A 57,009-nucleotide genomic window follows, 5' to 3' on the forward strand; every position below is an offset into this window, starting at 1 on the left:
ACCTACGACACACCGGGCCTGGAAAGCTGGCTGGGTTTCGTCGAGCGGGTTCAGGCCGGGCTGCACCGCATCCTCAATCTGGCGCAAAAGAACCAGAAAATCGCCGTGTTCACTTCCGGCGGCACCATCACTGCCCTGCTCCACCTGATTACGCAGATGCCTGCCAGACAGGCGTTTGAACTGAACTGGCAAATCGTCAACACCTCGCTCAACCAACTTAAGTTTCGTGGTCGCGAGGTGGCTCTGGCTTCCTTCAACAGTCACGCACACCTGCAACTGCTGAAGGCCCCGGAACTCATCACTTTTCGCTGAGTCCGGCTTACTGTGACCCTGGCTGTAACCACCCAGCTCCCATGACCAAGAAAGGATCGAACCATGACCTCCGTAGCTGATGCCGTAAAAGCAATGCAAGCCAAGTTCAACCCAGCCGCCGCTGCCGGTCTGGACCTGGTCTTCGGTTTCAACATCACCGACGAAGACAAGCAATACGCCCTGATCGTCAAAGACGGCACTTGCGACATCCAGGAAGGCGAAAACCCGGACGCCAACTGCACGCTGGTGCTGGACAGCCAGACTCTGAAAGACATCGTCAGCGGCGAAACCGACGGCATGCAAGCCTTCATGGGCGGCAAGCTGCGCGTTGAAGGCGACATGATGCTGTCGATGAAACTGTCCGAGCTGTTCCCTTCGTAAGAAGCAGCCTGGTTCAAACAAATCCCGTCCTTATGACGGGATTTGTTGTTCATGCAGGAGATCAGCGCAGGGCTCGGCTTCGCGCTCCGCTCGCGGAGGTACGATCAACCTTCCTGCAACAACCGCGTATCCAGCCCAAACCGCTCTTGCGAAACCATCCTGAACTGACCTTCCGCCAGATCGCAGCTCACCAGCAAATTCCACGAGTGTCGGGTGGCCACCGAAGGCACCAGAACAAATGGATGTTCAGCCAACAGTGCATCGGCAAACTTTCGCTGGTTGGGCGAGGTCTTGATCGGGGTGAGCCAATGCGGATTGGGCACATCTTCCGGCTGCACGATTCTGACGCTGGCGTCGTGGGTGATCTCAAAACAGGTCAACACATAGGGCTCCTGATCAAGCGCATCAAAACTGCCATGGGCGGCCACTTCCAGGATCGCCGTGGAGGGGTCGACCGACGCATAAACGACTCTGCGGCCGGGCGTATTCCAGCGGCCACCGTCCCGTTTTGACCCCAGGCCGCTGTCCCATGTCTCGCTGTACACCTCGCGATCCAGCCGCCAGGCGTACCAGCGATCATCCCAGGGCAAGGGGTTCATTGATAAACCCCGTATTTGATCTGGTTCAGATACTCCTCCACCATCCTGAAGCCCAGCGCATGTCCAACCAGATCGAGCGGCACATAACCGTAGAAGTAAGTAGCGCGTTGCTCCAGCCATGATTCGGCCTTGGCCTGACGCCCGAATACTTCGATGGCCAGCTCCAGCGCAGCGGCATATTGGTAGGCGATGACGCTCTGCGGCGTGTCCAGGCGCACCGACGCGCCTTCCTTGAGCAGACGTCGCACGGTTCTCACAGATTTGCCGGTGATACGTTTGACCATCTCTCCCTGTTGGTACAGCTCGGAGGTTGCGATCATGTTCACCACATCAAGCAGCTCAAATCCTTCGCTTGTGCAGCGCAGGATGAGCATCGGATCGTCGCCGGTATCCTGCCCACGCAACAGCAACTCCAGAGGTTTGCCCTCGAGCTTCCTCAAGCCCGTGAGCCGGGGCACTTTGGCGCTCGGCATGGCAACGTCCTCCGAGGGACACCTGGCGCGGTCGTCGCGCCAGTAATGGCGAGGCGAGTAAGCAGGCGTATGGCTTTCAATCAGTGGGATTCGCATAGTCCATCCTTTGTCGGGTCCAGAGCGATCTGTGCGCTCGATGACTTCAATGTCAGGACTGATGCTATAGACCCGGCGTCCGACGACCAACCTGAAAAAGTCGTCAGAAATATCCCCAAATCTGATCAAACCGCTCCTGTTTCCGTAGGACTCAAACGCAATTTTCAGCGGTTCAATCCGTTGTTGCTTTCAAGGTGGGGAGAGGGACTTTTGACTTACAATGCGCCCCACCTCCAGAAACCGGTTCCGCCCATGGACATCGACCTCGCCCGCACCTTCCTCGAAATCGTCCGCCACGGCAGTCTCGCCGCCGCTGCGCAGAAGCTGTTCGTCACGCAAACCGCGATCACCGCGCGGGTGCAGAAGCTCGAGAGCCAGTTGGGCAGCACGCTGTTCGTGCGCAATCGTGCCGGGGCGAAGTTGACGGCCAATGGCGAAGCGTTCGTGATTTATGCCAATCAATTGGTGCAGACCTGGGAAGCCGCCCGCCGCGACTTGCCGCTGCCCGAGGGGTATCACAACGTGCTGCACATCGGTGGCGAGGTCAGCCTGTGCAACCCGCTGATGCTCAGTTGGGCAGCGGAACTGCGCGAGAAAATCCCCGGCCACGCGCTGCGCATGGAAATCCGCGATGGCGAGAATCTGCTGCGTCAGCTCGAACTCGGTGTGCTCGATGCCGCGCTGGTTTATCAGCCGGAATACTGGCCGGGTCTGCAGGTCGAGCAAGTGCTGGAAGAAAAACTGATTCTGGTGCGCGCGCCCGAGCGTCCCGAACCATACGTCTACATCGACTGGGGACCGGACTTCCGCCGCCAGCACGACGCCGCCCTACCGGAAAAAGCCAAAGCCGCGCTGAGCTTCAACCTTGGCCCGCTGGCCCTGCAATACATCCTCGAACACGGCGGCAGCGGCTATTTCCGCACCCGGGTCGTGCGCACTTATCTGGAAACCGGCGCGCTGGAAGCCGTCACCAAAGCGCCGGAATTCGGCTACCCGACCTACCTGGTGTATTCGCGTGATCGCGACTCGGCAGTGCTGCAACAGGCCTTCGACCTGTTGCGCGAAGTGATCCGCACCGATGACGACTGGTCGCAACGCTGGAACCCGTTGAGCTGATCCAGCGCTTGCAGTCCTGAGCATGGCATTTGTGACCTCAAGGTTCGCCCTGCACAAGTCAGCGGATCGGCTAATCTGCCGGGTATAACAACAATACCTACAGGTGAAACGCATTGAGGCAGACCACCGAGGCATTCCGCAGCCGCTACCGTGCGGCCATTCATCCTTTGTACAACCCGTGGCTGCACGGCACGTTTGTCTTGCTGTTCGGGCTTCTGGCGGTGGCTGCTTTCTGGCGCACGGTGCATTCAGTGAGTTGGCTGGAATGGCTGACCGTGCCGTTGACCCTGCTGTTGTTCAACTTCGGCGTGTACATGGTCCATCGCCATTTGGGCCATCACAAAAAAACCTTCGCAAAGATGTTCTACGCGCGGCATGCCGGCGACCATCACAGCTTTTTCACCCCCGGTCACATGACCTACGACAGCGCGCGGGACTGGCGGGTGATTCTGTTTCCAGCCTGGCTCATCGTCATTCATACCCTGGTGATCACCCTGCCCCTGTGGTGGCTGTTCGCGCAGGTCAACGTCAATGTCGCCGGGCTGTTCGCCGGGTGCATGGTGCTTGGCTATCTGCTCTACGAAGTGTTCCATGCCTGCGAACATTTGCCGCCGCAAAATCCGTTGACCCGGTTGCCGTGGATCCGCCAGATGCGTCGTCTGCATGAACTGCATCACCGCCGCGAGCGCATGCAGGAGCGCAATTTCAACATCGTTCTGCCCTTGATGGACTACCTGTTCGGCACGCTGTACCTCGAGCCGGAACCCGCCCCTTTGAGTAATTCGCAAATGCCCATGACGCGCATGCAGCACCAGATCGATATCGCCGGCGAGCCGGTCGCCGTGCTGGCCTATGCCGCCAGCGTCAGTCACTGGCCGGACTGGCATCCCTCCTCATTGAAGATTGACGGTCCGCAAGGACCGCTGCATGCCGGCGCGCGGTTCGAAGAGGACATCCATGCCGGGGGACGGGCCGGCCATTTGCGTTGGGAGGTCACTGAATATCTGCCGGGTCGGCGTTGGTGCGCACGGGCGCAAAGTGATCAGGGCCTGTCGCTACAGCTGACTTACGAGTGTTCGGCGGAGGCTGGCGGCACGCGTTTCGTGCGCACACTGGAATATCGCTTTGACGGTTTGCTCATGCGTTTCGCCAATCGCCTGTTGCTCAAGCGTCGCATTGAACGCGAGTCTGCCGCGTCCATGCTTGCCCTGCGCGACACGACCGCGCAGTACATCGGCGCGGCGAGGGCCAGCGCGTGAAATTACGTTATGTGCTGTGCCTGCTGATCGCTCTGGTCATCGCCTTCTTGTTGTTGCTGCCGACCAAGGTCGAACCGGTGGCCTGGACACCGCCACCGGCGCCGTCATTGAAAGACGGCATCTACGCGGACAACCAGCGCCTGAAAGCCGTGGCAAAGGTCGGGCCGAGCGACATCGAAGGGCCTGAGGCGCTGCTGCTGGAAGACGAATTCCTCATCACCGGATTGCATGACGGCCGGCTGATCCGCAGCAGCCTCGACGGCACGCAGCGCAAGGTTCTCGCCGACACCGGCGGCCGCCCGCTGGGCCTGGCCCGTCATCCGAACGGCATGCTGGTGATTGCCGACGCGGTCAAAGGCTTGCTGTCGCTGGATGCGCAGGGCCGCGTGATTCCCTTGACCACCGAGGCCAACGGTGTGCCATTTGGCTTCACTGATGATGTAGCGGTCGACAAGTCCGGCCACTATGCCTATTTCAGCGATGCCTCGAGCCGCTGGGGCTACGGCCATGACGGCGAGGCAATCATCGAACACGGCGCCGATGGGCGCCTGCTGCGTTACGATTTTCAGAGCGGCAAGACCAGCGTGCTGCTCGACAAGCTGCAGTTCGCCAACGGCGTCGCCCTGGGCCCGGACGAAGCCTACCTGCTGGTGAACGAGACCGGCGCTTATCGCATCAGCCGCTACTGGCTGAGCGGGCCGAAGGCAGGCACTAATGATGTGTTCATCGACAACTTGCCGGGGCTGCCGGACAACCTCTCGTTCAATGGCAGCAATCGCTTTTGGGTAGCGTTGTACGCGCCGCGCAACGCGTTACTCGATGGCACGGCGCAGCACCCGTTCGTACGCAAGATGATCGTGAGGGCGTTGACGATTCTGCCCAAGCCTGTGGAGAAGCGCGGATTCGTGCTGGGGCTGGATCTGGACGGCAAGGTGATTGCCAGTCTGCAAGACGCGAGCGAAGGCAATTACTCGCCGATTACCACCGTGCGCGAGTATGGGCAGTGGTTGTACTTTGGATCGTTGAAGGCCACGCATATGGGGCGGATGGGGTTGGATTCGGCGCTGAAGTGAGCCTGAGGGATGTGCATGTAATGGACTTACGCATTCGCGAGCAGGCTCGCTCCCACAGGGGAAATGCCTTTCAATGTGGCAGCGAGCCTGCTCGCGAAAGCGGTCTGTCAGTTGCTGGACCGGTCGAACTTCTCCGGATCTTCATCTTCCGGCAGTTCTTTCACGGTTTTTTCCGGATGCGCAGTGGTATGCGCCGGGCTGTTCGGTTCAGGGCGGGTCGGAATCGGGTCGAAGCCGCCCTGCTCTTCACTGGGGAATTTCGGATCGTTCATGAGGCACCTCGCAACGAGTCGATGGTTTGCAGACTCTGCACATTGGAGGTGCCGTGGGTGGTCGCCGTTCCCTTCGGATGGCGACCACGGGTCAGGTAATTACTGACCGGTCAGCGGCTGCCCGGCCAACCGGGCGACGATCTGCTCCTTGACGATCACGCGCTTCTCTTTGAGCTTCTTCAATTCGTCGTCACTGGGGGCGTCTGACTGGGCGTTCTCGGCCTCGACCACTTCAGCATCCACCTCGAAATACTTGTTGAGCAGCGAATCCAGCTTCGGATCCTCGGAGCGCTTTTGCTCGATCTCATCCTTCTTGCAACCCAGGTCCTGATACAGATCATGTGAAACCGGCATGAAACACCTCCATCAAATTGATCGACAACCAGCGCGACCGATGCGCTGACTCTTTATCAGCATGGCCTTGCGCAACAGCTTCTGTCGACACCCTGTCAGACCAGCGGTTGCCGTTCGTCGCCCTGTCGTAAATGCGATAAAACCTTTGGCTGGTGCGCTCGCTCCATTGGATAACGCTCACAAAAACCTGCGTGGAGATACCCAATGGACGGATTCAACCTGCGTCATCTCGCTCTGGCTGTTGCACTGTCTGCCGGTATGGGCAGCGCCTTTGCCGCGACCGACAACGATTTTGTCGATAACGCCGCCGCCGGTGGCATCGCTGAAATCGAAACCAGTCGCCTGGCCTTGGAAAAAAGCCAGTCTGCTGACATCAAAGCCTTTGCCAACCAGATGATCACCGATCACAGCAAGGCCAACGACGAGCTGGCGGCGATTGCCAAAGCCAACGACATCGAGGTTCCGGACACCACTACCCTGGTCAAACAGGCCAAGGAAAAGATTCTCGACATGCGCGATGAATCCTTCGATGCGGCCTACGCTAACAACCAGGTCATGGCTCACCAGGAAACGATCGAGCTGTTCAAGAAACAGGCGAACACCGTGACCGATGACAAGACCAAAGGCGCTACGGAGCTGAAAGCGTTCGCGCAGAAAATGCTGCCAGCGCTGGAAAAACACTTGGCCCATGCCAAAGAGCTGCAAGCCAAACACCCGAGCAAGTAACCGCCCGGCAATAAAAAGGCCGCATCCTTCGATGCGGCCTTTTTGCGTTTCAGCGATCAACCGCCATCGGTATCGATATCGGCATCGGTGCTTTCGCCCGGTTCAGGACGGTCCGGGTCAGGCTTGAAGCCGGGGCTGAAGTCGTTGCTGTTGTCATTGTGATGCTGCTTCTGATCGACCTCGGCAGCCGCGCTGTCCGCCTGTCCTTCTTCAGCCGGCGCGGGGGCATTTTGCCCCGGTGTCTGCGGGTCGATGGCGGGGTCGTTGCGGTTAATTGACTCTGAGGACTGATTTTGCTGTTGCGGCGCTTGCTCGTTCATATCCACCTCATTCATAGTCCTGCCTCCTTCTTCCAGCACGACTGGAAAACGTCGGGCATGCAGATTCGAAGCCTGACGCCGCAGATTCGTTCAAAACATCGTTGCCTGCTGCCACGCCGACTAGAGTTAGCGGGCGTTCGACGCGACAGGCGGAAAAATTCGCCGCTGGGTGAACAACTATTTCAAGCGGCAAATGTCAGTCAATTCGCGCCGGTCATTTCGCTGAGCCGGCACCAATATGTAACGGAGCGACACGCACATGGCAGCACTGCAGAACAGCACAGTTGTAGCAATCAAGAACAACCAGGCTCAACTGTTGAGCGAATGGACCAAACGCCTCGAAGCCAGCGGCGCCACGCGCAATCTCAAGGAGCACGACCTCGCTCAGCAAACCCGCGACTTGCTGAGTTTGCTGCTGGCCGGTCTGGAAAACGGCAACGGCAGCAAGATTGCCGCTGCAGGCTGGGAAGACACCCGCCAGTTCCTGGAAAAGTTGTCGCAGAGCCGCGCCCTGCTCGGCCAGGATTCCCAGCAAACCGCCAGCTTCATCTTCGCCCTGAAGGGTCCGTTGTTTGCCCTGCTGCAAAACCATTATCAGGACCAGCCGGCACTGCTCGCCGAGCAACTGCTGGAAGTCTCCGAACTGCTCGACACGGTCGGCATGCACACCATCGGCACCTTCCAGAAATCCCGCGAGGCGGTAATCAAGCGTCAGCAGGAAGAGCTGTTGGAACTGTCGACCCCTGTGGTCAAGCTGTGGGACGGCGTCCTCGCTCTGCCAATGATCGGCACCCTCGACTCGCAGCGCACCCAAGTAGTGATGGAATCGTTGCTGCAACGCATCGTCGACACCGGTTCGGAAATCGCCATCATCGACATCACCGGCGTGCCGACCGTTGACACCCTGGTCGCTCAGCACTTGCTGAAAACCGTGACCGCGATTCGCCTGATGGGCGCCGACTGCATCATCAGTGGCGTGCGTCCGCAAATTGCGCAAACCATCGTGCACCTGGGTCTGGACCTGCAAGGTGTGGTGACCAAGGCCAATCTGGCCGACGCATTGAAACTGGCCCTGACTCGCCTGGGCATCAGCCTCGGCAAAGCGGTCTGAGCCGATGGAGCGTATTCCGATTCTTCAGATGGGCGATTTGCTGCTGGTGACCATTCAGGTCGACATGCACGACCAGCTCGCCATGACCCTGCAGGACGATCTATCCGAGCGTATCAGCCGGACCTCGGCGCGTGGCGTGCTGATCGACATCTCGGCGCTGGACATGGTCGACTCGTTCATCGGACGCATGATCGGCACGATTTCCGGTTTGTCGAAGATCATGGACGCCGAAACCGTGCTGGTCGGCATGCAACCGGCCGTGGCAATCACCCTTGTTGAGCTGGGCATGACCTTGCCGGGCGTGAGCACCGCGCTCAACGTCGAACGCGGAATGAAACTGCTGCAGGATCGAGTACGCCTGCAATGACCGTGCGCAGCAGCGGTACTCAATCCATCCTGATTGAACAGGACGTGGTGCTGGCCCGCCAGACCACGCGCAAGCTCGCCACCGAGTGCGGCATGCGCCTGATCGACCTGACCAAACTGGTCACCGCCGTCAGCGAGCTGGCACGCAACACCATGGTGTATGGCGGTGGCGGCGACATGGACTGGCAGATCCTCGAGGAAAACGGTCGGGTCGGCCTGCGCATTACCTTCCGCGACGAGGGCCCGGGCATTCCCGACATCAAACTGGCGATGACCGACGGCTGGACCTCCGGCAGCGGCCTCGGCCTGGGCCTGACCGGTGCCAAGCGCCTGGTCAATGAATTCGAACTCGACACTGAGCCCGGCAAAGGCACACGCATAACGATCACCCGATGGACATGAATATCGCTGGGTCGTTGACCCAGGTTTTGCCGATCGAGGACAACAGCCAGATCGGTCACGCTCGACGCACCGCGCAGAAACTCGCCGAGCAGCACGGCTTCGACGAAAACGATGCCGGGCGCGTGGCGCTGGTCGCGACCGAACTGGCGAGCAATGTGCTCAAGCATGCCCAGCGCGGAGAGTTTCACCTGCGTGTACTGGCGCGGCCGGGCAACGCTTTCGGCATTGAAATGCAGACGGTAGACCGGGCTCAGGGCTTTGATCTGGATGCCTGTCTGGCGGACGGTTTTTCCACGGGCGGCACGCAAGGCATTGGCCTGGGCGCGGTGTCGCGGCAGACCAACGTCTTCGACGTCTATGCCGACCACCGTGGCGCCGTGCTGCTGGCGCGGATCTTTGCGCGTAGCGATCGTCAGGCCGATGTCCGCTTCGGCGTCAGCCAGCATTCGTTGCATGCCGATCCAGCCTGCGGCGACGTCTGGCACCTGGCGTATGAAGGCGCGCGGATCAGCGCGCTGGTGGTGGATGGTCTCGGTCATGGCGAAGACGCCGAGCGCGCAGGCCTGGCCGGGGCACAAGCATTCGCCCGAGCGCCGTTTGCCGACCCCGTGGTGTTGATGGAAGACCTGCATCAGGAAATGCTCGGCACCCGCGGCGGCGCCGTGGCCTTCGCGCAATTCGACAGCCAGCGCGATGGCCTGACGTTCGCCGGTGTCGGTAATATCGGCGCCAGCCTACTCGACCCGGAAAAATCACGCGGGCTGGCCTCGCATCCCGGCATCGTCGGCGGCCAGTACCGTAAAGCCAAACCTTTTGACTATGCCCACGTGAACGGACATTTATTGATCATGTACAGCGACGGCTTACAGTCCCGTTGGAACCTCAAAGACTACCCCGGTCTGGTGCATCGCCATCCCGCCGTGATAGCCAGCGTCCTGCACCGCGATTTCTGTCGTGGCCGCGATGACGTGACGGTGCTGGTCGTTGACCTGGAGGCCACCCATGGCTGAATCGGCAACCTTGAGCCCTGCTGAACAGGCGGCGCTCATCGCACAGTTGCAACGTGAAAACACTGCCCTGCGCGAAGAACTCGATGAGACCAACCAAGGCGTACTGGCGCTATACGCTGAACTCGACAACCAGGCAGACGAGTTGCGTCAGGCCTCAGATCTGAAGAGCCGCTTCCTGTCGTACATGAGCCATGAATTCCGTACGCCGTTGGGCTCGATTCTGAGCATCAACAGTCTGCTCGCTGACGAACTCGACGGCCCGCTCAGCCCTGAACAGCACAAGCAGGTAGCCTTCGTCAGCACCGCTGCCCGCGAGCTCAGCGACATGGTTGACGATCTGCTCGATCTGGCCAAGATCGAAGCCGGGCGCATCAGCATTTCGCCGGCCTGGTTCGACATGTTCGACCTGTTTTCGGCGCTGCGCGGGATGTTCCGGCCAATCGTCGATGCTTCGGCGGTGGATCTGATCTTTGAAGAGCCGCTGGGCCTGCCGCGCCTGTATACCGATGACAAGAAACTCGGGCAGATCCTGCGCAACTTCATTTCCAACTCGCTGAAATTCACCACCCGTGGCGAAGTGCGCGTGTCGGCGCGACTGGAAGGTGAAGACAAGGTGCGCTTTGCCGTCAGCGACACCGGCATCGGCATCGCGGCCGAGTTGCATGACACGCTGTTCGAGGACTTCTCCCAAGTCGATTCGCCATTGCAGAAGCGTCTGCGCGGCACCGGTCTGGGCCTGTCACTGTGCAAGCGTTTCGCCGCCCTGCTTGGCGGTGAAGTCGGGGTAGACAGTACGCCGGGCGTGGGCTCGACGTTCTTTGTCATCATCCCGCTGGCGATCGCTCTGGAGAACGTCGATGAATCGTGACATCCGCCTGTTGATCGTCGATGACAACGTCGCCACCCGTTACGCCCTGCGCCGACGCCTGGAGCGCCATGGCTACACGGTGCTCGAAGCCGGCACCGGCAGCGACGGCCTGGCCCTGATCGAGAGCGAAGCCCTCGATGCGTTGATCCTCGACGTCAACCTGCCGGACATGAGCGGTTTCGACATCGTCCGCCTGTTGCGCGCCGACCCGCGCACCGCGCTGCTACCCGTCATTCATGTGTCGGCGGCGTCGATCCAGACCGGCGACATCATCACCGGCCTCAACGCCGGCGCCGATGCGTATCTGATTCACCCGGTCGACCCCGATGTGCTGCTGGCGACGCTGCGTACCCTGCTGCGGGTGCGCGACACGGAAAATGCCCTGCGCGAAAGCGAGGCGCGGTTTCGCGAGATTTTCGCCAACGTCTCGGCACCGATCGCAGTGCTCGATGCCAATCTGAAAGTGCATGAATGCAATCACGCCTTCGCCCAGTTGATCGTCGATAACCGCGACCCACAGGCGCTGCGTGAATGCTTCGCCGAAGATCAATGCTCGATCCTCGATGAACTGCGTCTGCGTCTGGTCGACGGCGAGCGCTGGAAAGGCACGCTGAACATGCGCGTGCAGGGTGAAATTCGCGAAACCGAATGGCAGATTTCGCCGTATCGCACGCCGGAACTGAGCCTGGTGTTCGTCGAGGACGTCACCGAACACCGTCGGCGCGAGCGTTCGCACCTCGCACGGCTGGATGACACCACCACGCAACTGGCCAAGGAAGTCGCGGAGCGTGTGCACGCTGAAGCGCAATTGCTGCAAGTGCAGAAAATGGATGCACTGGGCAAGCTCACCGGCGGCATCGCTCACGACTTCAACAACCTGCTGACCGGGATCATCACCAGTCTGGAGCTGATCCAGAAACGCGTGGCCGATGAACGTCTGGACAAGGTGCAGTTCTACACCGAGGCAGCGCTGAACTCAGCGATGAGCGCGGCCTCGCTGACCCATCGTCTGCTGGCATTTGCCCGTCAGCAGCCGCTCGATACACGGCCGGTGGACATCAACGAGCATGTTCGCTCGCTGGAAGAATTGCTGGTGCGCACCATCGGCGAGCGCATCACCCTCAAGCTGGAACTGACCAACAAACCGGCGATTGCGCTGGTCGATCCGGTGCAGCTGGAAAGCGCCGTGCTCAACCTGGTGATCAACGCCCGCGATGCCCTGCCCTCCGGCGGCAATATCTGGGTCAATACTTACGCCGCTTATTCCCACGGCGATCCGAATCTGGCCGATGGCGCGTACGTGGCGCTGTCGGTACGCGATGACGGCACCGGCATTGAACACAACGTGATCGACAAGGTGTTCGAGCCGTTCTTCACCACCAAGCCGCTGGGCCAGGGCACCGGGCTCGGCCTGTCGACGATTTACGGCTTCGCCCGTCAGTCCGGCGGTGACGCGCACATCCGCAGTGTCGCTCGGCGTGGCACCGAAGTGACCATCATGCTGCCCGGCACCAACGACCCGACCGGGGCCGACGCACCCGTGCCGATGCCTGACGCCAAAGGCAGTGGTGAGCATGTGCTGATCGTCGAAGACATGGCCACGGTGCGTTTGTTCGTCACCGAAGTGCTGGAAGATGCCGGCTATCGCTGCACGCAAGTGGCGGATATCGAATCGGCGCTGGAGCGCCTGCAGAACGACCCGTCCATCGACCTGCTGCTGACCGACGTAGGCTTGCCGCGCATGAGTGGCCGTGAGCTGGCGGATGTCGCCCGCGGCTGGAATGAAGGGCTGCCGATCCTGTTCATGACCGGCTACGCCGAAACCGCGCTCAACCGCCAGGTCTTCCTGGGTACAGGGATGGAAATGCTGGTCAAGCCGTTCCAGATCAGCGAACTGCTCGACAAAGTCCGCCGCACAATCGATGGCGCCTGAACTGGCGCCATAGCTGGCAAGCCAGCTCCCAAAAGGGGCATTAGTGTGCGCAGATTTTCGGCAACAACTTGAATTCCTGTGGGAGCTGGCTTGCCAGCGATGGCGGCCAGCAAGGCGCTGCAGTTATCGGCTCAAAGCCCGAGCCAGAAATGGCGCGGTCTTGCTCTTTTTGCTCGCGGCGACTTTTTGCGGTGTGCCGGCGGCGACAATTCTGCCGCCCTGATCACCGGCGCCGGGGCCGATGTCGATCACCCAGTCGCTCTGCGCCACTACACGCATTTCGTGCTCCACCACGATAACCGTGTGTCCCGCCGTCACCAGCGTATCGAGTTGTTCCAGCAACCGATCAACATCCCTCGGGTGCAATCCCGTGGTCGGCTCATCCAGCACATACAAGGTCGCGCCACGCTGACTGCGCTGCAATTCGGTGGCGAGTTTGATCCGCTGCGCCTCACCGCCGGACAATTCCGTGGCCGGTTGCCCGAGGCGCAGATAACCCAGACCAATATCGCGCAGCACTTCCAGCGAACGGCGGATTCCTGCCTGTTCGGCAAATACCGTCACCGCTTCATCGACTGTCAATTGCAGCACTTGGGCAATGCTCAATCCCTGCCAGAGGATCGCCAATGTCTGTGGGTTGTAGCGCGCGCCGTGGCAGGTCGGACATGGCGCATACACGCTGGGCATGAACAGCAGTTCCACACTGACAAAGCCCTCGCCCTCGCAAGTGGCGCAACGGCCCTTGGCGACGTTGAAGGAAAATTGCCCGGCGTCATACCCTGCCGCTTGCGCTTCGGGAGTCGCGGCGAACTGCTTGCGCACGTTATCGAACAATCCGGTGTAGGTCGCCAGATTGGAACGCGGTGTCCGGCCGATCGGTTTCTGGTCAACCTGCACCAGGCGCTTGATCGACTCCAGGCCGGCGCTGATCTGGCCGGTGCTGGGCGGCGGCGCGTCATCTTCCAGGCTCGGTTCTTCTGACTCGGCCTCGGCCACCGGACGGCCCAACTGTGCGCCGACCAGTTCCAGCAAGGCCTGACTGACCAGACTCGACTTGCCGGAGCCAGACACACCGGTCACCGAGGTGAAGCAGCCCAAGGGGAATTCGGCGCTGAGATTATTCAGGTTATTGCGCGTCACGCCGTCCAGTTTCAGCCACCCGCTCGGCTTGCGCGCGGTGCGCTCAGGGCGCTGGTTTTCGGCAAACAGATAAGCGCGAGTCTGCGAATCGGCAACATCAGCGAGTCCCGCAGGCGGACCGCTGTACAACACGCGCCCGCCCTTCTCGCCCGCTGCCGGGCCGACGTCGATCAACCAGTCGGCACGGCGCATGGTCTCGACATCGTGCTCGACCACAAACAAGGTGTTGCCGTCAGCCTTCAACCGTTGCAAGGCCTCGAACAGCGCCTCGCCATCCGCCGGGTGCAGACCGGCAGACGGTTCATCCAGCACATAGATAACGCCGAACAGCTGCGACCCCAACTGTGTGGCCAGGCGCAAACGCTGCAACTCGCCCGACGACAACGTCGGCGTACTGCGTTCCAGCGCCAGATAACCCAGGCCGAGATCGGTCAGCGTGCTGACGCGCTCCAGCAGATCTTCAGCAATGCGCTGCGCTGCCAGACGTTTCTCCAGCGACAGATTCGGCGTGTGGCGCACGTCCGGTGCGCTGGCATGACCGCTGGCGCCATGGGCGACCCGTTGCTGGCGGGCCTCGCGGGTTTGCGCATGACTTAGGGTGTCGCCGTTCTCTTCGGCCTGTTCCAGATAATTTGCCGCTGCTACAGGCCGCAGCACTTCGGCCACTTGCAGCAACGGCATCTGCGACAGCTCACCAATGTCGTAGCCGGCAAAGGTCACCGACAACGCCTCGCGCTTGAGCCGCTTGCCCTCGCACAATGGGCACGGACTGCCGCGCATGAATTGCGAAACACGCTTCTTCATCAGCGCACTTTGCGAGTGGGTGAAGGTGTGCAGGATGTAGCGCCGCGCGCCGGTGAAGGTGCCCTGATAACTCGGTTCCATCTTGCGTTTAAGGGCGACGCGGGTTTCTTCCGGGGTCAGCCCGGCGTACACCGGCACCGTCGGCGTCTCTTCCGTGAAGAGAATCCAGTCGCGCTGCTTTTTCGGCAATTTCTTCCACGCAATGTCGACGTCGATACCCATGGTCACGAGGATGTCGCGCAGGTTCTGCCCCTGCCACGCCAACGGCCAAGAGGCCACGGCGCGCTGGCGGATGGTCAGGTTGGGGTCCGGCACCATCAGCGCTTCGGTCACTTCATAGACGCGCCCCAATCCATGACACTCCGGGCAAGCACCCTGCGGTGTGTTCGGTGAAAAGTCCTCGGCATACAGCATCGGCTGTTCCGGCGGGTAACTGCCGGCACGGGAATACAGCATGCGGATCAGGCTCGACAGCGTCGTCACGCTGCCCACCGAGGAACGCGCGCTCGGCGTGCCACGCTGCTGTTGCAGGGCGACGGCGGGCGGCAGTCCTTCAATGGAGTCGACATCCGGCACGCCAACCTGATCGATCAGCCGCCGCGCGTACGGCGCCACCGATTCGAAATAACGCCGCTGGGCCTCGGCATACAGCGTGGAAAAGGCCAGCGATGACTTGCCCGAACCCGAGACGCCGGTGAACACCACCAGCGCATCACGTGGAATATCGACGTCGACATTCTTCAGGTTATGTTCGCGGGCGCCGCGCACACGGACCATGCCGGCGGGTGCTTTGGAATTGCGCTTGGAAGTCATCGACCTGCCTTGATTGGAAAACAGTGGCAGCGCTCGGCCTCAAGTACCGAGCACCTCGCAAATCATCTGCAGCAACGCTTGCGGGCTGTAAGGTTTGCCAAGCAGATGCGTATCGGGGCTGAGTTGGTGGTCGCGGGAAATGATGTCGCGGGTATGCCCGGAGGTGAACAGCACCGGCACCGGCGGCGTCTGCACCTTGGCCCATGCGGCCAGATCCGAACTCTTGATCAGGCCGGGCATGACCACATCGGTGAAGATCAGATCAATCTCGATGCCTTCCAGCAACATCTGCATGGCGACGTCGCCATTGCACGCGGTCATCACTCGATAGCCTTCTTCGCGCAGCAACTCCACCGCCGAAGCGCGCACTGCGTCGTTGTCCTCGACCACCAGAATGGTTTCGTGGCCACCGCCCTTGCGTTCGCCGATACTCGCGGTCTCTTCGCGGACCGGACGCAGGCTGCGCGGAAAATACAATTTCACCCGCGTGCCTTCGCCGAGCTTGCTGTCGATCTCGACGTGGCCGCCACTCTGTTTGACGAAGCCGAAGACCATGCTCAAGCCCAGCCCGGTGCCCTGCCCGTCGGCCTTAGTGGTGAAAAACGGTTCGAAGACCTGTTCCAGCATTTGTGGGGCAATGCCCACGCCGGTGTCGCTGACCGCCACGCGAACATACTCACCGGCCGCGATGCCCTTGCCGGCGCAGTATTCGCTGTCCAGGCAGACGTTGGCGGCGCTGAGGCCAATAACGCCCTCGCCCTTCATCGCGTCGCGGGCGTTGATGGCCAGATTGAGAATCGCGTTTTCCAACTGGTTACGGTCGACGTTGATATGCCACGGCTGCGGCGGCAGTTGCACGTCGATCTGAATGGTTTCGCCCAGGGCGCGTTGCAGCAGTTCGCCGACGCCTTCGAAAATCTGCTCGGGGTTGCACACGGCCGGTGACAGCGGTTGCCGCCGGGCAAAGGCGAGCAATTGCGAAGACAGTTTGGCACCGCGTTCGACTGCCGCCAGCGAAGCCCCGACCCGGCGCTGTACGTTGGCATTGTTCGGCTCATGCCGAGCGAGCAGATGCAGGTTGCCGGCGATCACTTGCAGCAGATTGTTGAAGTCGTGGGCGACGCCGCCGGTGAGGCCGCCGATGGCTTCGAGTTTCTGCGATTGACGCAATTGCTCTTCCGCAGCCAGTCGCGCATCCACTTCGGCGGCCACGCGCTGTTCGAGGTTGCGGGTGAATTTGAGCAGGGATTCTTCGGCGTTCTTGCGCTCATGAATATCGATCAGCACGCCGGGGAAACGAAACGGCTTGCCGTCTTCATCGAACTCGCAGGCACCACTGGCCAAGACCCACAGATACTGGCCGTCGCCACGCTGCACGCGGTATTCGGCGTTGTACGGTTCGCCAGTGCGCACGCAATGGGCAACCCGCTCCTGCACCCATCGATGATCCTCGGGATGGATGCGCGATTCGGCGATCTCTTGTTGCAGATCGCTCAGGTCCTGATCCGACGGATAGGAAAAGGTGCGGGCGAAACGTTCGTCAGCGGAGAAGCGATTGTTCTTGATGTCCCAGACAAACGAGCCCAGCAGTGCGCCGGCATTCAAGGCCAGACGCACGCGTTCGTTGTCGGCGCGATAAGCATCTTCCGCCGCCTGGCGCAGGCGCTCGGAATGCACCAGTTCGGTGGTCTCGACGACCATCGCCATGACGCCGCCGGGCACGCCTTCATCGTTGGCCACCGGGCTGTAATACAAATCCATCCAGACATCTTCGGGGACGCCGTCGCGCAGCAATACCAGCTCTTTGTTGCGATAGGACAAGGTGCCACCGGCCAGGCAGGTGTCGACGACGTGACGGTTGAATTCGGCGACTTCCGGCCAGCCCAGCTCAACCGGGACGCCGAGCAGATAGGGATGGCGGCCCCCCGCGAATTCGGAATAGGCGTCGTTGTAGATCATGTAACCGGCGTGGCCCCACAGCATCACCATGGGCAACGGCGAAGCCAGCATCAGTTGCACGGTGTTGCACAGGCTGGCCGGCCATTCGGCGAGCGCGCCAAGTTCGGTGTGGCTCCAGTCGAACGCACGGATGCGCTCGGCCATTTCGCCTTTCCAGCCTTCACAGCCGTGGCTTTCGGATAAAAACTGCATCGCCTGACTCAGTGTCCTTTTTTGCGGTTTTCCGATCTATCGCAACGCTACAACGACGCGACGCCCGTGTGTTTCGAGGCTGTGAAAACGCATTGGTTTCATTGGAGATATAGCGATTTCCAACGCGAGCCGATTCAGACGCCAATCAGGTGTTTGAGCGGGTGATAGCCGGTTTTCATTTTTGCAGCAACGTCAAGAATCGCTTTCTCGATTCCGTTGAGGTGCGTGCAGGTCAGCTCGATCGCGGCGCTCTGATTGCCGGCCTCGATGTACTCGAGCAGGCGCAGGTGTTCATCGTCGCGGCAGGCCTGGTGACTGTCGTCGTCGAGCGCGGCGGCATACAGCGAGGCGCGCGAGATCAGTTTCTGGAACCAGTCGAGCAGCACCGGATTGTTCAGGCTGCGCGCCAGTTTGAGGTGGAATTCGCCAAGCAAGTGGATCAGCCGTTCATGGTCGCCGGCTGCATGGGCGGCGTCTTCCAGCAGCAAGTGCTCGCGCAGGTCCTGCAGGGCAACGGTGTCCTTGCGTCGGCACAGTTCGGTGACGATGCCGATTTCGATCAGCCGCCGGGTTTCGAACAGCGAACGCAGCTCTGCGTCACTGGGCAAAGAAACCGACGCGCCTTTGTTAGGCTCGGTCGTCACCAGGCCATCGGCCTCCAATTGCTTGAGCGCAGCCCGCACCGAGGTGCGGCTGACATTGAACAGCTCGGCCAGCGAGGCCTCGCCCAGCTTCATGCCGGGACGCAACGAACGCTTGCTGATCGCCGCGTAAACCCCTTGGTAGACGCGGTCGACCGTGGTTTCCAGTTTCTTTTCGGTCATTCGAACACTCCTTCGGCGTCGGGCAATTCATCCTGGCAATGGCTGGCCATGGAGATTGATCGGATTCCCGTCCCCGTGTGAAGCGCAGAATATCTGCCTTCGGTCCAAAGGTGCAGCCTTTTGATTTATCTCGATTTTGAATAAGCAGCCAAAACCTGTGGGAGCGAGCCTGCTCGCGAAGGCGTCGGTACATTCAACATCTGCATTGCCTGAACCACCGCTTTCGCGAGCAAGCTCGCTCCCACAATGGATCGGGGGCAAATCAACGATCTTCAGCGCAACCCAAATACCTGTGGGAGCGAGCCTGCTCGCGAAGGCGTCGGTACATTCAACATCGTCATCGCCTGGCCCACCGCTTTCGCGAGCAGGCTCGCTCCCACAATGGATCGGGGCAAATCAACGAGCTTCAGCGCAGCCAAAATCCCTGTGGGAGCGAGCTTGCTCGCGAAGGCGGCGGCACATTCAACATCGTCATTGCCTGACACTGCGCTTTCGCGAGCAGGCTCGCTCCCACACTGATCCGGGGCCGATCAACCATCTTCATCGCAACCAAACCCCCTGTGGGAGCGAGCTTGCTCGCGAAGGCGGCGGCACAGTCAACATCGTCATCGCCTGACAGTCCGCTTTCGCGAGCAAGCTCGCTCCCACACTGATCCGGGGCCGATCAACTATCTTCATCGCAACCAAAATCTCTGTGGGAGCGAGCCTGCTCGCGAAGGCGCTGGCACAGTCAACATCGTCATCGCCTGACACTGCGCTTTCGCGAGCAGGCTCGCTGCCACACTGATACGGGGCAGATCGACCATCTTCATCGCAACCAAAATCCCTGTGGGAGCGAGCTTGCTCGCGAAGGCGGCGGCACATTCAACATCGTCATTGCCTGACACTGCGCTTTCGCGAGCAGGCTCGCTCCCACACTGATCCGGGGCCGATCAACCATCTTCATCGCAACCAAACCCCCTGTGGGAGCGAGCTTGCTCGCGAAGGCGGCGGCACAGTCAACATCGTCATCGCCTGGCCCACCGCTTGCGCGAGCAGACTCACTCTCACATGGAATCAGTGGAAATCCCGGCTCTGCACGTGAATGCCATTAAGCAGCGGGCTCAGGTCGCTCATGCGCCCGGCGATCAGGTGGCGCACATCGCCTTCGCGTTCCCAGCGGCCGTCGACCTTGAGCAATTGCGAACCCACCAGCACCTGTCGCTGACGCTCGGCGAGGTCACGCCAGACCACCACGTTGACGTTGCCGAACTCGTCTTCCAGCGTCACGAACGTCACGCCGCTGGCCGTACCGGGGCGCTGTCGGCCGGTGACCAGGCCGGCCACGCTGACCGGCCGGCCATGCTCGATATCCATCAATTCCTGCGAGCTGCGGCAGCGCCGGGCCTGCAACTCGCCACGCAACAAGGCCAATGGATGTGGCCCCAGCGTCGTCCCCACCGTGGCGTAATCAGCGTGCAGGTCTTCGCCAACGCTGGGTTTGGGCAGGACGATTTTGACTTCTTCCTCGTTGGGCAGGCCGGCGAACAGGCCGAGTTGTTTCTGTACCCCGGCCACTTCCCAACGCGCGCGATGGCGATGCCCGGCCAGACCGCGCAAAGCGCCGGAGTCAGCCAGCAGGGCCTGCGCACGACTGTCGAGAGCGGCGCGCTCACCCAGGTCAGCGACATCGGCAAAGGCTCCGTGTCGGCGCGCGGCTTCGATGCGCCGCGCATCTTCTTCGCGAAAACCCTTGATCATGCGCAGGCCCATGCGAATCACCGGCTGCCCGGCACTCAGCGGTTCGAGGCTGCAATCCCAGTCGCTGGCGCGCACGTCCACCGGACGGATCTGTAACTGGTGCCGGCGCGCGTCCTGCAGAATCTGGTCAGGGCTGTAGAAACCCATCGGCCAACTATTGATCAGCGCACAGGCGAACGCCGCCGGCTCGTGGCACTTGAGCCAGCAACTGGCGTAGGTCAGCAAAGCAAAACTGGCGGCATGGGATTCGGGGAAGCCGTAACTGCCGAACCCCTTGATCTGCTCGAAGATCTGCGCGGCAAATTCCGGCGTGTAGCCATTCTTTTTCATGCCGGCGGCAAGACGTTCCTTGTGCGGCTCCAGTCCGCCATGGCGTTTCCACGCCGCCATGGAACGGCGCAACTGATCGGCCTCCCCGGGGCTATAGTCGGCAGCGACGATGGCGATCTGCATGACCTGTTCCTGGAACAACGGCACGCCCAGAGTTCTTTCCAGCACGACTTTGAGCGCCGGCGATGGATAGGTTTCCGCCTCTTCGTTATTGCGTCGGCGCAGATACGGATGAACCATGCCGCCTTGAATCGGCCCGGGCCGGACGATCGCCACTTCAATCACCAGATCGTAGAAAGTCTTTGGCTTCAGGCGCGGCAGCATCGACATCTGCGCCCGAGACTCGATCTGGAACACGCCGACGGTATCGGCGCGGCTGATCATTTCGTAGGTCGGTTTGTCTTCGGGCGGGATTGTCGCGAGTGTCAGGTTCAGATCACGATGCCGGCGCAGCAGGTCGAAGCAGCGGCGAATCGCACTGAGCATGCCCAAGGCGAGAATATCCACCTTGAGCAGGCCGACCGCATCGAGATCGTCCTTGTCCCACTGAATGATGGTGCGGTCGGCCATTGCCGCGTTTTCGACCGGCACCAAGGTGTCCAGCGGCTGCTCGGAAATCACAAAACCGCCGGGATGCTGCGACAGGTGCCGGGGGAAGCCGATCAGTTGCCCGGTCAGGCTCAATACCCGGCGCAGCACCGGGCTGTCCGGATCGAAGCCACCTTCGCGCAAGCGTTCCAGCGGCGGCGTTTCATCACTCCAGCGCCCGCAGCAGTCGGCCAGCGCGTTGATCTGATCCGGCGGCAGGCCGAGAGCCTTGGCCACATCGCGCACGGCGCCGGTGGCGTGATAGGTGCTGACCACCGCCGTCAACGCCGCACGCCGCCGGCCGTAACGGTTGAACACGTATTGCAAGACTTCCTCGCGCCGCTCGTGCTCGAAATCAACATCGATGTCCGGCGGCTCATTGCGTTCCTTGGACATGAAGCGTTCGAACAATAGCGTGGTGCGGTCCGGGTCGATCTCGGTGATGCCCAAGGCAAAACACACCGCCGAGTTGGCTGCCGAACCACGGCCCTGACAGAGGATTTTCTGTGTGCGGGCAAAGCGCACCACGTCATGCACGGTGAGGAAGTAGCTTTCGTAGCCGAGTTCGGCGATCAATTGCAGCTCGTCATCGATCTGCTTGAGCACCTTGGCCTGAGGCCCTTTCGGCCAGCGCCAGGCAATGCCCTCCTCGGTCAGATGGCGCAACCAGGAACTGGCACTGTGACCAGCAGGCACCAGCTCTTTCGGGTACTGATAGCGCAGCTCGCTCAGATCGAAGGTGCAGCGTCTGGCCAGTTTTAGCGACGCTTCGAGCAAGTCCGGCGGATACAGGGCGCGCAGCTCATCGAGGCAACGCAAATGCCGCTCGCCGTTGGGATGCAGGCGCAAACCCGCTTCGGCCACGGGGACGTGATGACGGATCGCGGTCATGGTGTCCTGCAAGGCACGGCGCCCCCGGGCGTGCATGTGCACATCGCCGCTGGCCACGGCTGGAATCTGCAACTCAGCCGCCAGAGCCAACAATGCCGCCAGGCGCTGCTGATCGTTCTGCCCGCGATGCAGTTGCACCGTGAGCCACAGGCGGTCGCCGAAGGTTTGTTTCAGCCAGCGCCCCTCTTCCCGGTCATCCACTGAATCCGGCACCCACAACACCAGCAAACCCGGCAGCGCTTCGGCGAAGTCTTCACGCAGGATTTGATACTGGCCTTTCTGTGTTCGGCGCCGGGCCTGGGTGATCAAGCCGCACAAGGCCTGATAACCAGCAAGGTTTTCCACCAGCAGCACCAGTTTCGGGCCGTTGTCGATGCGTATCTCGCTGCCGATGATCAACGGCAACTCAACGGACTTCGCCGCTTGCCAGGCACGGACGATTCCGGCCAGGGTACATTCGTCGGAGATCGCCAGCGCCTGATAGCCGTGCTTTTTCGCCCGTTGGAACAGCTCCAGCGCGCTCGAGGCTCCGCGCTGGAAACTGAAGTTCGACAGGCAATGCAGTTCGGCGTAATCGGCACTCATGCGAACCAGCCCTGCAGCCACAACGGACCGGCCTCACCCACGGCGCGCCAGGCCCAGCCTTGCTGACCGGCGCGGTTCTGGATCAGGTAATAATCACGCCGCACGTCACCGCCGTCCCACCAGCCGGATTCAATACGCTCCGGCCCCATGAGAATCCGCGCCGAGCCTTCCGGCACGCTTTGTGGTTCGTTGAGCAGCCAGCCCGGCCGCTGGACGTTGGGCAAACCGCTGCAAAGCTGTTTATCGGCAGCGTTCTGCCACGCGTACTCGGGGCGATGATCGGCCTGAAAGCGCAGCCCTTGCACAGCGTCATCACCCAACCGTGCGCGCAGGCGTTCGCGCAGTTGCTCCCAGGGCAAGGTTTGCTGCGGGCGGTCGTCGAACAGTTCCTGATACTGCGGAACGAAACTCGGCAGGTCTTCGGCGCGCAAGCGAAAACCACGCACCGGCGCCTCGACCTGGATTTGTTCCAGTCGCCCGCGTGCCAACTCAAAGAGCATCGCCGCATCACGCTCGGCACTGAGCAGGCCGACCTTGATCTCCGTATCCGGCAGCCCGGCGTGTTCCAGAAGCAAATCGAAACGCTGCACTCCACTGTCACGCCCGCAAAGGAACGCTGACAGGTCGCCGGTCAGACGCCGTAACGGGAACAACAAGGCCTGATGGGACTGCACGTCGTAATTCAGTTCGATGCGGATATCGAAACGGTCGGGCGGCAGATAGAACGCCAGCGCCAGAGGGCGTGCGCCGAACAGGGTGTCGAGGTGTTTGAGCATTTGTGCTTCGAAACGTCGGGCCAGTGCCTGGCGTGGCAGGCTTTGCACCTGACTGAGATTGCGCAGGCCCATGCGCGACAATGCGGTGGCGACATTCGGCTCCAGCCCGACACGATCAACCGGCAATTGCCCGAGATGATGCTGCAAGGCCTCGCCGTCCGGCACCACCAAACCATCGTAGGCGTTGGCCAGCACTCGCGCGGCCACCGGGTTCGGCGCGGCGACGATGCGGTGACGAAAGCCCAGGTCTTTCAACTCCTGGCGCAGGCGAGCTTCGAATTGCGGCCAGGTACCGAACAGGCCCAGGCTCGATTCGATCTCGAAGACCACGGTGCGCGGGTAATGCACGCTGACTTGCGCGCTGAAACGATAGGCCCACGCGGCGAGAAACTGTTGCCAGTGCGCAACCTCGGCCACCTCATAATCGGCGGTGGCAAAGCCTTTGCTCATGGCTTGCGCGGCGGTCATCGACATGCCGGGGCGCAGGCCCAGTTTGCGCGCCGCCGGATTCACCGCTTGCAGCACCCGGCGCTGGGCCGGGCCACTAAGCAGGACCAGCGGCTCCTCAGGGTCGGGCCGCTGACGCAGCACGGCATCGAGGGCCAATTGCGGAAAAAGGATGCATACCCAGCGCATGACGATCAGTGCCCCACGGCAAAGGCAATCGGCGTCGCACGCGCCAGCCCGCCACGGCACTTGAGCACGCGTAGCTGCGCCGGTTTGGCATCGATGGCTATGCGTAACGCTGCCGGTGACGGGTTGACCGCTTCGCTCAACGGGCGCCAGGCGAAGGCCAGGGTCTGGCCGGTTTCCGCCGCCACCTGCAAACGCCGCAAGGCTCGGTCATCGGCCTTGTTCGGCCAGCACAGCACCGCGCCGCAACTGCCAGAACGCAGGCATTGCTCCGCCGCCCACAAGGCATCGCGCTCGCTGGCCTGAATCACCGACAACTGGCGCAGATCAACCCCGGCATTGGCCCACGCTTGTGGGTACGGCAAGAACGGCGGCGCCACCAGAACGATGCGCTCACCCGCCGCCGACAACCGCGCCAGGGTTGGCCAGACCAGCTGCAGCTCGCCGACACCGGGGCCGGGCAAGAGAATTTCGCTCAGCGCCGCTTCCGGCCAGCCGCCGCTGGGCAGGGCCGCGTCCAATGCCGCATGCCCGGTCGGCTGCGGGCTCGCCGCGGGTGGCGCTGGCCGGCCGCGCCAGACCTGGCCGCCATTGAACAGCGTATCCAGTGCAACGACGGCGCCCATCAGCCTTGCCTCACCAGACCACAGAACACGCCTTCGATGGCCAGATCCTGATCATCACGCACGACAATCGGCTTGTACGCCGGGTTGCGCGGCAGCAGGCGCACCTCTTCACCCACCCGTTCGAAGCGTTTGATGGTGACTTCACCGCCCAGACGCGCAACGACTATCTGGCCGTTGAGCGCCTCGGGATTGCGTCGCACCCCGACCAGATCGCCGTCGAGGATGCCGTCTTCGATCATCGAGTCACCCTGTACCCGCAGCATGTAATCCGGGGTGCGGGAGAACAGCGCCGGGTCGAGCAGCAAACGGTTATGGATGTCGGCATCGGCGCCAATCGGTGCGCCGGCGGCCACGCGACCGAGTACGGGGATTTCCAGCAGCTCCGGACGCGGCGGCTGGCCAAGCAGGCGAATGCCCCGGGCCTGATGGGGATTGACCTCGATGAAACCGGCTTCGGTGAGCGCCAGCACATGCTTGCGCGCCACGCTGCGCGAGGCGAAACCAAAAGCCTCGCTGATTTCAGCGAGGCTTGGGGACTGACCGTGCTCGGCGATGCGATCGCGGATAAACGTCAGAATGGCGGTACGGCGGGGAGTCAGGTTTGTCATGGAGTACATTTGTACTCCTGTAGGAATTTCCTGACAAGAACCGCCAGTCGGCGCAAGCCGACGCAGGCAGCTGCCGAAGGCTGCGATCTGATCGTTCCCACGCTCTGCGTGGGAATGCCTCAAGGGACGCTCCGCGTCCAGTGACGCGGAGCGTCACGGGCTGCATTCCCACGCGGAGCGTGGGAACGATCATCGGGTAAGGTCAGGAAGCCAGTTGCGCCAGGTACGCCCACGGGTAAATCCCGCGTTGATGCCCGTCGCTGAACACCAGTTGCACGCCATACCCCTGCGGGTTGACCTCGATCAGGCGCACGCGCTCATCAACCAGCGGCGTGACGCCGCGCAGGCGAAACGCGCGGCATTGCGAGCACGGGCATTGCTGGCGCAGATCGGCATGCTTGAGCAGTGATTCACGCCCGTCCGGCCAACTCAGGCGTAACGTGCGCTCACTTTGCGAGTTGCCCACCGACAGCGGGTTCATTGCAACTGACTCAACGCGATGCGTACGGCTTTGCGCACTTCCGGGTCGCCGTCGTCCTGCGCCGCCTGCAACGCGGCCACGGCGCCGCGATCGTTCAATTCACCGAGGGCCAGCGCAGCTTCCTTGCGCAGGTTGCTGATGCGGTGGCCGAGGGTTTCGATCAGCGCGTCCAGGGCCGGGACGAAGCGCAAGCGACCGAGACTGCGGGTGGCGCGCAGGCGCACCTGCCAGTAATCATCGCTCAGCGCATCGACCAAGGCCGGGCCGGCGTTGCTGTGACCGACCTTGCCCAGCGTGGTCGCAGCTTCTTCGCGCACTTGCCAGGCAGGGTCGCGCAACGCCTGGCGCAACGCCGGCAGCACTTCGGCGTCGCTGGCCAGACCGAGCGCGCCGGTGGCGGCGCGGCGCACCTCGGTGTCCGGGTCGTCGCTGGCCAGGCGCGCCAGGGCTGGCAGCGCGTCGAGCTGTTTGAGCCAGCCGAGCACACCGACCGCTTCGCGACGGACATTGGCATCAGCATCCTCCAACGCTGCGACGGCAGCCGGCGCGGCCTCGGCGAAGCGCAATTCGCGTAACGCCCGAAAGGCGGCGATGCGCACACTGACATCGGCATGGACGGTCCACGGCAGAATCACCCGCCCCCCCGCTGCCGTCTTGAGCAGGCTCAGGCTTTGCGCCGCCGCCGATTGCACAGCGGGCGACGGATCCGTCAGCGCCTCGCACAAGGCTTGCACAACCGCTTCGTCCTCCCACGCTTCGAGCAATCGCGCGGCTTCAGCGCGGACGTCCTCGGCGGGATCCTGCCGCAGCCGATCGACCAGCCAGAGCAAGCCATCCGGCTCCTCCAGATCGGCCAGATCAATCAGGGCAATGCGCCGTACGCCAGCGTCTTCAGCCGTCAGGCGCGGTTGCAGGGCGAGGATGTCTTCGTTGTCGGTTACAGCAAAAATAGAGGTCATAAGGCAAATCGCGGCAAAGGGTTTTCAGGAGGCAGGCCGAGCGGATTGAGGCGCGGCAGCGGTCGGTCGTTGTCGTGGCGCAGCAGGTCGAGGCAGTGGCGTTTGAGGCGAGCGAATTCCGGGCTGGTCACTAGTTCGCTGGTACGCGGGCGAGGGAAATCCAGACGCAGGTCTTCAATGATCCGCCCCGGTCGCGCGCTCATCACCAGCAAGCGATCAGCGAGAAACAGCGCCTCGTCAATGTCATGGGTGACGAAAACCACGGTGGTGCGGATGCGCGTCCAGATGTCCAGCAGCAATTCCTGCATGTTCAAGCGGGTCAGCGCATCCAGCGCGCCGAACGGCTCGTCCATCAGCAACAGGCGCGGGCGATTGACCAGCACCCGGGCGATCTCCACCCGCTGCTGCATGCCTCCGGAGAGTTGATCTGGCCAGCGCTCGGCAAAGCCTTCAAGGCCGACCAGTTTGAGGATTTCATCAGCCTCACGATGCCGCTCAGCCTTGCCGACGCCACGCATCTTCAGGCCGAAGGCGACGTTGTCGCGCACCGTGCGCCACGGGAACAGCGTGTGATGCTGGAACACCATGCCGCGCTGTGGTGATGGGCCGGCCACCTCGTTGCCGTCGACTTTCAGGCTGCCGGTGTTGGCGCTCAAGTGTCCGGCCAGGGCGCCGAGCAAGGTCGACTTGCCACAACCGGACGGGCCGAGAATACAGACGAACTGGCCGGGTTCGATCTGGCAATCGAGGCCCTGCACCGCTTCGAAAGCCTCGCGGCCCTGGCCGAGGACAATGGACAATTGACGGATGTCGATCCGCCCTTCCGGGGTTTGCATCACGCTCATCAGGCTTTGCCTCGCGGTCGATGCCAAGGCGTGAACAAACCGCCCAGGCGTTTGATCAGCCAACTGCTGCCCATGCCCAACACGCCGATCAGGAGCATGCCGACGACAATGTCGGCGTAGTTCTGAATGGTGTAGGACTCCCAGGTGTAGTAACCGATGCCGTACTGCCCGGAGATCATTTCCGCCGTCACCAGACAGAACCACGAAGTGCCCATGCCGATCGCCAGGCCCGTGATGATGCTCGGTGCAGCGCCGGGCAGAATCACTTCCAGCAGAATCGCCCGCCGCCCTGCTCCCAGGCTTTTTGCCGAGGCGATCAGGCGTGGATCAACGCCTTCGACGCCGTGCACGGTGTTGAGCAGGATCGGGAACAGCGCGCCGGTGAAGGTAATGAAGACCATCGACAATTCCGAGGACGGAAACATCAGGATCGCCAGCGGAATCCACGCCACGGCGGGGATTGGGCGCAGGACTTCCAGCGGTGGCAGCAGCAAATCTTCGGCCCATTTCGACCGGCCGATGGCCAGGCCCAGGGCGATGCCGATGATCAACGCCGCCAGATAGCCGGCGAAGACGCGGCCGAGGCTGCTGCTCAAGTGCTGCCAGAGTTTGCCCGAGTCGCCCAGGCCCAGAGCGGCTTCGACGACGGCCAAGGGAGTTGGCACGTTGGCGAAGGTGACCAGGCCGAGGTTCCAGTGGTGGCTGGCGGCGAGCTGCCAGAAGAGCAGGCAGAGCAACAGAGAGCTCGTCCTCGGAATCCAGCGCAAACAGGATCGATACACAAATATTCCTCTCAACCAGATCCTACAGGGGGAATGCAGTGTTTTTTGGGGTTAGCGCACGGCAACGACCTGGGCAGTGGCATCGCTGAAATCGAACACCTTTCCACCCTGCGCCGCAGCGTATTGCTGGGCCTGGCCTTTGAGCAGAAATGCACTGAGGCGGCCCTTGGCATCGCTGGCAAACCACGCCTGTTCAGCGAGCAACTTGATCCCGCTGTCAGTGGCCTGCGCATACACCGCCCGAATGTTCTTGCCCTCCTGCTTCAACGCCGCCAGCGCGGTGAATGCCGCTTCAGCCGAGCCGTAACGGCGAATTTTTTCCTCGCCACGCACCCAGATTTCCGCGACATGGCTGACATCGGTGATGGCTTTGCCCGTCGTCGCATCCACGCCCGGCAATGGCGTCTGCGCGTAGTTGGTCAGTTGCGCGCTGTAATCGAGGTTCGAAGCCTTGAAGGCAGCGCGGATGTATTGGTCATCGATAAAGCTGTTCAGATCGAGTCCGCGATCGGCTTTCTTCAGCAGCTTCAAGGTATCGATAGCGGTGCCAACGGCCTGGCGGTATTCGGGCTTCCAGCTCAGGTCGCGGGTCTGCACCCCGAGTGGGCCGTGGAACAGGTAGTTGACCTCGGCATCGACCCCGGTGACTTTGGCGATCAGTTCGCTGTACTTCTCCGGTTCGGCGGCGAGCAGTTGGTTGGCTTCGATGCTCGCGCGCAGGTAGGCGACGACGATTTCCGGGTACTTTTTGGCGTAGGCCTGATCGACCAATGCGCCATGGAAAGTCGGCGCGTTGGCCTGGGCGCCGTCGTAGATCTTGCGGGCGAAACCACGGCTCGGGAACAGCTCGGCGAACGGTACGAAATCGGCGTGGGCGTCGATCTTGCCGGCCTGCAACGCCGAGCCGGCGACTTCCGGTGGCTGGGCGATGATGTTGACATCCTTGAGCGGATCCCAGCCCTGCTCTGCCACGGCGCGCAGCAACATGCCGTGGGCGGTGGAGGCGAACGGCACCGAGATGGTCTTGCCCTTGAGCTCACTCAAGCTCTGCACGGCCGAGGCACTCGGCACGACAATGCCGTTACCGCTGCCCTTGATGCTGCCCGACAGCACGCTGATGAACAGGCTGTGCTTGCCCGCCGTTTCGAACGCCACACCGTTGAACGCACCGGGGAAATCGGCCATGGCGCCGAAGTCGAGCTTGCCGGCGACCATCTCGTTGGTCAGCGGCGCGCCACTGGTGAAGTTCTTCCACTGCACATCGTACTTCGCGTCTTTGTAGACGCCGTCGTGGGGCAGGTATTTTTCCAGCAGACCCAGTTCACGGATCAACAGGCCACCGGCGGCGCAGTTGATGGTGGTGTCCTGAGTGCCGATGGCGATGCGGATGGTTTCGGCCGAGGCCAACAAGGTGAATGAGGCCAGTAGCAGACCGGCAAGTGCTGCACGCAACATGAGTGTTTCCCCTCGAATCATTGGTTTGAAGTTCGTCTCCGCCGCGATCAGGGCGCGGTGGGAAACGAGGGGTTTTGGTGAATCGAGCGTCCGGGGTTTCCGGATAGCTAATGGCTTGCCACACCATTGAATGTGGGAAACCTTTGTGGGAGGGGGCTTGCTCCCGAATGCGTTTTTTCAGTCAAGGGTGATGCCAGCAATGCCGGCCTCTTCGGGAGCAAGCCCCCTCCCACCTTCGACCGGGTTTCAACGCAGGAGATAGGGGATGTCGACTTTGACGGCCCCCGTCGGGCAATCCTTCTCGCATGGCATGCAGTACCAGCATTCATCGAACGCCATGTAGGCCTTTTGCGTGGCCGGGTTGATCGCCAGCAGGTCCATCGGGCAGACGTCGACGCACACCGTGCAGCCCTTTTCCGCGATGCATTTGTCCTCGTCGACGGTGACCGGGGCATTGGAGCGGAAGAAGATTTCCTGAGCTTGATAAGCCATGGTTCGGACTCTCTGAAAAATGATGTCTCAAGCGGCGAAGGCGCCGACCCGCAGGCGGTCGTAAGCCTGCATTTCCTCGGCGTCGAGCGGGATGATGTAGGGCTCGACGGCCTTCTTGAAACTGGTCATCTTGCCGTCCTCGCCCTTCTTCAGATGACAATGGCAGAACCAATCGGCGTCGTTGCGCTGCGGATGATCGACGCGATAGTGGTACAGGCCCCAGCGGCTTTCGGCGCGGAACAACGAAGCGCGGGCGGCCATTTCGGCGCAGTCGCGGATCACGCTGGTTTCCATCGCGCGCATCAGTTCGTGAGCGTTGTTGGCCTTCATCTGCTCAAGATCGCGCTCGATGTCGCTGAAGCGTTGCAGGCCGATCTGCATTTTCTTGGTCACTTTCGGCGGTTGCAGGTAGTCGTTGACGAAGCGCCGCAGCTTGTACTCGACCTGCGCCGGCGGCAGACCTTCCTGGCGATCGAGCGGCGCGTAGACCCGGGCCTGTTCCTTGGCGATTTGCTCGCTGTCCAGTGCGGAAAACTCGCGGCCGGCGACAAAGTCTGCGGCGTTGTGCCCGGCGAACCAGCCGTAAGTGAACGCGCCAAGCATGTAGTTGTGCGGCACTGCAGCCATATCGCCGGCCGAGTACAAGCCCTTGACCGAAGTCTCGGCACGCTCGTTGACCCACACGCCTGACGCCGAGTGACCGCTGCAAAATCCGATTTCCGAAATGTGCATTTCAACCATCTGCGTGCGGTAGTCGGTGCCGCGATTGGCGTGGAACTGGCCACGGCTCGGACGCTCGTTGCTGTGCAGGATTTCTTCGATGTTCTGGATGGTTTCCTCGGCCAGGTGATCGAGTTTCAAAAACACCGGACCGTTGCCGCTTTCCAGTTCCTGGTGAAACTCCCACATCATCTGCCCGCTCCAGTAGTCGCACTCGATGAAGCGTTCGCCCTTGTTGTTGGCGGTGTAGCCACCCAGCGGGCCGGTGACGTAGGCACAGGCCGGGCCGTTGTAATCCTTGATCAACGGGTTGATCTGGAAGCACTCAAGGTTCGCCAGTTCGGCGCCGGCGTGATAGGCCATCGCGTAGCCGTCGCCCGCATTGGTCGGGTTTTCGTAGGTGCCCATGAGGTAGCCCGACGACGGCAGGCCGAGACGTCCGGCTGCGCCGCAGGCGAGAATCACCGCTTTGGCCTTGATCACATGGAAGTCGGCAGTCCGGCAATCGAAGCCCATCACACCGTTGACCGCGCCCTCCTCGTCGGTCAGCAAACGCGTACAGACCAGGCGATTGGTGATGCTCACCCGCGCACGTTTCAACTGCCGATACAGAACTTTCTTGATGTCGTGCCCTTCCGGCATTGGCAGTACATAAGCGCCCATGTGGTGGACCTTTTTCACCGCGTAGTCGCCGGTCTCGTCCTTCTCGAACTTCACGCCCCAGCGGTCGAGTTGTTCGATGGTTTCAAAACTGTGCGTCGCATAGGCGTAGACCGCGGCCTGATTGACGATGCCGTCGTTGGCGATGGTGATTTCCTTGGTGTACTGCTCCGGCGTGGAATGCCCCGGGATGATCGCGTTGTTCAAACCGTCCATGCCCATGCTGATCGCGCCGCTGCGTTTGACGTTGGCCTTGTCGACCAGCAGCACGCGCAAATCGCGGTTCTTCTCTTTGGCCTTGATCGCCGCCATCGGCCCGGCCGTACCACCGCCAATCACAACGATGTCGTATTCCTGTTGTAGAACGTTACGGGTCATGCCTGCTCCCCTTTTTGCCGGTCGATCCGCAGGCGGTACTGGAACGCATCGCCACGGTAATAAAGGTGTTCGAAGTCCAGCGGCTGGCCTAGGGCGTCGTGGGTCAGACGCTCGATGCGCATGATCGGCGAGCCCGCTTCGACGTTGAGCGCCTGGGTCAGGTCGCTGTCGGCCAGCACCGCGTCGATGGCCAGATCGGCGTGGCCGAGGGCGATGCCGCAGTCGTTTTCCAGGATCAGAAAGATGTCGCGGGTAACCAGATCGGCCTTCTCCAGCCGCTCGCCGACCGCTTTGGGCAGGTAGGTGATTTCCAGCGAGATCGGCTCGCGGTTGATCAGGCGCACGCGTTTGATCTGCGCGACGATCTCGCCTTCGGTCACTTGCAGACGCTCGGCCACGCGCTTGTCGGCCGGAATGAATTTGAAACTGCGCAGGCGGTTGATCACCTCGTAGCCGCGCCCGGTCATCGACTCGGCGAGGCCTTGCAGGCTGCTGACGTTTTGAAAGGTTTTCGGCTTGGCAACGAAGGTACCCTTACCGTGGATCTTGAAGATCAGCCCTTCCTTTTGCAGATCACCCAGTGCCTGGCGCACAGTGATGCGGCTGACTTTGAACAGCGCGCCCAGTTCGCTTTCGGAAGGCATCTGGCTGTCTTGCGGGTATTCACCGTCGAGAATCCGCGCACGCAAGACATCACGCAGTTGGGTGTGCAGCGGAACGCTACTGAGGGAGAGAACGTTATCGGTCATCGCGGGATCACTTGTTATAACGAGTTATGACGTGATCTTAGAGTTGTTATGACGAGATTGAGAAATATTGTTTGGGCATAACCTTAGATGCGTGTTGCGCTGGCAAAATCTGTGGGAGCGAGCCTGCTCGCGAAAGCGGTGTGTCAGTCACCAAAATACTGACTGACAGGATGCTTTCGCGAGCAGGCTCGCTCCCACAAGCGGTCGTGGTCTACTCAGCGTTTGAGTATCTGATCCATGACCCAGTCGGACTTGACGGCTTGCTCGGCCACGGCGGGGTGCTGTGATTCACCCCGAATATGCGCATTCATCCCCAGCACGTGATGCCACTGGATATGTTCGTGATGGGCAATTTCCAGGCTGATTTGCTCATCGGCAAACAGCTGCACCGGATGCTCGTCGAACACGGAAAAACCGATGCGTCCCTTGCTGCCAATAATCTCGACACGGTCCTCACGCCGGTCCGCAACAAAGTTCCAGCAACCCATGCCCAGCGCCCCGGAGGCGAATCGCCAAGTGGCGCTGACCGCATCTTCCGCCGCGTACAGACCTGCCTGACGCGCGGTGAAACCGGCGACTTCAACGATGTCGCCAAGCAGATACTGGAACAGGTCCAGGCCATGGCTGGCCAAGTCGGCAAAGTAGCCGCCGCCGGCCACCGCCGGATCGGTACGCCAATTCTCCCGACCTTCAAGATCAGCCGGCGACGGCGCTTTGGTCAGTGTCCAGCTCAGATGGCGGACATCGCCGATGCGCCCCTCCTCCAGCCATTGCCGCACCTGAGCGAAGCGCGGCAGCGAGCGACGGTAGTAAGAGACGAACAAGTGCAGACCGGCAGCGGCAAACGCTTGCTGCATCTCGCGGCTTTGCCCGGCGTTGAGCGCCATGGGCTTTTCCACGCAGCAATGCTTGCCGGCGGCGGCGACTTTCAGGCTGTAGGCGTGGTGGCTGTCGGGCGGTGTGGCGATGTACACCGCGTCGACTTCGGGATCATTGATCAGCGCATCGACGTCGGTATAGACGCGGCTGATGCCATGGCGCGCGGCGTAATCGGTCACCGCTTCAGGGCGTCGGCCCATCACCGCGACGAGCGCCGAACCGGGTGCCTTGTAGAAGGCCGGCCCGCTCTTGCGTTCAGCGACGCTGCCGCAACCGATCATGCCCCAGCGCACCACATTCATATTCAGTCCTCAGCCAATGCGCAACGCGCGCAGATCAAGGCGTCCGTCCTTGAGAGGCGGACACCAGTAGTAACCGCCGGTGATTGGTCGGCTGATCTGGTACAAGCCATCGGCGATACCATCCTCCAGACCGCTCATGCGGCGCAGTTGCGCTTCGAAGGCATCCAGCGAGAAACCGAAAGCGAGGAACATCAAACCAGCGCGATCGCCTTCGATCCACGGCATCGAACGGCGCACAACGAACGCTTCGGGTGCGAAGCTTTCCTGCGCGGTGCGTTTGACGTGGGCGGAGATCGGCGCGTCGTCGATTTCTTCGTTATCGCTCAAGCGCCGCCCCATGATGTCGTCCTTGGCGCCGGCAGACAGGCGATGAAAACCCTTGAGGTCGTGCTGCCATTGCTGGATCGCGGCGAAGCTGCCACCGACCAGTCCGTCAGCGCCGGAAGTCAGCAGCGCGGCGGCGACAGCGGCGTCATCGTGGGGGTTTTCCGTACCGTCCTCGTACCCGGTGAGGTCGTGGCCGTCCATGTGGCGGAAGGCTTCCTGCATCTCGACCAGACGCAAGGCCGGGGCCAGCGCGGCTTCAATAGCGTTGCAACGGTTGAGCAACTCACCCCGGTCGACACCGTGCAGCCAGATCCACAGGGCATGCTGGGTCGACGGGTTGTTCACGCCCACGCCGGTCAGCGCCGGGAAGCTGCGCAGGCCGGCGATTTCGACATTCAGCGCCTTGGTCAACGACTCACCAAAACCGAGCACCGCCGACTTGCCATCCACCAGCATCAGCAGGTTGTCGATCGCTTGCGGCAAGGCTTCAACCGACGCCAGGGCGAAAAACAGATGACGTGCTTGCGCAGGAACAGGGGTGGCGAGAATGCCCGGCTGGTAGTAACTCATGTGAACTCCTTGAAAAAGTGCGCGGAGTTTACCTGTAGCCGGATGGTTTGTGTGGGTGGCGAGAGCGTCGTCGTTCAGCGTTCGACGCCTTCGATCAAGGCCTTCAAAGCCAGCGCATCGGCTGTGGCAGCGCCGCTGGCGGTGTTGTCGAAGATGCACCAGATGTCTTTGCCTTCAGCCTTCGCGCTCTGCAGGTTCTGAGCAAGCTGCTGCAAATAAGCCGCGTCATAAGCGCTGTGATAAATCCGTGGCGAGCCGTGCAGGCGCCAATACTGCAGGCCTTGCCAGCCACCCGGCGCGGTGTCGGTGCTGATCCGCGAGGGATCGACCACCGCCTGGGCAATCTGCAGGTCCACCAGCATGGCCTCAGCGCCCGTCCAGGATTCGTGTCGCGGCTCCAGCACCACGCGGCCTTGAAAAAGCTCGCGCAAGGTCCGGAAGAAAGCCTCGGCTACCGGCGCCTCAAACGCCAGTTTCGGTGGCAATTGCACCAGCAAGCAGCCGAGTCGATCACCCAAGCCCTGACATTGCCCGAGAAACTCATCGAGCGCGGCCGCGCTGTCCGCCAGCCGCTGTTCATGGGTAATGAGCTTCGGCACTTTCACTGCGAAGCGAAAGTCCGGCGCCACCGAGTCGGCCCAGCGTTCGTAGGTTTGACGGCGATGCGGGCGGTAGAACGAGCTGTTGATTTCCACACAGTTGAAGCGCGCGGCGTAGCGTTGCAGGTGCGTGCCTTCGGCGGGGAATGCCGGCCAGTGCTCGCGAGCGAGACTCCAGCCGGCGCAACCGATGTAGAGGGTTGAGTCGTTCAAGCGCACACCGTCATTTCTTCCCGGGCAACACGGCGCCCAGTACCTGCTTGGCGGTCTGCACGATCACCCCGGCTTCGTCCGGATCGCCCTTGAGCAGGGTCGTGGCGAATTTCTTCGCTTGCTCAAGCTTGATGTGCGGTGGCAGCGGCGGCACGTTCGGGTCGGTCTTGAACTCGATCAGCACCGGCACTTCCGAGGCGAGTGCCTGTTCCCAAGCAGCGGCGACCTCTTCCTCGCGATCAACGAAAATGCCCTTGAGGCCAATGGAGATCGCGAACAGGTGATATGGCACGTCCGGAATGCTCTGCGACGCTTCGAACTTCGGATCGCCCTCCATCACCCGCTGCTCCCAGGTGACCTGGTTGAGGTCTTCATTGTTGAACACCGCGCAGATCCATTTCGGGCTTTGCCACTGGCGCCAGTATTTGGCGACGGTGATCAGCTCGGCCATGTTGTTCATCTGCATCGCGCCGTCGCCGACCAGGGCAATGACCGGGCGTTCCGGGTAAGCAAATTTCGCCGCGATCGCATAGGGCACCGCCGCGCCCATCGAGGCCAGGCCACCGGACAACGAGCATTTCATGCCGCGACGGACTTTCAGATCGCGGGCGAACCAGTTGGCGCAGGAGCCGGAGTCGCTGGTAATGATGGCCTGCTCGGGCAAACGCGGTGACAACTCATAGACCACCCGTTGCGGATTGACCGGATCGGCTTTGGCCATGGCGCGTTTTTCCAGGGTTTTCTCCCAACTGCTGCGCCAGCCTTCGATCTTCTTGCGCCATTTGTTCGAGGTCTTCTGTTCCAGCAGCGGCAGCAACGCGGCGAGAGTTTCTGCTGAATCGCCGACCAGATTGACCTCCATCGGATAACGCAGGCTGAGCATGTCCGGCTGCAGATCGATCTGAACGCCGCGCGCCTGGCCTTCCTTGGGCAGAAATTCGGAATACGGGAAGCCCGATCCGATCATCAGCAAGGTGTCGCACTCGCTCATCAGCTTGTAGCTGGGCTCGGTGCCGAGCAGGCCGATGCTGCCGGTGACCCACTGCAAATCGTCGGGCAATACCGCTTTGCCCAGCAGCGCTTTGGCGACACCGGCGCCGAGTTTATCTGCCACGGCGATGACTTGATCAGTCGCCTCCAGTGCACCGGCACCGACCAGAATCGCGACTTTCTCGCCGCTGTTCAGTACCTCGGCGGCGCGTTGCAGATCGGCTGCATACGGAACGACTTTCGGCTTGCTGTAGCCGACGCCGGAATGCGCGGTGCCATGGGCGCGCGCCGGTTGCTCGTAAGGCAGATCCTGCAAGTCATTGGGCAGAATCAGCGCGGTGACGCGGCGCTCGCCGACAGCGGTACGCACCGCGCGATCGAGCAGATGGCGCACTTGCGACGGCGCCGAAGCCTGCTGCACGAACGCGCCGGCAACATCCTTGAACATCGACACCAGATCCAGCTCTTGCTGGTAGTGACTGCCCAGCGCCGTGCGCGCCTGCTGACCGACGATGGCCAGCACCGGCATGTGGTCCATGCGCGCATCGTAGAGGCCGGTGATCAAGTGCGAAGCGCCGGGACCGGAGGTGGCGATGCAGACGCCCAGCTCGCCGGTGAACTTGGCGTGGGCCGAGGCCATGAACGCAGCCATTTCCTCGTGCCGTGCCTGGACGAATTCGATCTTGCCCTTGGCCCGGCTCATGGCGCCGAACACGCCGTTGATGCCATCGCCCGGATAGCCAAAAATTCGTGTCACGCCCCATTCGCTGAGCCGTTCAACCAGAAAATCCCCTACTGTCATCGTCATCTTGACCCTCGCCATTTGCCGGTGCATGGACATGTAAGGGTCTGGACAGCCCGCTTAGCGATGAAGTTTCGATGGATTGTGTGGGCATGGGCCCTGGCCCCATGTTTACGCAGCAATGATTTTTTGAGGCGAGTGCCCTGCCCTGCGGTCGATTGAGAAATGATCGAAGGAGGATGGGCCATGACTGAAGTACAAACCCTGCTGCTCGAACGCCATGACTGGGTGCCGAACAATCCACGTTTGCCGGTGCTGATCTACCGCAGCGCGGTGGCCATCGAGGGCGACGACCCGGCGGCGCGCTTCGAGCAGACGTTCGGCGCCAATGGCTGGCCGGCGCAGTGGCGCTACGGCATTTATGACTATCACCACTACCACACCGAAGGCCATGAAGTGCTTGGCGTGGCGGCCGGTCAGGCGCGGTTGATGTTGGGCGGGCCTGATGGGCAAGTCGTCGACGTCAGTGCCGGGGATGTATTGCTGCTGCCGGCCGGGACCGGGCACTGCAATCTGGGCTCGAGCGAGGATTTTCTGGTGGTAGGTGCTTATCCGCCGGGGCAGCAGGCAGATATCTGCCGGGCCGCGCCGAGTGATGCGCAGTTGGCGCGGATCGAGGGGCTGGCGTTTCCTGAGACCGATCCGGTGCAGGGAGTCGGGGGTGCGGTTGGGCAGTATTGGAGCCGTTAGGCGCGGCGACCCTGCCGACGCTTTCGGGAGCAGGCTCGCTCCCACGGGAGATTTGTGCCTGACTCCGAACCTGTGGGAGCTGGCTTGCCAGCGATTGCGGTGGGTCAGCCAATATTGATGCTGGATGTGCCGCCGTCAACGCTGGCAAGCCAGCTCCCACAAGGTAGTGTTCTCAATCCTTTCGAGATACGGTGTCTACCTGTTCTCTCCCAGCATCGACGAGGTCCGTTTCATGAGCAACGCGTCTTACGTTCCGCCCAAGGTCTGGAAACACGAAGCCCCGTCCGGCGGCCAGTTCGCCAGCATCAACCGCCCTGTTGCCGGGCCGACTCATGACAAAGAGCTGCCGGTCGGCAAGCATCCGTTGCAGCTGTATTCGCTGGCCACGCCCAACGGCGTCAAAGTCACCATCATGCTCGAAGAGCTGCTCGCACTCGGGCACAGCGAGGCCGAATACGACGCCTGGCTGATCCGCATTGGCGAGGGCGATCAGTTCTCCAGCGGCTTTGTGGAGGTCAATCCCAATTCGAAGATTCCGGCGCTGCTGGATCGCAGCGTCGAGCCGCCGATCCGGGTGTTCGAGTCCGGTTCGATCCTGCTGTACCTGGCGGAAAAGTTCGGCGCTTTGCTGCCCAAGGATCCGGCCGGTCGTACCGAAACCCTCAACTGGCTGTTCTGGCAAATGGGCTCGGCGCCGTATCTGGGCGGTGGCTTCGGGCATTTCTACGCGTATGCGCCGGAGAAGCTCGAATACCCGATCAACCGCTTCACCATGGAAGCCAAACGGCAACTGGATGTGCTCAACCGCCGTCTCGCCGACAACGCCTATCTGGCCGGCGACGAGTACACCATCGCTGACATCGCCGTGTGGCCCTGGTACGGGCAACTGGTGCGCAACAACGTTTACTCGGCGGCGGAGTTTCTCGCGGCGCATGAGTACACCCATGTGCAGCGCTGGGCGGAAGCAATCGCCAAGCGGCCGGCGGTCATCCGTGGGCAACGGGTGAACCGCACCTGGGGCGATGAAGACAGCCAGGTGCCGGAGCGGCATGGGGCAGAAGATCTGAATTGAACCAGACGCGGTCTGTCTGACCGACCACCAGGCAAAAACTGTGGGAGCGAGCAAGCCCGCTCCCACATTCGTTTCCACGAGAGCATCGATTCAATTGTGAAAAATTCATTAACTAACTGAGCCGTACGGGTTTACCCCCTCAGAAACATCCTACATACTAATGCGAATGATTCTTACATGCACTCGCATCAATTTCGTTTGGGTAATCTGGGGAAGCAGATAGATGTCGTTTCACACGATCCACCGCCGTTCGAACCTCTCACCTAACCTCCTCGCAATCGCCATCGGCATGGCCAGCATCGCACCTGCGCTGGCCGAAGAAACCGCACCCACTGCGCCAGCCGATGGTCCGCTGGAACTGCAAGCGACCGAAATCGGCGCCACGCAGATGAGCAGCACCACCGAAGACACGCAGTCCTACACCACCGGCCCGATGCAGACCGCGACCAAACTGTCGCTGACCATGCGCGAAACGCCGCAGGCGGTGACGGTGATCACTCGCCAGCGCATGGACGATCAGAACATGACCAGCGTCAACGACGTGGTGCGCGGCACGCCGGGGCTGTTCCTCAGCGAGGCCAGCGGCCCGGGCCGGCAGACTTACAAGGCGCGCGGTTTCGACATCGACAACATCATGTACGACGGCCTGCCCAGCTCGTATTCACCGTTCACTTTGGCCGTGCAACCGAACCTGGCGATGTTCGACCGAGTGGAAATCGTCCGTGGCGCGACCGGCCTGGTCACCGGTGCCGGCAACCCGTCGGCGGCGATCAACATGGTGCGCAAGCGTCCGACCGCTGATCAGCGCGTGACCCTCACCGGCGCCGCCGGCAGCTGGGATGATTACCGTGGCGAAGTCGATGCCTCCAGCCCGCTGAACGAAAGCGGCACCCTGCGTGGCCGCGTCGTGACGTCGTACCAGGGCGCCGACAGCTTCCGCGACAAGGAAGAAAACGATCACGGCCTGTTCTACGCCATCGGTGAAGCCGACCTGAGCGAAAGCACCACCGCGACCCTGGGTTTCTCCCGGCAGAACGATCAGACCAACTATTTCTGGGGCGGCCTGCCGATCGGCGAAAACGGCCACCACCTCGATCTGCCCCGCTCCACTTACCCGGGCACCGATTGGGAAAACCGCAAGCTGCAGGTCGACACCGTGTTCGGTGAAGTCGAACACCGTTTCGACAACGACTGGAAACTGCACCTCGGTGGCTCGACGTCGACCCTCGAGGGCGAATTCTCCGGCACGTACCTGTCGCGTTACGACGGCCCGCTGGAAACCACCGCCTACCAGTCGCACCACACCGACAAGCAACGCGCCTTCGACGGTTTCGCCAGCGGCCCGTTCGAAGCGTTCGGCCGTACCCACGAATTGGTGGTCGGCGCGAGCAATCGCGTGTACGACGCCACCACCAAGGAATACTCGCCCTACGACACCGGCCTGCCGATCGCCGCGCCAAAACCTGACTTCGTCCGTAGCGGCAAGTCGCGCAACGTCACCACTCAGGACGCGGTTTACCTGACCACTCGCTTGAGCCTGGCCGACCCGCTGACGTTGATTCTCGGCAGTCGTCTGGACTGGTATGACTACGACGATCGCAGCGCCGACGGCGACTTCAAAGTCACCCGCAACCTGACCCGTTACGCCGGCCTGATCTACAAACTCGACGACCATCACTCGGTCTACGCCAGCTACACCGACATCTTTACCCCGCAAACCCAGAAAGATCTCGGCGGCAAAGTGCTGGAGCCGATCGTTGGTGAAAACTATGAGGTCGGTATCAAGGGCGAATATTTCGACGGTGCGCTGAACGGCAGCGTGGCGGTGTTCCAGATGGACCAGACCAACCGCGCCACCCAGGCGGCGACCCAGCTCGGCTGCCCGGAACTGACCTGCTACGAAACCTCCGGCAAGGTTCGCGCCCAAGGCGTGGACATGGAACTGCAAGGTGCGCTGACCGAGCAATGGCAAGTCGGCGCCGGCTACACCTACACCCGCGCCCACTACATCAAGGACGAAAACCCGGCCAACAATAATCAGAAATTCGACACCGACATGCCCGAGCACTTGTTCAAGGTCTCGACCGTGTACCGCTTCCAAGGCCCACTGGAGAAACTGCGCGTGGGTGGCAACGTCTACTGGCAGAGCCGCATGTACAACGACATCGCTTTGGCCAATGGCAGCAGCTATCGCCTGCAACAGGGTGGCTATGCGACCACCGACTTGATGGCCGGTTACGAGGTCAACAAGCACCTCGACCTGCAGGTCAACGCCAACAACATCTTTGATCGCAAGTACTACTCCTCCATCGGCACCGACGTGACCTGGGGCTCGACCGACAACTACGGCACGCCGCGCAGCTACATGATGACCGCAAAGTACAAGTTCTGAGTCGATAGTGGTCAGCAAGTAACGCCAAATGCGCCGGGACTTTTCCCGGCGCCCTTTTTTGCATGTTCATTAGGCATGGCCGGGAATTACCGATAGTCTCTGGCGACACTTTCGCGAAGCGCCGGCCATGCCCCAGACAGATTTCTCCTCCGACCTCGAAGCCATCGGCAGCATTGACGCCGTGCCGGTGATCCTGAGCATGGTCAAGCACATGACCGGCATGCGCTTCGCCGCCGTAGCGCGGGTTACCGAGAGCAAGTGGATCGCCTGCGCCGTGGATGATTCGATTGACTTCGGCCTGTTGCCCGGCGGCGAACTGGTGCTGGAATCGACGATTTGTCATGAGATCCGTCAGCACCATCAGCCGGTGATCTTCGGCCACGCCAGCCAGCACCCGCTGTTCTCCAAGCATCACACGCCGAAAACCTACGGCCTGGAAAGCTACATTTCCATTCCGATCATCAAAGCCAATGGCGAATTTTTCGGCACACTCTGCGCCATCGATTCGGTTCCAGCGAACCTCGACGAGCCGGCCATTGAGAAAACTCTTACCCTCTTCGCCCAATTGATTGCGATGAGCCTGGATACCCAGAGCCATTTGCACGCGACCAAAACCGCGCTGGCCGATGCCCATGAATTGGGCCGTCTGCGCGAGCAATTCATTGCCGTATTGGGCCATGACTTGCGTACGCCGCTCAGCGCTATTCGCATGAGCGCCGATCTGCTGCAAAGCAAAGCCGAGGACAAGCGCTCGCGTACGCTGTTGTCGGCGATCCGCACCAGCTCGGTGCGCATGGGCGTGCTGATCGAAAACATCCTCGACTTCGCCCGGGGTCGGCTCGGCAGTGGCATTCCGGTGCAGCGCAAACTGGTCGATGATTTGCAGCAAACGCTGCGCCAGACCCTTGAAGAAATCCAGGTGGCGTACCCGCAGGCGAGGTTTGTTGCCACGCTTGAGGTGCCGGCCGGGGTTTATTGCGACCCGCTGCGCATCAGCCAACTGTTGTCGAATCTGCTGGGCAACGCCGTGACCCACGGCTCCACGGCCGAACCGATCGTGCTCAAAGCCTTCGCCGAGGGCGACGAGATCGTTATTTCGTTGACCAATCAGGGCACACCAATCCCGCCAGCGCTGATGCCGCTGCTGTTCGAACCGTTTTCCCGTTCCGAAGCAGGCCAACGCAACGAAGGGCTGGGACTGGGCTTGTACATCGCCGGGCAAATTGCCAATGCGCACAACGGCACCTTGAGCGTGACGTCCGACCGTGAAACGGGCACCTGTTTTGTGGCGCGCTTCCCTGCCCGCTTCAAGTGGGTCTGAGCGCCGCTCTAAGTATTCAGTGGCGTCTGCGGCGTGTCCGGGTTGAGCTGGCGGCGGCGAAACTGGCCCGGTGGCTGGCCGTGAATCTGGCGAAAACGCCGGGAGAAATAAGCCTCATCGGCGAACCCGCACAATCGCGCCACTTCGCCCACCGAACGCGTACTGTTGAGGAGGAAATTGCGCGCGGCGTGCATGCGCCGCTCCAGCACCAGTTCGGTGAAGGTCTTGCCGATTTCCTTGCGCAGCCAGTGCGTCAGGTAGGTCGGTGACAGATAGGTCGCAGCGGCGACTTTGATCAGGTTGAGATCAGGATCGGCGATGTTCTTCCGCAAGTATTCGAACATGCGGCTCAAGGCGTCGCGACGGCTGTTCTCGGCGGCATTCTCTTCCGCCAGACGCTTGAGCGGTTCGGCATAGAGAAAACACACGCTACCGATCATCTGCAGCAAGAGCCCTTTGAGCATTTCCCGCGTGCCGAACTGACGATTCTCATCAAGTGCGCGCATCTGCTCGATCAGGCCACAAACCTGAGCGAAATCCTCATCGCCCAAAATGAAATCCAGATGCTCCTGAAAGCGGAACGGCGACAGCTCCGGCGCGAGCAGGATCGACACTTCTTCCAGGTCCATCGGGTCGCATTGCAGATGCGGCAAGAGGAACGTCTGGGAAAAGTTGATGACGATGAAATTGCTGTCCTCGGGATGCGGAATCACGTGTACGCGGTGCGGCAGGATGAACGCCAGGGTGTTGCGCGGGAATGGCCGCTGGACGCTGCCGATGTGCTGCACGGTGTCGCCGCCGAGGTTGATCTGGATCTGGAAGTACTCATGCCGATGAGGAGCGGTTTCGGCGCGCCGACCCTTTTTGTCGCGAATGTAGAAATCGGTCAATTCGCTGCGTTGCTGCATGACGTAGGTCGGAATACGGCTGGGTGAAGACATGGGCAGGAGGTCCTCCGGGCAGTGAGGTGGCGCTTGTCATCTTGCAGGGTTGAGCGGTGGTCGGCAATCAGTCATACGATGACGACGGCGCCTGGAGTTTTTTCTGCCGATGGAGTGGCAATGCGCCTGTCCAAAAGCAGAAATAGTCGAAGATCAACACAAAGTGTTTAATTTCAGAATCTTAGGAAATATTCCTAATCAGAATTATTAAAACTTAACGCATTTATTTTTTTGGACACGTTCGCCAAACCGGCTTTTGTGAAGAAAAAACGTTCTAACCCATCGGTTGATTTAGAACCGTTGTACGACCACTGTAATGACCAACGCAGCCCAACCTCTTTCAAAAACAATCGAAGGTGCGCACGTCATGATCCTGCTATTTCCCCTCGCCGCCCCGCCCGACCTCCCCTTGAAGTCAATCGCACAAAGACGCTCCTGAACGTCTGAAACCCGCGCTGCAACCCGTTCGCTTGCATTGCCCCACACGTTGCGGGCAACGGCATCGGCTGCTCGAAAAATCTCGACTCTACTAACAATAACGAGGTCTCCGCATGTCCAACTCCCATTCCTCCAGTGCCACTGTGCCGCCGGTGATAGCCGGCGCACGCGATGCCGTTACGACGCAGCGTCTGCCTACGCGGCGGCGCTGGTTCATGCTGTCGTTGCTGCTGATCGCGACGATCATCAATTACATCGACCGGGTGAACATCTCGATCGCCGCGCCGTTCATGGCCAAGGACCTGGGACTGGACAAGATCGAGATGGGCCTGATTTTTTCCGCCTTCGCCTGGACCTATGCGCTGGCGCTGGTGCCGGCGGGGTTTATCGCTGACCGGTTCGGCTCGCGCTTCACCTACGGCGTATCGCTGATCAGCTGGTCGACCGTCACTGTCTGTCAGGGTTTCGCCACGGGGTTTGCCTCGCTGTTCGGCCTGCGCCTGGCGGTCGGCGCCATGGAAGCCCCGGCTTTCCCGGCCAACAGCCGCGCCGTGACGGTGTGGTTCCCGGCGCGGGAACGCGGGCTGGCCAGCAGCATCTACGTGTGCGGCCAGTACCTCGGTACGGCACTGTTCACCGGCGCGCTGCTTTGGCTGGCGACCACTTTCGACTGGCGCCACGTGTTCTACAGCACCGGCGCACTCGGCATCGTTTTCGGTGTGTTGTGGCTGTACCTGTATCGCGACCCGCTGAACTGCAAGAAAGTCAGCCAGGAAGAATTGAAGTACATCGAAACCGGTGGCGGTCTGGTCAAGAGCAGCCAGGAGCGCACCCGTTTCAACTGGCGGCAGATTGCCGAGCTGTTCAGCTATCGGCAGATCTGGGCGATCTGCATCGGCAAATTCGCCAGCACCTCGGCGCTGTACTTCTTCCTCACCTGGTTTCCGACCTACCTGATCGAAGAACGCAAACTGACCATGATCAAGGCCGGGATCTTCGCCGTGCTGCCCTTCGTCGGTGCGACCGTGGGAATCCTGCTGGCCGGCATCGTTTCCGACCTGCTGATCCGTCGCGGCTACTCGATGTCGTTTGCGCGCAAGTTGCCGCTGGTGGTCGGTTCGATGCTGGGCATGTCGATCGTGCTGGTGAACTTCACCGACTCCAACCTGATCTGCATCGCGGTGTTGACCATCGCTTTCTTCGCCCAAGGCATCGCGTCTTCGTCGTGGGCGGCGGTGTCGGAAGTGGCGCCGAAAGAGCTGATCGGCCTCACCGGCGGCATTACCAGCCTGGCGGCGAACATCGGCGGCATCGTCACGCCGATCGTGATCGGCGCCATCGTCCACGCCACCGGCACCTTCGCCTATGCCTTCTGGTTTATCGGCGGCGTGGCACTGATCGGCACCCTCTCCTACTCGTTGCTGCTCGGGCGCCTGTATCGCATCGAACTGAAGGTGCGCTGAGGCGAATAACCCGGATTTGTCCAAACGCAGGCGGCTTTCGTCCAACTTCGCCGACGCCAGCCGCCGTACGCTGCCCTTTCAAACAGGATGACCCGCAGGATGAACATGACCGAATACGTCTTTACCCCGGATCTGCCGGTGACCTTGCCGGTTCTCGGCACCGAGCAGCGCTTCCCCGTCGGCCGAGTGTTCTGTGTCGGCCGCAACTACCCGTGGCCGGACTCGCAAGGCCAATCGCGCCAGCCGCCAGTATTTTTCATGAAACCGACAAGTTGCGTGGTCGATGCGCTCGGCGACGTGGCTTTTCCCTCGGTGTGCGAGGACTTCGTTCACGAAATCGAACTGGTCGTGGCCATCGGTGAAGGCGGCGCGAATATCCCGGAGGATCAAGCGCTCGCCTACGTCTGGGGCTACGCCGCCGGCCTCGACCTGACCCGCCGCGATGTGCAACGCGCGGCCAAGAGCAACGGCTTGCCGTGGGAAGGCGCCAAGGTGTTTGACGGCGCCGCGCCGATGACTGCCGTGGTCCCGGTGAGCCGCTGCGGCCATCCCGAAGGCGAGTTGTGGCTGAACGTCAACGGCGAAGAACGCCAGCGCGACAACCTCGACAGCCAGATCTGGTCGGTCAGTGAAGTGATCGCGCGCATCTCGCAATCGGTGGCCCTGCGCGCCGGCGACCTGATCATGACCGGCAGCCCCGCCGGCGTTGACAGTCTGCAACCGGGCGATGTGATTAGCGCCGGCATCGACGGCATCGGCGAATTGGAAATGCGCGTCGGCCCACGGCCCTGACCCAGCGGTTCAGAAAAAAGGAGAACAACAATATGAATACCCCTTTGAAAGTCGCGCTGGTCACCGGCGCCGGCACTGGCATTGGCCGCGCCGTGGCGCTGGGCCTGATGGCCGACGGTTTCACCCTCGTGCTCGCCGGCCGCCGGCCCGAGCCTTTGCAGGCGCTGGTCGAACTGGCGCAGAGCCAGGGCCACCAAGCACTGGCGGTCCCCACCGACGTGCGCGATCCGGACAGTGTCGACGTGCTGTTCGCGACCATTGCCGAGGTCTACGGCCGCCTCGACGTGGTCTTCAACAACGCCGGCGTCAACGCCCCCGCCGTACCGCTGGACGAGTTGACCTTCGAGCAATGGCGCAACGTGATCGACACCAACCTCAACGGCGTCTTCCTCTGCGCTCGCGGCGCGTTCGGGCTGATGCGTAAACAACAGCCGCAGGGCGGGCGGATCATCAACAACGGTTCGATCTCGGCACACACCCCGCGCCCGTTCAGCAGCGCCTACACCGCGAGCAAACACGCCGTGCTCGGCCTGACCAAATCGCTGGCGCTGGACGGCCGCGAATTCAACATCGCTTGTAGCCAGATCGACATCGGCAATGCCCTGACGGAAATGTCGGTGCGCATGACCAAAGGCGTGCGCCAGGCTAACGGCAGCATCGCCGTCGAGCCAATGGTCGACGTCAAACACGTCGCCGATGCGGTGCGCTACATCGCCGGCCTGCCGCTATCGGCCAACGTCCTGAACATGACCGTCATGGCCAGCGCCATGCCGTTTGCCGGCCGCGGTTGAGCCGGCCTTTTTATTGCGTAACGAGGTAGCCATGAAGCCAGAAATCCTGCAACTGAGCCCGATCCTGATCCCGGAAATCAACGCGCGTCTGGACGAACTGTTCACCGTACGTCGCTACTTCCAGCAACCGGACAAAGCCGCCTATATAAAAGAACACGGCGCCAACATTCGCGGCGTTATAACGGGCGGCCACACCGGCATCAGCCAGGCGCTGATGGCGCAACTGCCGAACCTTGAAGTGGTGGCGGTCAATGGTGTTGGCACCGACGCCGTCGACCTGGCCTACGCCCGCGACCGTGGCATCCGCGTCACCGCCACCATCGGCGCCCTCACCGAAGACGTCGCCGACCTCGCCATCGGCCTGCTCATCTCGGTCTGTCGAGGCCTGTGCACCAGCGACCGCTACGTCCGCTCCGGCCAATGGCCACAAAGCCCGACCCCACTTGCCCCGCTGCCCTTGGCCCGACAAGTCTCCGGCATGCGCATCGGCATCGTCGGCATGGGCCGCGTCGGCCGCGCCATCGCCACCCGCGCCGCCGCCTTCGGCTGCCCGATCAGCTACACCGACCTGCAACGCATGAGCGACGTCCCCCACACCTTCATCGCCGACCTCAAACAACTGGCCCGCGACAGCGACGCCCTGATCCTCGCCGCCGCGGCGGACAAGGGCGAAGCGATCATTGATGCGCAAGTGCTGCAAGCGCTGGGCAAGGACGGTTATCTGATCAACGTCGCGCGGGGCAAACTGGTCAATGAAGCTGATCTGGTTGCCGCGCTTGCGGCTGGTGAAATTGCCGGGGCTGGGCTGGATGTGTTTGTCGATGAGCCGAATGTGCCTGAAGCGCTGTTTGGTAATGAACAGGTGGTGCTGCAACCGCATCGGGCCAGCGCCACCTTGCAGACCCGCACGCGGATGGGGGAAATGGTGGTGGCGAGTCTGGTTGATACGTTTGCGGGGAAAGTGCCGGTTGGGTGTGTGACGGGGTGAATGGGTTCCGGAGCGCTGTTCGTGATCGCGGCACACACCGCCTTCGCGAGCAGGCTCGCTCCCACAGGTTTTTGTGGCGTGAACAGGAATTGGTCAACACCCAACGTCCAATGCAGGCTTGCTCTCAACGGAAAAGCAAAAGCGAAGGCCAGATCAAAAGATCGCAGCCTTCGGCAGCTCCAGTTGGATCGCGTTCCGCTCAAGAACAGGTCGGCTGGCAGGCCGCCTTCGCGAGCAAGCTCGCTCCCACAGGAAAGCAAAAGCAAACCAAGCAGGCCGTCCCGCCACCCAACACGATGAGCGTTAGCTCGAGTAAAGCTTTTGATCCTGGAGCCCGTCGGCAGGCTGAGTGGAGGGATTGATCCGGGGGTGGGAGCGCAGCGACCGTACGACGCAGTCGTACACAGCGGAAGGAGGTGCAGCGAAGCAAACCGTAGCCGCTGCGCCCGGATCGATCCCGGAGCGAAGGAACCCCGAGCCCCAGCGAGCGGGCCGAACGTCAGGGCGAAGCCTTTTTGGGTACTTTTTCGGCGTCTGGAAAAAGTGCCTCGCCGTAAGGGCGAAACCGCCAGCCGCAACACCACCAAAAAAGGATATACACCCAAAAACCCCGAAGCATGGTCGGCCCAAAGGCCGCCAAGTCCAAAAAAAAAGCCCCACAACCGAAAACCAGTGTGGGGCCAAAAAATTGGTTGGTTGCGGCCAACCAAAGGAGCTCTGTCAAAACCCGTCAAGCGCTCAGATCAAATGCACTCCTGAGCCGCCCGCTCAAAACTCGAAGGCAACAGATTCGACGCCAGCAAATGCCGCTCATAAATGAACACCTTGCCGCCCTTCCCCGCCTTGTACGCCTCCAGCACGTTGTCCGCCGACACCTTGCTCGGCACCACAATCCGATAACTGCGCTGATTCTGCGAAACCGTCGGGTTCAACGCACTGCCCTGCAACTTCGGCACCACGCACTCGGCGTACTGCGCCGGTGTCTTGCTGGTCTGCAACGTCAGGGTCGGATCGTTCGGCGCCGAAGCACAACCAGCGAGCAGCAAAGAAACAAAAGCCATGGCTGGCACGAATAAAGGACGCATGGGGTAAATCCTGAAAATAAAGGTTCGGTTCAACCGGCAACGGTTCGACTTCACGGCATCGCCGCTGCCATTCAATTTTTGGAGAATCAGCTCGACGCCACCAAGGCCTTGAGCGACACATCGAATTGCTTCAGCGCATTGAGTTGCAGGTCACGCTGCTGATTGATCTGCGCGGCGATTTGCGGCGCCGCACGGTCATGCACCCAGACCGAAGGCAACTCCTGCTCGATTGCGCCCTCGGCCTTGCCGATGTATTGCAGGTCGGCGTCGTAGAACCGTGCAGAGAAGCGCGCCTCGACGAGACTGTTGCGTTGGGTCAGCAAGCGATTGAAGGTGTCGAGCTTGACCACCACATCCGGATGGGCCTGAAGCAGTTCATCCAGGTTGTCGTAAACGGTCACCGAGACGAACTGTTGCTGCAGCGAACTCACCAGCCAGTCGAGCGCCAGTTCCGGGTCGGAGCTGCCGACAAAGGCGTCGCGGATTTGCGAGTCCAGTGCGTCCTTCGCGCCGTTCAGCGCCATGTCGTGGTAGCGCTCCAGGTATTGCAGGTTCTGCAGCGTGTTTTCGCTGAGCAATACACCTACGGTCTGCGTGTGCTGCAACGCCGAGGCGCTGGCAGCGATGGGTTGCAGGTGACACGACCGGGCGTCGTCTGCGTAAGCCGGTGCGGTAACCACCCCGCCCATCAGCAGGGCGATCATTGCCAGTCGAGTCAGAATGTTCATCGCGCAATTTCCTTGAGCTGCGTCTTCGATGGAGGCGATTTTCCGCCGATCGCTGGCAAAGCAGAACTTGCGTTTCTTGATGGTCACTATTACTTCCAGCAATAGTTGCGTGCCGCGCAGACTGATGCACACTGCGTAAACCAAGAAAAATGATGAGGGTCTCGCCTTGAGAACGTTTGATCTGATCCGTGATGCCGTGCTGCCCGAATATCGCGAGCGCGTAGCCGAATACCTGATGCAGTACGAAAGCGTCCTGCTGGACAAAAATGCCCGTGACAAGCCATTGATCCGCGACACCGCCCAGCAACTGCGCGGTTACCTGCGCGGGCTCAACACCACGCGAGTGCTGGGCATGGCCTATTGGGAAGAGCTCGATCGCCGCGTTATTGACACATGGCTGACCGCCCAGGAGTGACCGCCGGAGCGCCAGTGGTCTGCCCGGCGACGCGCCCCCTGCGAAAAACCTGACCAAACGCTTACAATCGCAGGCCTATTGCCATACATACAGGCCTGCCCGGAAATGCCGCTCGACCCGCCAACGATGCTGACCATCACGATCGCCCTCGCAGCCGCTGCCGCGCTGTATCTGGCGGTCGAATGGCGCAGCATCCGTGAGCCTTCGCTACTGTTCTGGAGCGCCGGTTTCGCCACCATCACCATCGGTTCTACCCTCGCCCTGCTGCGCAGCAGCGGTTTTCTGCTGCTGGGCATCTGGTTCGCCAACGGTCTGCTGGTGACTGCACACTTCTTTTTCCTGCTCGGCGTCGCGCGCTTCACCCAGACCCGAATGTCGCCGGCGTGGTACCTGGTTTTCGCAACGTGGCTGATCATGTTGATGTTGCCGGACGGACCGCTGTGGTCCAAGGCCATGCTGGTGGCCAACTCGCTGCTGGTGGCGCTTCCGACACTCAAGGCCAGTTCGCTATTGCGTCCGCACGGCAAGTCACTGAGCGTCGGCGCGGTGCAACTGCGCTTTGTGCTGCTCGCCCATGGCATCTTTTATGTGGCCAAGGCTCTGACCGTAGTGATCCCCGGCACGCTGATCGATCTGGCGGCGTTTCGTGGCGAGATCATCCAGATTTCACTGGTCGAAGGCGCTATGGCGATCATGTTGATTGCGCTGTCGATGACCGGCACCGAGCGTTATCGCCGGGAAAAGCAGATCGCCCGCCTCGCCGAGCGCGATCCGCTCACCGCCCTTTACAACCGCCGCGCCCTGGAAAAACGCACGCCACGCCTGCTCGCCAGCGTAGGCCCGCAACGCCCGGGTGCGCTGCTGTTGATCGACATCGACAACTTCAAACTGGTCAACGATCAGTATGGGCACATCGCTGGCGACCGCTTGCTGATCGCTTTGAGCGAGATGATCCGTGCCCAGCTACCGGCCAATGCGCTGACTGCGCGCCTGGGTGGCGATGAGTTTTTGATGTTGCTCAACAACGCTTCGCCCGAAGCTATCCTTGAACTGGGCAATGCCTTGCGCGAACAGTTTCTGGCCCTGGCGTCGCACACCTATCCCACGTCCGCTGCGGTGACCTTGAGCATCGGCGCCACCCTGTTCGACAAACCACCAGCCAGTCTGGATGCGCTGATCGAACTTGGCGATGCCGCGCTCTACGAGTCCAAACGTGGCGGCCGCAACCGCTTGCGCCTGTCCGGCCTCGCCATTTCAGGATGACCCACACCATGTCCAGCCACGACACCCCGCTGCAAGACCTCGCCGCCCCCGACGGCGTTTGCTACGGCTGCGGCGGCCGCAACCCGCAAGGCCTGCACGTCAAGAGTCGCTGGGACGAAGACGGCAGCCACGTGATCGCCGAACACGTGCCCGAAGCCCAATACTGCGGCTGGCCGGATCTGGTCTACGGCGGGCTGATCGCCATGCTGGTCGACTGCCACTCCAACTGGACCGCCATGGCCTGGCACTACCGCGCAGAAAATCGCGAAGCCGGCAGCCTGCCGCGCATCGACTGCGTGACGGGCAACCTCGGGATCAAGTTCATCAAACCGACGCCCATGGGCGTACCGCTGCTCTTGCGTGCACGGGTCGAAGGTGAGGTCGGGCGCAAGACCCGGGTGATTTGCGAGGTGTATGCCGGGGAAGTGCTGACAGCGGTGGGTGATTCAGTGTTTGTGCGAGTGGATACGGGGCAGTTGGCGGATGCAGCGCATGGCCGCTAAAGCCAAAGCCCCTCAGCCTAGCCCTCTCCCGGAGGGAGAGGGAACTGACCGCGGTGTTTGGTCTAAATACGCCGACCTGGCAAACCGAGTCGAACGCGAATATTGAAAAACACATGGATCGGCTCCCTCTCCCTCGGGAGAGGGCTGGGGTGAGGGGCTGCGGTTCAAGCCACGCAGCCACACTCAAGCCGAAAGCGAAGCATTCTGAGCCAGCTCTTCAATGCGACAAAGCCGCCACACCCGCCCGCGCCGCATGCAGCTTTTTATAGCTCTCGATCAAGCGCAAATGCCGATCCAGCCCTTCCAGCTTCATGCTGGTCGGTGTCAGGCCATAGAACCGCACACTGCCATTTACCGAACCAATCGCCGCATCCATGCGCTCGTCGCCAAACATCCGACGGAAGTTGGCCTCGTAGTCTTCCAGCTCGAGATCGTCGTCCAACTCCATCTCCAGCACCACATTCACAGCCTGATAAAACAAGCCGCGCTCAACAGTGTTGTCGTTGTATTGCAGGAACGCCTCGACCAGATCCTTCGCCTCGTCAAACTTCTGCAGCGCGAGGTAGATCAACAGGCGCAGTTCGAGAATCGTCAACTTGCCCCACGGTGTGTTGTCGTCGAACTCGATGCCGATCAGCGTGGTGATATCGGTGTAGTCATCCTGCTCGCTGCGTTCCAGGCCCTGGACCAGATTGCGCAGGCCAACCTTGCTGAGGTTGTGCAGATTGAGAATGTCGGCGCGGAATTGCAGGGCTTTGTTGGTGTTGTCCCAGATCAGGTCTTCGATCGGGTAGATCTCCGAGTAATCCGGCACGAGGATGCGGCAGGCCTTGGCGCCGATGTGCTCGTAGACCGCCATGTAGACTTCCTTGCCCATGTCTTCGAGGATGCCGAACAGGGTCGCGGCTTCTTCGGCGTTGGAGTTTTCGCCTTGGCCTGAGAAGTCCCACTCGACAAATTCGAAGTCTGGTTTGGCGCTGAAGAAGCGCCACGACACCACACCGCTGGAATCGATGAAGTGCTCGACGAAGTTGTTCGGTTCGGTCACTGCCTGCCCTGAGAACGTCGGCTGCGGCAAGTCATTGAGGCCTTCGAAGCTGCGGCCCTGAAGCAGTTCGGTCAGGCTGCGTTCCAGCGCGACTTCCAGGCTCGGGTGCGCGCCGAAGGAAGCGAAGACGCCGCCAGTGCGCGGGTTCATCAGGGTCACGCACATCACCGGGAATTCACCGCCCAGCGAGGCGTCCTTGACCAGCACCGGGAAGCCCTGCTCTTCCAGGCCTTTGATGCCGGCGAGGATGCTCGGATATTTCTCCAGTACCTCTTGCGGTACGTCCGGCAGGGCCATTTCGCCTTCGAGGATTTCGCGTTTGACGGCGCGCTCGAAAATTTCCGACAGGCACTGCACCTGCGCTTCGGCCAAGGTGTTGCCGGCGCTCATGCCGTTGCTCAGGTAGAGGTTTTCAATCAGGTTGGACGGGAAGTACACCACCTCACCGTCCGACTGGCGCACGAACGGCAGCGAGCAGATACCGCGCTGGGTGTTGCCGGAGTTGGTGTCGTACAGGTGCGAACCGCGCAACTCGCCGTCGCGGTTGTAAATGCCGAGGGTATAGTCGTCGAGAATCTCGCCCGGCAACTCGTCCTTCGGACCCGGCTTGAACCATTTCTCGTCCGGGTAATGCACAAATTCGGCATTGGCGATGTCTTCGCCCCAGAACTGGTCGTTATAGAAGAAGTTGCAATTGAGGCGCTCAATGAACTCGCCCAGCGCCGAGGCCAGTGCACCTTCCTTGGTCGCGCCCTTGCCGTTGGTAAAGCACATCGGCGAATGCGCATCGCGGATATGCAGCGACCAGACGTTCGGCACGATGTTGCGCCACGAGGCGATTTCGATCTTCATGCCGAGGTCGGCAAGGATCTTCGACATGTTGGCGATGGTCTGTTCCAGCGGCAGGTCCTTGCCGGCAATGTAGGTGCCCGCCTGGGAATCGGACTGCGGCATCAACAAGGCCTGGGCATCGGCGTCGAGGTTGTCGACTTCTTCGATGATGAACTCGGGGCCGGTCTGCACCACTTTTTTGACCGTGCAGCGGTCGATGGAACGCAGGATGCCCTGGCGATCCTTGTCCGAGATGTCGGCGGGCAATTCAACCTGGATCTTGAAGATCTGGTTGTAGCGGTTTTCCGGGTCGACGATGTTGTTCTGCGACAGGCGAATGTGCTCTGTCGGAATGTTGCGTGTGTCGCAGTACAGCTTGACGAAGTAAGCCGCGCACAAGGCCGACGACGCCAGGAAGTAGTCGAACGGCCCCGGTGCCGAGCCATCGCCCTTGTAGCGAATTGGCTGATCGGCGATCACCGTGAAGTCGTCGAACTTGGCTTCAAGTCGAAGGTTGTCGAGAAAGTTGACCTTGATTTCCATGCGGGATTACCAGAATACGGCTAAACGAATGGCGGCCATTATCCGGTTTTTGTGCGGGAAGTCTCGCCCTTTCGGGATTCGCCGCTGGCCGGCCATGCTGGAAATCTCGCAAGATTCGCTACACTTTGAACAAATCCCGGCGATGCCAATAACATCAATCTGAACATTGTGCCCGCGCCATTGTTCTAGATTCAGAAGACACCGGATCAAGGACGAGCACATGGCCGTAACTCACGCTGCGCCGCCAATCCCCACCCCACAGCGCGCTGTGACCCGACGCCTGGCCATCGCCGTTGGCGCGTTGTTCGTCGCTGGCGTCATTGCCGCCATCAGCACCTTGCTGGGTATCGCCAATACCCTTGATGCCAAAGACCTGGAACAGAACCAGTTCTACTCCGTGCGCGCCGTGGAGAACCGCATCACCACCTCGAAAAACTACATCACCAGCTACGCCTACTGGACCCGCGCCTATGAGGCCTTGAGCGGGCCGATCGACGTCGACTGGGCCTACACCGAACAGAACATGGGCAAAACCATGTTCACGACCGACGGCTATGACGGCGTGTTCGTTCTCGATCGCAATCGCACCAAGTACGCGGTGATTCGCGGGCAGATGGTCGAAACCGACGTGTCCACGGTGCTGCAAGCGCCTGCCTCGGCGCTGGTCGAGCAGGTGCTCAGTCAGCCCGACCTGACCAAACCGATCAGCAGCTATTCGCTGTTCGAAGGCTGGCCGGCGCTGATCACCGCTGCCGCGATCATTCCAAACGACGAGCGTCCGCTGGACGAACTGAGAAACACCTCGGTGCTGGTATTCGTCGACAAGCTGACGCCGACCAAATTGCGCAAGATCGGCAGCGGTTATGGCCTGTCAAACCTGACTCTTGTCCCGGATGACACGGTTAAAAATGACCATCCAAGCGTACCGCTCGACAGCACCGGCTACAGCCTCGTGGCCGACCTGCAGCGGCCCGGCCAGCAATTGTTGTGGACGCTGGTGCCACCGCTCGGCGCGACATTCCTGGTACTGATGCTGCTGACGGCATATTTTTTTCGCCACGCCCTGCGCTCTTCGCAATACGTCGATAACAGTATCCAAGCGATGCAGGCGTCGAATCAGGCATTGGAAGCGGCCAACCACGCGCTGGAAGCCAGCGAAGAACGTTTTCGCGCCGTGGCCGAGGCGGCGTCGGACTGGATCTGGGAAGTCGATGGTCAGTTGGCGCTGACCTATCTGTCGGCGCGTTTCAGCGAGGTCACCGGCTACTCGCAAGCCCTGTGGCTGGGCCAGGACATCGGCGAATTATTGACCTGCGACACCACACCTCTGGAGCTGTGGCTGCGCAAACTCAGCGAAGAAAACAGCGCCGGCGATTTGCGTTGCACCTACCGCGATGAATCCGGCCAGCCGCGCCATTGCCGACTCTCCGCACGGCCGATTTTTGACAAGGACAATGTCGTCGGTTATCGCGGCACCGCCAGCGACATCACCGACGAAGTCGCCGCCCACGCGCAGATCCAGCACCTGTCGATGCACGACGCCCTGACCGGTCTGCCCAACCGCAACAAACTGGCGCGCTATCTGGATGAAGTGCTGCTATTGAAGGAACATGCACCGCCGCTGTCGCTGCTGATGATCGATCTGGACAATTTCAAACCGATCAACGACTCCCTCGGCCATCCGGCCGGCGACGCGGTGCTGCAGGAAGTCGCCACGCGTCTGCGTGAGTGCACCCGCGAGCACGACCTCGTTGCCCGCCTCGGTGGTGATGAATTCGTGGTGGTGCTCAATGGCATGGACAGCCATAACGAGATCGACAAATTCTGCACACGGCTGATCGGCAGCCTGCATCAGCCGATTCTCTACGAACAGCATCCGCTGCACATCGGCGCCAGTGTCGGTATCGCGCTCAGCCGTCGGCACGGCTTCGTCGCCAGCGATCTGATCCGCTACGCCGACATCGCGCTATACCAGGCCAAATCCGACGGCAAGAACACCTGGTGCTATTTCGAAGCGCACATGAGCGATCAGATCAAGACGCGCCGGCAAATGGAAGATGACCTGCGCCATGCGCTCAAGCACAACGAGTTCGTCCTGCACTATCAGCCGCGCTACAAGGTTGATGGCAAGCACATCGTCTCGGTGGAAGCGCTGGTGCGCTGGCAGCATCCGACCCAAGGCTTGCTCGGGCCGGACGTGTTCATTCCGCTCGCCGAACAGACCGACCTGATCGTGCCGCTGGGGCGCTGGGTTCTGCGCGAAGCCTGCGAAACCGCGCTGGACTGGCCGTCTGACATTCTGCTGTCGGTGAACCTCTCGCC

General features: G+C 61.3%; 51 protein-coding genes and 2 pseudogenes (2 of these 53 cut by a window edge). 25 read left to right on the forward strand and 28 right to left on the reverse strand.

What is annotated here, in order from left to right; translation table 11 throughout:
• Positions 1-312: the 3' portion of a histidine phosphatase family protein gene (locus tag ACMYUN_RS02325; protein WP_415762668.1), read on the forward strand. The gene continues 399 nt to the left of window position 1, outside the view; 312 of the gene's 711 nt are visible here — the last part of the coding sequence; its start codon lies beyond the left edge, outside the window; the stop codon is at positions 310-312.
• Between the two features lie 63 nt (positions 313-375).
• The gene (locus ACMYUN_RS02330) at positions 376-693 is read left to right on the forward strand and encodes an SCP2 sterol-binding domain-containing protein (protein ID WP_016774477.1); all 318 of its coding nucleotides are present in this window, start codon (positions 376-378) and stop codon (positions 691-693) included.
• Between the two features lie 104 nt (positions 694-797).
• Here ACMYUN_RS02330 and ACMYUN_RS02335 read toward each other — a convergent pair whose 3' ends face one another.
• The gene (locus tag ACMYUN_RS02335; RefSeq protein ID WP_016774476.1) at positions 798-1,292 is read right to left on the reverse strand and encodes an RES family NAD+ phosphorylase; all 495 of its coding nucleotides are present in this window, start codon (positions 1,290-1,292) and stop codon (positions 798-800) included.
• A complete protein-coding gene (locus tag ACMYUN_RS02340) occupies positions 1,289-1,765 on the reverse strand; it encodes an MbcA/ParS/Xre antitoxin family protein (protein WP_129998566.1) in 477 nt (158 codons plus the stop codon). The genes ACMYUN_RS02335 and ACMYUN_RS02340 overlap by 4 nt, the downstream gene beginning before the upstream one ends.
• A gap of 348 nt (positions 1,766-2,113) precedes the next feature.
• Between ACMYUN_RS02340 and ACMYUN_RS02345 the strand changes: the two genes are divergently transcribed.
• The 3 genes from ACMYUN_RS02345 to ACMYUN_RS02355 all read left to right on the forward strand — a co-directional run bounded on the left by ACMYUN_RS02345 (position 2,114) and on the right by ACMYUN_RS02355 (position 5,309).
• On the forward strand, positions 2,114-2,977 hold the full coding sequence (locus ACMYUN_RS02345) for a LysR family transcriptional regulator (protein ID WP_024012724.1): 864 nt from the start codon (positions 2,114-2,116) through the stop codon (positions 2,975-2,977).
• Positions 2,978-3,090: 113 nt separating this feature from the next.
• A complete protein-coding gene (locus ACMYUN_RS02350; RefSeq protein ID WP_415762669.1) occupies positions 3,091-4,236 on the forward strand; it encodes a sterol desaturase/SRPBCC family protein in 1,146 nt (381 codons plus the stop codon).
• Entirely contained in the window at positions 4,233-5,309 is a 1,077-nt protein-coding gene (locus ACMYUN_RS02355; protein ID WP_415762670.1) for an SMP-30/gluconolactonase/LRE family protein, read from the forward strand. The genes ACMYUN_RS02350 and ACMYUN_RS02355 overlap by 4 nt, the downstream gene beginning before the upstream one ends.
• A 107-nt stretch (positions 5,310-5,416) precedes the next feature.
• Here ACMYUN_RS02355 and ACMYUN_RS02360 read toward each other — a convergent pair whose 3' ends face one another.
• Both ACMYUN_RS02360 and ACMYUN_RS02365 read right to left on the reverse strand, forming a co-directional pair.
• A complete protein-coding gene (locus ACMYUN_RS02360) occupies positions 5,417-5,581 on the reverse strand; it encodes a hypothetical protein (RefSeq protein ID WP_165368399.1) in 165 nt (54 codons plus the stop codon).
• A 99-nt stretch (positions 5,582-5,680) separates the two neighbouring features.
• Complete coding sequence (locus ACMYUN_RS02365) at positions 5,681-5,935, reverse strand: DUF465 domain-containing protein (protein ID WP_039758660.1); 255 nt, start codon at positions 5,933-5,935, stop codon at positions 5,681-5,683.
• A 204-nt stretch (positions 5,936-6,139) separates the two neighbouring features.
• On the opposite strand from ACMYUN_RS02365, the gene ACMYUN_RS02370 reads away from it, so the two are divergent.
• Positions 6,140-6,661 (forward strand): DUF4142 domain-containing protein, encoded by a 522-nt coding sequence (locus ACMYUN_RS02370; protein WP_039758662.1) that lies wholly within the window; start codon positions 6,140-6,142, stop codon positions 6,659-6,661.
• Between the two features lie 56 nt (positions 6,662-6,717).
• On the opposite strand, the gene ACMYUN_RS02375 is transcribed toward ACMYUN_RS02370, so the two are convergent.
• On the reverse strand, positions 6,718-6,981 hold the full coding sequence (locus tag ACMYUN_RS02375) for a hypothetical protein (RefSeq protein WP_415762671.1): 264 nt from the start codon (positions 6,979-6,981) through the stop codon (positions 6,718-6,720).
• A 259-nt stretch (positions 6,982-7,240) separates the two neighbouring features.
• Between ACMYUN_RS02375 and ACMYUN_RS02380 the strand changes: the two genes are divergently transcribed.
• From ACMYUN_RS02380 to ACMYUN_RS02410, 7 genes and pseudogenes are all read left to right on the forward strand, one after another.
• Positions 7,241-8,092 carry an STAS domain-containing protein gene (locus tag ACMYUN_RS02380; protein ID WP_415762672.1) on the forward strand — a complete coding sequence of 284 codons (852 nt, stop codon included), beginning with the start codon at positions 7,241-7,243 and terminating at the stop codon, positions 8,090-8,092.
• Between the two features lie 4 nt (positions 8,093-8,096).
• On the forward strand, positions 8,097-8,459 hold the full coding sequence (locus tag ACMYUN_RS02385) for an STAS domain-containing protein (protein WP_016774466.1): 363 nt from the start codon (positions 8,097-8,099) through the stop codon (positions 8,457-8,459).
• Complete coding sequence (locus ACMYUN_RS02390; RefSeq protein ID WP_415762673.1) at positions 8,456-8,860, forward strand: anti-sigma regulatory factor; 405 nt, start codon at positions 8,456-8,458, stop codon at positions 8,858-8,860. Before ACMYUN_RS02385 ends, ACMYUN_RS02390 begins: the two co-directional genes overlap by 4 nt.
• Entirely contained in the window at positions 8,857-9,870 is a 1,014-nt protein-coding gene (locus ACMYUN_RS02395; RefSeq protein ID WP_415763944.1) for an ATP-binding protein, read from the forward strand. The genes ACMYUN_RS02390 and ACMYUN_RS02395 overlap by 4 nt, the downstream gene beginning before the upstream one ends.
• Complete coding sequence (locus ACMYUN_RS02400; protein ID WP_039758669.1) at positions 9,863-10,738, forward strand: sensor histidine kinase; 876 nt, start codon at positions 9,863-9,865, stop codon at positions 10,736-10,738. Before ACMYUN_RS02395 ends, ACMYUN_RS02400 begins: the two co-directional genes overlap by 8 nt.
• Positions 10,728-11,711, forward strand: a pseudogene (locus ACMYUN_RS02405) (response regulator); the annotation flags it as partial. The gene ACMYUN_RS02400 and the pseudogene ACMYUN_RS02405, both read left to right, overlap by 11 nt.
• Positions 11,712-11,960: 249 nt before the next feature.
• Positions 11,961-12,671: pseudogene (locus ACMYUN_RS02410) on the forward strand (response regulator); the annotation flags it as partial.
• A gap of 123 nt (positions 12,672-12,794) precedes the next feature.
• On the opposite strand, the gene ACMYUN_RS02415 reads toward ACMYUN_RS02410, so the two are convergent.
• The 19 genes from ACMYUN_RS02415 to ACMYUN_RS02505 all read right to left on the reverse strand — a co-directional run bounded on the left by ACMYUN_RS02415 (position 12,795) and on the right by ACMYUN_RS02505 (position 37,389).
• Positions 12,795-15,428: an excinuclease ABC subunit A gene (locus tag ACMYUN_RS02415; RefSeq protein ID WP_415762674.1), complete on the reverse strand. Its 2,634-nt coding sequence runs from the start codon at positions 15,426-15,428 to the stop codon at positions 12,795-12,797.
• A gap of 39 nt (positions 15,429-15,467) precedes the next feature.
• Positions 15,468-17,579, reverse strand: a complete 2,112-nt coding sequence (locus tag ACMYUN_RS02420) for an ATP-binding protein (RefSeq protein WP_415762675.1) — start codon at positions 17,577-17,579, stop codon at positions 15,468-15,470.
• Between the two features lie 134 nt (positions 17,580-17,713).
• On the reverse strand, positions 17,714-18,403 hold the full coding sequence (locus tag ACMYUN_RS02425) for a GntR family transcriptional regulator (RefSeq protein ID WP_415762676.1): 690 nt from the start codon (positions 18,401-18,403) through the stop codon (positions 17,714-17,716).
• 1,056 nt (positions 18,404-19,459) lie between these two features.
• On the reverse strand, positions 19,460-22,537 hold the full coding sequence (locus ACMYUN_RS02430) for an error-prone DNA polymerase (protein ID WP_415762677.1): 3,078 nt from the start codon (positions 22,535-22,537) through the stop codon (positions 19,460-19,462).
• Positions 22,534-23,949 carry a Y-family DNA polymerase gene (locus ACMYUN_RS02435; protein WP_415762678.1) on the reverse strand — a complete coding sequence of 472 codons (1,416 nt, stop codon included), beginning with the start codon at positions 23,947-23,949 and terminating at the stop codon, positions 22,534-22,536. Before ACMYUN_RS02435 ends, ACMYUN_RS02430 begins: the two co-directional genes overlap by 4 nt.
• Before the next feature lie 5 nt (positions 23,950-23,954).
• Positions 23,955-24,572, reverse strand: a complete 618-nt coding sequence (gene imuA / locus ACMYUN_RS02440; RefSeq protein WP_415762679.1) for a translesion DNA synthesis-associated protein ImuA — start codon at positions 24,570-24,572, stop codon at positions 23,955-23,957.
• Complete coding sequence (gene lexA / locus ACMYUN_RS02445; protein ID WP_415762680.1) at positions 24,572-25,189, reverse strand: transcriptional repressor LexA; 618 nt, start codon at positions 25,187-25,189, stop codon at positions 24,572-24,574. The genes imuA and lexA overlap by 1 nt, the downstream gene beginning before the upstream one ends.
• A gap of 193 nt (positions 25,190-25,382) precedes the next feature.
• On the reverse strand, positions 25,383-25,661 hold the full coding sequence (locus ACMYUN_RS02450) for a DUF971 domain-containing protein (RefSeq protein ID WP_415762681.1): 279 nt from the start codon (positions 25,659-25,661) through the stop codon (positions 25,383-25,385).
• Positions 25,658-26,620 carry a HEAT repeat domain-containing protein gene (locus tag ACMYUN_RS02455; protein WP_415762682.1) on the reverse strand — a complete coding sequence of 321 codons (963 nt, stop codon included), beginning with the start codon at positions 26,618-26,620 and terminating at the stop codon, positions 25,658-25,660. The genes ACMYUN_RS02450 and ACMYUN_RS02455 overlap by 4 nt, the downstream gene beginning before the upstream one ends.
• Positions 26,617-27,465 carry an ABC transporter ATP-binding protein gene (locus ACMYUN_RS02460; protein ID WP_415762683.1) on the reverse strand — a complete coding sequence of 283 codons (849 nt, stop codon included), beginning with the start codon at positions 27,463-27,465 and terminating at the stop codon, positions 26,617-26,619. The genes ACMYUN_RS02455 and ACMYUN_RS02460 overlap by 4 nt, the downstream gene beginning before the upstream one ends.
• Positions 27,465-28,247: an ABC transporter permease gene (locus ACMYUN_RS02465; RefSeq protein ID WP_415762684.1), complete on the reverse strand. Its 783-nt coding sequence runs from the start codon at positions 28,245-28,247 to the stop codon at positions 27,465-27,467. The genes ACMYUN_RS02460 and ACMYUN_RS02465 overlap by 1 nt, the downstream gene beginning before the upstream one ends.
• Before the next feature lie 51 nt (positions 28,248-28,298).
• On the reverse strand, positions 28,299-29,702 hold the full coding sequence (locus ACMYUN_RS02470; protein ID WP_415762685.1) for an ABC transporter substrate-binding protein: 1,404 nt from the start codon (positions 29,700-29,702) through the stop codon (positions 28,299-28,301).
• Between the two features lie 246 nt (positions 29,703-29,948).
• Positions 29,949-30,194, reverse strand: coding sequence for a ferredoxin family protein (locus ACMYUN_RS02475; protein WP_003225615.1), 246 nt, complete (start codon positions 30,192-30,194; stop codon positions 29,949-29,951).
• Positions 30,195-30,221: 27 nt separating this feature from the next.
• The gene (locus ACMYUN_RS02480; RefSeq protein ID WP_415762686.1) at positions 30,222-31,952 is read right to left on the reverse strand and encodes a fumarate reductase/succinate dehydrogenase flavoprotein subunit; all 1,731 of its coding nucleotides are present in this window, start codon (positions 31,950-31,952) and stop codon (positions 30,222-30,224) included.
• Complete coding sequence (locus tag ACMYUN_RS02485) at positions 31,949-32,701, reverse strand: GntR family transcriptional regulator (RefSeq protein ID WP_039758705.1); 753 nt, start codon at positions 32,699-32,701, stop codon at positions 31,949-31,951. Before ACMYUN_RS02485 ends, ACMYUN_RS02480 begins: the two co-directional genes overlap by 4 nt.
• A 215-nt stretch (positions 32,702-32,916) precedes the next feature.
• Positions 32,917-33,882, reverse strand: coding sequence for a Gfo/Idh/MocA family protein (locus tag ACMYUN_RS02490; RefSeq protein ID WP_415762687.1), 966 nt, complete (start codon positions 33,880-33,882; stop codon positions 32,917-32,919).
• Positions 33,883-33,891: 9 nt separating this feature from the next.
• Positions 33,892-34,779, reverse strand: coding sequence for a Dyp-type peroxidase (locus ACMYUN_RS02495; RefSeq protein ID WP_415762688.1), 888 nt, complete (start codon positions 34,777-34,779; stop codon positions 33,892-33,894).
• 74 nt (positions 34,780-34,853) lie between these two features.
• Entirely contained in the window at positions 34,854-35,591 is a 738-nt protein-coding gene (locus ACMYUN_RS02500; RefSeq protein ID WP_415762690.1) for a DUF72 domain-containing protein, read from the reverse strand.
• Positions 35,592-35,601: 10 nt separating this feature from the next.
• Complete coding sequence (locus ACMYUN_RS02505; protein WP_415762691.1) at positions 35,602-37,389, reverse strand: thiamine pyrophosphate-requiring protein; 1,788 nt, start codon at positions 37,387-37,389, stop codon at positions 35,602-35,604.
• Positions 37,390-37,569: 180 nt separating this feature from the next.
• Here ACMYUN_RS02505 and ACMYUN_RS02510 point away from each other — a divergent pair, with 180 nt between their 5' ends.
• The 4 genes from ACMYUN_RS02510 (at position 37,570) to ACMYUN_RS02525 (ending at position 42,858) form a co-directional block, all read left to right on the forward strand.
• Positions 37,570-38,073, forward strand: a complete 504-nt coding sequence (locus ACMYUN_RS02510; RefSeq protein WP_415762692.1) for a cupin — start codon at positions 37,570-37,572, stop codon at positions 38,071-38,073.
• A 232-nt stretch (positions 38,074-38,305) separates the two neighbouring features.
• Positions 38,306-39,145 (forward strand): glutathione-dependent disulfide-bond oxidoreductase, encoded by an 840-nt coding sequence (yghU, locus tag ACMYUN_RS02515; protein ID WP_415762693.1) that lies wholly within the window; start codon positions 38,306-38,308, stop codon positions 39,143-39,145.
• A 223-nt stretch (positions 39,146-39,368) separates the two neighbouring features.
• Positions 39,369-41,537, forward strand: coding sequence for a TonB-dependent siderophore receptor (locus ACMYUN_RS02520; protein WP_415762694.1), 2,169 nt, complete (start codon positions 39,369-39,371; stop codon positions 41,535-41,537).
• Positions 41,538-41,664: 127 nt separating this feature from the next.
• A complete protein-coding gene (locus tag ACMYUN_RS02525) occupies positions 41,665-42,858 on the forward strand; it encodes an ATP-binding protein (protein ID WP_415762695.1) in 1,194 nt (397 codons plus the stop codon).
• A gap of 8 nt (positions 42,859-42,866) precedes the next feature.
• Here the strand turns inward: ACMYUN_RS02525 and ACMYUN_RS02530 are convergent, their stop codons facing one another.
• Complete coding sequence (locus ACMYUN_RS02530; RefSeq protein WP_039758730.1) at positions 42,867-43,799, reverse strand: helix-turn-helix transcriptional regulator; 933 nt, start codon at positions 43,797-43,799, stop codon at positions 42,867-42,869.
• A gap of 551 nt (positions 43,800-44,350) precedes the next feature.
• Here ACMYUN_RS02530 and ACMYUN_RS02535 point away from each other — a divergent pair.
• From ACMYUN_RS02535 to ACMYUN_RS02550, 4 genes are all read left to right on the forward strand, one after another.
• Positions 44,351-45,700 (forward strand): MFS transporter, encoded by a 1,350-nt coding sequence (locus ACMYUN_RS02535; protein WP_129998545.1) that lies wholly within the window; start codon positions 44,351-44,353, stop codon positions 45,698-45,700.
• A 99-nt stretch (positions 45,701-45,799) separates the two neighbouring features.
• Complete coding sequence (locus ACMYUN_RS02540) at positions 45,800-46,492, forward strand: fumarylacetoacetate hydrolase family protein (protein ID WP_415762697.1); 693 nt, start codon at positions 45,800-45,802, stop codon at positions 46,490-46,492.
• Positions 46,493-46,524: 32 nt separating this feature from the next.
• Complete coding sequence (locus ACMYUN_RS02545) at positions 46,525-47,283, forward strand: SDR family oxidoreductase (protein ID WP_415762698.1); 759 nt, start codon at positions 46,525-46,527, stop codon at positions 47,281-47,283.
• A 31-nt stretch (positions 47,284-47,314) separates the two neighbouring features.
• The gene (locus ACMYUN_RS02550; RefSeq protein ID WP_415762699.1) at positions 47,315-48,271 is read left to right on the forward strand and encodes a 2-hydroxyacid dehydrogenase; all 957 of its coding nucleotides are present in this window, start codon (positions 47,315-47,317) and stop codon (positions 48,269-48,271) included.
• Between the two features lie 743 nt (positions 48,272-49,014).
• Here ACMYUN_RS02550 and ACMYUN_RS02555 read toward each other — a convergent pair.
• Together ACMYUN_RS02555 and ACMYUN_RS02560 are read right to left on the reverse strand one after the other, a co-directional pair.
• On the reverse strand, positions 49,015-49,356 hold the full coding sequence (locus ACMYUN_RS02555) for a hypothetical protein (RefSeq protein ID WP_415762700.1): 342 nt from the start codon (positions 49,354-49,356) through the stop codon (positions 49,015-49,017).
• 86 nt (positions 49,357-49,442) lie between these two features.
• Positions 49,443-50,084 (reverse strand): class II glutamine amidotransferase, encoded by a 642-nt coding sequence (locus tag ACMYUN_RS02560; RefSeq protein ID WP_039758743.1) that lies wholly within the window; start codon positions 50,082-50,084, stop codon positions 49,443-49,445.
• A 166-nt stretch (positions 50,085-50,250) separates the two neighbouring features.
• On the opposite strand from ACMYUN_RS02560, the gene ACMYUN_RS02565 reads away from it, so the two are divergent.
• The 3 genes from ACMYUN_RS02565 to ACMYUN_RS02575 all read left to right on the forward strand — a co-directional run bounded on the left by ACMYUN_RS02565 (position 50,251) and on the right by ACMYUN_RS02575 (position 52,265).
• Complete coding sequence (locus tag ACMYUN_RS02565) at positions 50,251-50,499, forward strand: hypothetical protein (RefSeq protein WP_129998743.1); 249 nt, start codon at positions 50,251-50,253, stop codon at positions 50,497-50,499.
• A gap of 105 nt (positions 50,500-50,604) precedes the next feature.
• A complete protein-coding gene (locus ACMYUN_RS02570; RefSeq protein WP_415762701.1) occupies positions 50,605-51,762 on the forward strand; it encodes a GGDEF domain-containing protein in 1,158 nt (385 codons plus the stop codon).
• An 8-nt stretch (positions 51,763-51,770) separates the two neighbouring features.
• Positions 51,771-52,265 carry a PaaI family thioesterase gene (locus tag ACMYUN_RS02575; RefSeq protein ID WP_039758747.1) on the forward strand — a complete coding sequence of 165 codons (495 nt, stop codon included), beginning with the start codon at positions 51,771-51,773 and terminating at the stop codon, positions 52,263-52,265.
• A 217-nt stretch (positions 52,266-52,482) separates the two neighbouring features.
• Here the strand turns inward: ACMYUN_RS02575 and ACMYUN_RS02580 are convergent, their stop codons facing one another.
• The gene (locus ACMYUN_RS02580) at positions 52,483-54,687 is read right to left on the reverse strand and encodes an OsmC domain/YcaO domain-containing protein (protein WP_415762702.1); all 2,205 of its coding nucleotides are present in this window, start codon (positions 54,685-54,687) and stop codon (positions 52,483-52,485) included.
• A 220-nt stretch (positions 54,688-54,907) separates the two neighbouring features.
• Between ACMYUN_RS02580 and ACMYUN_RS02585 the strand changes: the two genes are divergently transcribed.
• Positions 54,908-57,009, forward strand: the 5' portion of a protein-coding gene (locus tag ACMYUN_RS02585; RefSeq protein ID WP_415762703.1) for an EAL domain-containing protein. It continues 508 nt past the right edge of the window; 2,102 of the gene's 2,610 nt are visible here — the first part of the coding sequence; it begins with the start codon at positions 54,908-54,910; its stop codon lies beyond the right edge, outside the window.

Source organism: Pseudomonas sp. CP4, assembly GCF_047758505.1.
In the GTDB taxonomy this organism is placed as follows: Bacteria; Pseudomonadota; Gammaproteobacteria; order Pseudomonadales; family Pseudomonadaceae; genus Aquipseudomonas; species Aquipseudomonas fluorescens_AO.

Excerpts from the sequence above, each read along its gene's own strand:
- ACMYUN_RS02330 (WP_016774477.1), top strand. The coding sequence starts at position 376 with ATGACCTCCGTAGCTGATGCCGTAAAAGCAATGCAAGCCAAGTTCAAC.
- ACMYUN_RS02335 (WP_016774476.1), bottom strand. The coding sequence starts at position 1,292 with ATGAACCCCTTGCCCTGGGATGATCGCTGGTACGCCTGGCGGCTGGAT.
- ACMYUN_RS02340 (WP_129998566.1), bottom strand. The coding sequence starts at position 1,765 with ATGCCGAGCGCCAAAGTGCCCCGGCTCACGGGCTTGAGGAAGCTCGAG.
- ACMYUN_RS02345 (WP_024012724.1), top strand. The coding sequence starts at position 2,114 with ATGGACATCGACCTCGCCCGCACCTTCCTCGAAATCGTCCGCCACGGC.
- ACMYUN_RS02360 (WP_165368399.1), bottom strand. The coding sequence starts at position 5,581 with ATGAACGATCCGAAATTCCCCAGTGAAGAGCAGGGCGGCTTCGACCCG.
- ACMYUN_RS02365 (WP_039758660.1), bottom strand. The coding sequence starts at position 5,935 with ATGCCGGTTTCACATGATCTGTATCAGGACCTGGGTTGCAAGAAGGAT.
- ACMYUN_RS02370 (WP_039758662.1), top strand. The coding sequence starts at position 6,140 with ATGGACGGATTCAACCTGCGTCATCTCGCTCTGGCTGTTGCACTGTCT.
- ACMYUN_RS02375 (WP_415762671.1), bottom strand. The coding sequence starts at position 6,981 with ATGAACGAGCAAGCGCCGCAACAGCAAAATCAGTCCTCAGAGTCAATT.
- ACMYUN_RS02380 (WP_415762672.1), top strand. The coding sequence starts at position 7,241 with ATGGCAGCACTGCAGAACAGCACAGTTGTAGCAATCAAGAACAACCAG.
- ACMYUN_RS02385 (WP_016774466.1), top strand. The coding sequence starts at position 8,097 with ATGGAGCGTATTCCGATTCTTCAGATGGGCGATTTGCTGCTGGTGACC.
- ACMYUN_RS02390 (WP_415762673.1), top strand. The coding sequence starts at position 8,456 with ATGACCGTGCGCAGCAGCGGTACTCAATCCATCCTGATTGAACAGGAC.
- ACMYUN_RS02395 (WP_415763944.1), top strand. The coding sequence starts at position 8,857 with ATGAATATCGCTGGGTCGTTGACCCAGGTTTTGCCGATCGAGGACAAC.
- ACMYUN_RS02400 (WP_039758669.1), top strand. The coding sequence starts at position 9,863 with ATGGCTGAATCGGCAACCTTGAGCCCTGCTGAACAGGCGGCGCTCATC.
- ACMYUN_RS02415 (WP_415762674.1), bottom strand. The coding sequence starts at position 15,428 with ATGACTTCCAAGCGCAATTCCAAAGCACCCGCCGGCATGGTCCGTGTG.
- ACMYUN_RS02420 (WP_415762675.1), bottom strand. The coding sequence starts at position 17,579 with ATGCAGTTTTTATCCGAAAGCCACGGCTGTGAAGGCTGGAAAGGCGAA.
- ACMYUN_RS02425 (WP_415762676.1), bottom strand. The coding sequence starts at position 18,403 with ATGACCGAAAAGAAACTGGAAACCACGGTCGACCGCGTCTACCAAGGG.
- ACMYUN_RS02430 (WP_415762677.1), bottom strand. The coding sequence starts at position 22,537 with ATGAGTGCCGATTACGCCGAACTGCATTGCCTGTCGAACTTCAGTTTC.
- ACMYUN_RS02435 (WP_415762678.1), bottom strand. The coding sequence starts at position 23,949 with ATGCGCTGGGTATGCATCCTTTTTCCGCAATTGGCCCTCGATGCCGTG.
- imuA (WP_415762679.1), bottom strand. The coding sequence starts at position 24,572 with ATGGGCGCCGTCGTTGCACTGGATACGCTGTTCAATGGCGGCCAGGTC.
- lexA (WP_415762680.1), bottom strand. The coding sequence starts at position 25,189 with ATGTACTCCATGACAAACCTGACTCCCCGCCGTACCGCCATTCTGACG.
- ACMYUN_RS02450 (WP_415762681.1), bottom strand. The coding sequence starts at position 25,661 with ATGAACCCGCTGTCGGTGGGCAACTCGCAAAGTGAGCGCACGTTACGC.
- ACMYUN_RS02455 (WP_415762682.1), bottom strand. The coding sequence starts at position 26,620 with ATGACCTCTATTTTTGCTGTAACCGACAACGAAGACATCCTCGCCCTG.
- ACMYUN_RS02460 (WP_415762683.1), bottom strand. The coding sequence starts at position 27,465 with ATGAGCGTGATGCAAACCCCGGAAGGGCGGATCGACATCCGTCAATTG.
- ACMYUN_RS02470 (WP_415762685.1), bottom strand. The coding sequence starts at position 29,702 with ATGTTGCGTGCAGCACTTGCCGGTCTGCTACTGGCCTCATTCACCTTG.
- ACMYUN_RS02475 (WP_003225615.1), bottom strand. The coding sequence starts at position 30,194 with ATGGCTTATCAAGCTCAGGAAATCTTCTTCCGCTCCAATGCCCCGGTC.
- ACMYUN_RS02480 (WP_415762686.1), bottom strand. The coding sequence starts at position 31,952 with ATGACCCGTAACGTTCTACAACAGGAATACGACATCGTTGTGATTGGC.
- ACMYUN_RS02485 (WP_039758705.1), bottom strand. The coding sequence starts at position 32,701 with ATGACCGATAACGTTCTCTCCCTCAGTAGCGTTCCGCTGCACACCCAA.
- ACMYUN_RS02490 (WP_415762687.1), bottom strand. The coding sequence starts at position 33,882 with ATGAATGTGGTGCGCTGGGGCATGATCGGTTGCGGCAGCGTCGCTGAA.
- ACMYUN_RS02495 (WP_415762688.1), bottom strand. The coding sequence starts at position 34,779 with ATGAGTTACTACCAGCCGGGCATTCTCGCCACCCCTGTTCCTGCGCAA.
- ACMYUN_RS02505 (WP_415762691.1), bottom strand. The coding sequence starts at position 37,389 with ATGACGATGACAGTAGGGGATTTTCTGGTTGAACGGCTCAGCGAATGG.
- ACMYUN_RS02510 (WP_415762692.1), top strand. The coding sequence starts at position 37,570 with ATGACTGAAGTACAAACCCTGCTGCTCGAACGCCATGACTGGGTGCCG.
- yghU (WP_415762693.1), top strand. The coding sequence starts at position 38,306 with ATGAGCAACGCGTCTTACGTTCCGCCCAAGGTCTGGAAACACGAAGCC.
- ACMYUN_RS02520 (WP_415762694.1), top strand. The coding sequence starts at position 39,369 with ATGTCGTTTCACACGATCCACCGCCGTTCGAACCTCTCACCTAACCTC.
- ACMYUN_RS02525 (WP_415762695.1), top strand. The coding sequence starts at position 41,665 with ATGCCCCAGACAGATTTCTCCTCCGACCTCGAAGCCATCGGCAGCATT.
- ACMYUN_RS02530 (WP_039758730.1), bottom strand. The coding sequence starts at position 43,799 with ATGTCTTCACCCAGCCGTATTCCGACCTACGTCATGCAGCAACGCAGC.
- ACMYUN_RS02535 (WP_129998545.1), top strand. The coding sequence starts at position 44,351 with ATGTCCAACTCCCATTCCTCCAGTGCCACTGTGCCGCCGGTGATAGCC.
- ACMYUN_RS02540 (WP_415762697.1), top strand. The coding sequence starts at position 45,800 with ATGAACATGACCGAATACGTCTTTACCCCGGATCTGCCGGTGACCTTG.
- ACMYUN_RS02545 (WP_415762698.1), top strand. The coding sequence starts at position 46,525 with ATGAATACCCCTTTGAAAGTCGCGCTGGTCACCGGCGCCGGCACTGGC.
- ACMYUN_RS02550 (WP_415762699.1), top strand. The coding sequence starts at position 47,315 with ATGAAGCCAGAAATCCTGCAACTGAGCCCGATCCTGATCCCGGAAATC.
- ACMYUN_RS02555 (WP_415762700.1), bottom strand. The coding sequence starts at position 49,356 with ATGCGTCCTTTATTCGTGCCAGCCATGGCTTTTGTTTCTTTGCTGCTC.
- ACMYUN_RS02560 (WP_039758743.1), bottom strand. The coding sequence starts at position 50,084 with ATGAACATTCTGACTCGACTGGCAATGATCGCCCTGCTGATGGGCGGG.
- ACMYUN_RS02570 (WP_415762701.1), top strand. The coding sequence starts at position 50,605 with ATGCCGCTCGACCCGCCAACGATGCTGACCATCACGATCGCCCTCGCA.
- ACMYUN_RS02575 (WP_039758747.1), top strand. The coding sequence starts at position 51,771 with ATGTCCAGCCACGACACCCCGCTGCAAGACCTCGCCGCCCCCGACGGC.
- ACMYUN_RS02580 (WP_415762702.1), bottom strand. The coding sequence starts at position 54,687 with ATGGAAATCAAGGTCAACTTTCTCGACAACCTTCGACTTGAAGCCAAG.